50 protein-coding genes, 2 tRNA genes, 1 pseudogene and 1 riboswitch (1 of these 54 cut by a window edge) are annotated in these 56,992 nt (G+C 74.9%); of the genes and pseudogenes, 23 read left to right on the forward strand and 30 right to left on the reverse strand.

All coding sequences use genetic code 11. From position 1 onward, the window contains the following. Positions 1-310: 310 nt before the first annotated feature. Positions 311-383: transfer RNA gene (locus ABD899_RS00960), tRNA-Ala, on the reverse strand. A gap of 206 nt (positions 384-589) precedes the next feature. Between ABD899_RS00960 and ABD899_RS00965 the strand changes: the two genes are divergently transcribed. Next, a complete protein-coding gene (locus ABD899_RS00965; RefSeq protein WP_345201297.1) occupies positions 590-1,876 on the forward strand; it encodes an AI-2E family transporter in 1,287 nt (428 codons plus the stop codon). 95 nt (positions 1,877-1,971) lie between these two features. Here ABD899_RS00965 and ABD899_RS00970 read toward each other — a convergent pair whose 3' ends face one another. From ABD899_RS00970 to ABD899_RS00995, 6 genes are read right to left on the reverse strand one after another with little or no spacing between them, the layout of a single operon-like run. Then, positions 1,972-3,180, reverse strand: a complete 1,209-nt coding sequence (locus ABD899_RS00970; protein WP_345201298.1) for a hypothetical protein — start codon at positions 3,178-3,180, stop codon at positions 1,972-1,974. A 2-nt stretch (positions 3,181-3,182) separates the two neighbouring features. Further along, a complete protein-coding gene (locus tag ABD899_RS00975; RefSeq protein ID WP_345201301.1) occupies positions 3,183-3,974 on the reverse strand; it encodes a GNAT family N-acetyltransferase in 792 nt (263 codons plus the stop codon). Further along, the gene (locus tag ABD899_RS00980; RefSeq protein WP_345201302.1) at positions 3,974-4,570 is read right to left on the reverse strand and encodes a MogA/MoaB family molybdenum cofactor biosynthesis protein; all 597 of its coding nucleotides are present in this window, start codon (positions 4,568-4,570) and stop codon (positions 3,974-3,976) included. The genes ABD899_RS00975 and ABD899_RS00980 overlap by 1 nt, the downstream gene beginning before the upstream one ends. Beyond that, positions 4,567-4,998, reverse strand: coding sequence for a cyclic pyranopterin monophosphate synthase MoaC (moaC, locus tag ABD899_RS00985; RefSeq protein ID WP_425474927.1), 432 nt, complete (start codon positions 4,996-4,998; stop codon positions 4,567-4,569). Before moaC ends, ABD899_RS00980 begins: the two co-directional genes overlap by 4 nt. A 49-nt stretch (positions 4,999-5,047) precedes the next feature. After that, positions 5,048-6,271 carry a molybdopterin molybdotransferase MoeA gene (locus tag ABD899_RS00990; RefSeq protein WP_345201306.1) on the reverse strand — a complete coding sequence of 408 codons (1,224 nt, stop codon included), beginning with the start codon at positions 6,269-6,271 and terminating at the stop codon, positions 5,048-5,050. Next, entirely contained in the window at positions 6,271-7,653 is a 1,383-nt protein-coding gene (locus tag ABD899_RS00995; RefSeq protein WP_345201308.1) for a UTP--glucose-1-phosphate uridylyltransferase, read from the reverse strand. Before ABD899_RS00995 ends, ABD899_RS00990 begins: the two co-directional genes overlap by 1 nt. A 22-nt stretch (positions 7,654-7,675) precedes the next feature. Between ABD899_RS00995 and ABD899_RS01000 the strand changes: the two genes are divergently transcribed. Then, positions 7,676-8,332 (forward strand): 5-formyltetrahydrofolate cyclo-ligase, encoded by a 657-nt coding sequence (locus tag ABD899_RS01000; RefSeq protein ID WP_345201309.1) that lies wholly within the window; start codon positions 7,676-7,678, stop codon positions 8,330-8,332. Here ABD899_RS01000 and ABD899_RS01005 read toward each other — a convergent pair. Continuing rightward, a complete protein-coding gene (locus ABD899_RS01005) occupies positions 8,304-10,955 on the reverse strand; it encodes a penicillin acylase family protein (protein ID WP_345201311.1) in 2,652 nt (883 codons plus the stop codon). The genes ABD899_RS01000 and ABD899_RS01005 overlap by 29 nt on opposite strands. Positions 10,956-11,015: 60 nt before the next feature. Between ABD899_RS01005 and ABD899_RS01010 the strand changes: the two genes are divergently transcribed. Together ABD899_RS01010 and ABD899_RS01015 are read left to right on the forward strand one after the other, a co-directional pair. Next, a complete protein-coding gene (locus ABD899_RS01010; protein ID WP_425474928.1) occupies positions 11,016-12,545 on the forward strand; it encodes a potassium/proton antiporter in 1,530 nt (509 codons plus the stop codon). Positions 12,546-12,744: 199 nt separating this feature from the next. Next, a pseudogene (locus ABD899_RS01015) lies at positions 12,745-12,885 on the forward strand (FmdB family zinc ribbon protein); the annotation flags it as partial. 14 nt (positions 12,886-12,899) lie between these two features. Here ABD899_RS01015 and ABD899_RS01020 read toward each other — a convergent pair. Next, positions 12,900-13,058 (reverse strand): hypothetical protein, encoded by a 159-nt coding sequence (locus ABD899_RS01020; protein ID WP_345201670.1) that lies wholly within the window; start codon positions 13,056-13,058, stop codon positions 12,900-12,902. An 80-nt stretch (positions 13,059-13,138) separates the two neighbouring features. On the opposite strand from ABD899_RS01020, the gene ABD899_RS01025 reads away from it, so the two are divergent. Further along, positions 13,139-13,804: an SAF domain-containing protein gene (locus ABD899_RS01025; RefSeq protein ID WP_345201314.1), complete on the forward strand. Its 666-nt coding sequence runs from the start codon at positions 13,139-13,141 to the stop codon at positions 13,802-13,804. Between the two features lie 122 nt (positions 13,805-13,926). Continuing rightward, on the forward strand, positions 13,927-14,292 hold the full coding sequence (gene mscL, locus ABD899_RS01030) for a large conductance mechanosensitive channel protein MscL (RefSeq protein ID WP_345201316.1): 366 nt from the start codon (positions 13,927-13,929) through the stop codon (positions 14,290-14,292). 181 nt (positions 14,293-14,473) lie between these two features. On the opposite strand, the gene ABD899_RS01035 is transcribed toward mscL, so the two are convergent. From ABD899_RS01035 to ABD899_RS01060, 6 genes are all read right to left on the reverse strand, one after another. Next, entirely contained in the window at positions 14,474-14,599 is a 126-nt protein-coding gene (locus ABD899_RS01035) for a hypothetical protein (protein WP_345201317.1), read from the reverse strand. A gap of 163 nt (positions 14,600-14,762) precedes the next feature. Then, positions 14,763-18,719 carry an AAA domain-containing protein gene (locus ABD899_RS01040; protein ID WP_345201319.1) on the reverse strand — a complete coding sequence of 1,319 codons (3,957 nt, stop codon included), beginning with the start codon at positions 18,717-18,719 and terminating at the stop codon, positions 14,763-14,765. A gap of 515 nt (positions 18,720-19,234) precedes the next feature. After that, positions 19,235-20,491, reverse strand: coding sequence for an MFS transporter (locus ABD899_RS01045; protein WP_345201320.1), 1,257 nt, complete (start codon positions 20,489-20,491; stop codon positions 19,235-19,237). Between the two features lie 170 nt (positions 20,492-20,661). Continuing rightward, complete coding sequence (locus ABD899_RS01050; protein ID WP_345201323.1) at positions 20,662-21,453, reverse strand: GAF and ANTAR domain-containing protein; 792 nt, start codon at positions 21,451-21,453, stop codon at positions 20,662-20,664. A gap of 87 nt (positions 21,454-21,540) precedes the next feature. Beyond that, positions 21,541-21,786 carry a hypothetical protein gene (locus ABD899_RS01055; RefSeq protein ID WP_345201324.1) on the reverse strand — a complete coding sequence of 82 codons (246 nt, stop codon included), beginning with the start codon at positions 21,784-21,786 and terminating at the stop codon, positions 21,541-21,543. 268 nt (positions 21,787-22,054) lie between these two features. Next, positions 22,055-22,126 (reverse strand) — tRNA-Arg (locus ABD899_RS01060). Between the two features lie 185 nt (positions 22,127-22,311). Between ABD899_RS01060 and galK the strand changes: the two genes are divergently transcribed. Then, the gene (galK, locus tag ABD899_RS01065; RefSeq protein ID WP_345201326.1) at positions 22,312-23,556 is read left to right on the forward strand and encodes a galactokinase; all 1,245 of its coding nucleotides are present in this window, start codon (positions 22,312-22,314) and stop codon (positions 23,554-23,556) included. A 102-nt stretch (positions 23,557-23,658) separates the two neighbouring features. Here the strand turns inward: galK and ABD899_RS01070 are convergent, their stop codons facing one another. Together ABD899_RS01070 and ABD899_RS01075 are read right to left on the reverse strand one after the other, a co-directional pair. Beyond that, positions 23,659-24,156 (reverse strand): hemerythrin domain-containing protein, encoded by a 498-nt coding sequence (locus ABD899_RS01070; RefSeq protein ID WP_345201328.1) that lies wholly within the window; start codon positions 24,154-24,156, stop codon positions 23,659-23,661. A 141-nt stretch (positions 24,157-24,297) separates the two neighbouring features. Further along, positions 24,298-24,534 carry a hypothetical protein gene (locus ABD899_RS01075; RefSeq protein ID WP_345201330.1) on the reverse strand — a complete coding sequence of 79 codons (237 nt, stop codon included), beginning with the start codon at positions 24,532-24,534 and terminating at the stop codon, positions 24,298-24,300. Between the two features lie 145 nt (positions 24,535-24,679). Here ABD899_RS01075 and ABD899_RS01080 point away from each other — a divergent pair, with 145 nt between their 5' ends. The 5 genes from ABD899_RS01080 (at position 24,680) to ABD899_RS01100 (ending at position 30,188) form a co-directional block, all read left to right on the forward strand. Further along, complete coding sequence (locus ABD899_RS01080; RefSeq protein WP_345201333.1) at positions 24,680-25,048, forward strand: DUF2200 domain-containing protein; 369 nt, start codon at positions 24,680-24,682, stop codon at positions 25,046-25,048. Between the two features lie 124 nt (positions 25,049-25,172). Then, positions 25,173-26,465, forward strand: a complete 1,293-nt coding sequence (locus tag ABD899_RS01085; RefSeq protein WP_345201335.1) for an HNH endonuclease signature motif containing protein — start codon at positions 25,173-25,175, stop codon at positions 26,463-26,465. 349 nt (positions 26,466-26,814) lie between these two features. Beyond that, complete coding sequence (locus ABD899_RS01090) at positions 26,815-28,017, forward strand: acyltransferase family protein (RefSeq protein WP_345201337.1); 1,203 nt, start codon at positions 26,815-26,817, stop codon at positions 28,015-28,017. A gap of 78 nt (positions 28,018-28,095) precedes the next feature. Further along, the gene (locus ABD899_RS01095) at positions 28,096-29,556 is read left to right on the forward strand and encodes a DUF2252 domain-containing protein (protein ID WP_345201339.1); all 1,461 of its coding nucleotides are present in this window, start codon (positions 28,096-28,098) and stop codon (positions 29,554-29,556) included. 95 nt (positions 29,557-29,651) lie between these two features. Next, positions 29,652-30,188 (forward strand): O-acetyl-ADP-ribose deacetylase, encoded by a 537-nt coding sequence (locus ABD899_RS01100; RefSeq protein ID WP_345201341.1) that lies wholly within the window; start codon positions 29,652-29,654, stop codon positions 30,186-30,188. A gap of 123 nt (positions 30,189-30,311) precedes the next feature. On the opposite strand, the gene ABD899_RS01105 is transcribed toward ABD899_RS01100, so the two are convergent. The 4 genes from ABD899_RS01105 to ABD899_RS01120 form a co-directional block, all read right to left on the reverse strand. Further along, the gene (locus ABD899_RS01105) at positions 30,312-31,148 is read right to left on the reverse strand and encodes a C40 family peptidase (RefSeq protein ID WP_345201344.1); all 837 of its coding nucleotides are present in this window, start codon (positions 31,146-31,148) and stop codon (positions 30,312-30,314) included. 2 nt (positions 31,149-31,150) lie between these two features. Next, positions 31,151-31,309, reverse strand: a riboswitch (cyclic di-AMP (ydaO/yuaA leader). Between the two features lie 221 nt (positions 31,310-31,530). Further along, positions 31,531-32,316 (reverse strand): VldE C-terminal domain-containing protein, encoded by a 786-nt coding sequence (locus ABD899_RS01110; RefSeq protein ID WP_345201346.1) that lies wholly within the window; start codon positions 32,314-32,316, stop codon positions 31,531-31,533. Between the two features lie 171 nt (positions 32,317-32,487). Then, entirely contained in the window at positions 32,488-33,186 is a 699-nt protein-coding gene (locus tag ABD899_RS01115) for an iron-dependent transcriptional repressor DtxR (protein WP_345201348.1), read from the reverse strand. Positions 33,187-33,202: 16 nt separating this feature from the next. Further along, on the reverse strand, positions 33,203-34,447 hold the full coding sequence (locus tag ABD899_RS01120; RefSeq protein WP_345201349.1) for an MFS transporter: 1,245 nt from the start codon (positions 34,445-34,447) through the stop codon (positions 33,203-33,205). A gap of 92 nt (positions 34,448-34,539) precedes the next feature. Here ABD899_RS01120 and ABD899_RS01125 point away from each other — a divergent pair, with 92 nt between their 5' ends. Together ABD899_RS01125 and ABD899_RS01130 are read left to right on the forward strand one after the other, a co-directional pair. Then, positions 34,540-35,292 carry a hypothetical protein gene (locus ABD899_RS01125; protein WP_345201350.1) on the forward strand — a complete coding sequence of 251 codons (753 nt, stop codon included), beginning with the start codon at positions 34,540-34,542 and terminating at the stop codon, positions 35,290-35,292. After that, the gene (locus ABD899_RS01130) at positions 35,289-36,200 is read left to right on the forward strand and encodes an SDR family NAD(P)-dependent oxidoreductase (RefSeq protein WP_345201351.1); all 912 of its coding nucleotides are present in this window, start codon (positions 35,289-35,291) and stop codon (positions 36,198-36,200) included. The genes ABD899_RS01125 and ABD899_RS01130 overlap by 4 nt, the downstream gene beginning before the upstream one ends. 88 nt (positions 36,201-36,288) lie before the next feature. On the opposite strand, the gene pdxH is transcribed toward ABD899_RS01130, so the two are convergent. Both pdxH and ABD899_RS01140 read right to left on the reverse strand, forming a co-directional pair. Further along, complete coding sequence (gene pdxH, locus ABD899_RS01135) at positions 36,289-36,975, reverse strand: pyridoxamine 5'-phosphate oxidase (RefSeq protein ID WP_345201352.1); 687 nt, start codon at positions 36,973-36,975, stop codon at positions 36,289-36,291. Between the two features lie 39 nt (positions 36,976-37,014). Then, entirely contained in the window at positions 37,015-38,292 is a 1,278-nt protein-coding gene (locus tag ABD899_RS01140) for an MFS transporter (protein WP_345201667.1), read from the reverse strand. Positions 38,293-38,349: 57 nt separating this feature from the next. Between ABD899_RS01140 and ABD899_RS01145 the strand changes: the two genes are divergently transcribed. The 3 genes from ABD899_RS01145 to serC all read left to right on the forward strand — a co-directional run bounded on the left by ABD899_RS01145 (position 38,350) and on the right by serC (position 41,999). Next, entirely contained in the window at positions 38,350-39,249 is a 900-nt protein-coding gene (locus ABD899_RS01145) for an NYN domain-containing protein (RefSeq protein ID WP_345201353.1), read from the forward strand. Positions 39,250-39,307: 58 nt separating this feature from the next. Then, on the forward strand, positions 39,308-40,456 hold the full coding sequence (locus ABD899_RS01150; protein ID WP_345201354.1) for a citrate synthase 2: 1,149 nt from the start codon (positions 39,308-39,310) through the stop codon (positions 40,454-40,456). A 412-nt stretch (positions 40,457-40,868) separates the two neighbouring features. After that, a complete protein-coding gene (gene serC / locus ABD899_RS01155; protein WP_345201355.1) occupies positions 40,869-41,999 on the forward strand; it encodes a phosphoserine transaminase in 1,131 nt (376 codons plus the stop codon). Here the strand turns inward: serC and ABD899_RS01160 are convergent. From ABD899_RS01160 to ABD899_RS01170, 3 genes are all read right to left on the reverse strand, one after another. Continuing rightward, a complete protein-coding gene (locus ABD899_RS01160) occupies positions 41,983-43,398 on the reverse strand; it encodes a wax ester/triacylglycerol synthase domain-containing protein (RefSeq protein WP_345201357.1) in 1,416 nt (471 codons plus the stop codon). The genes serC and ABD899_RS01160 overlap by 17 nt on opposite strands. A 181-nt stretch (positions 43,399-43,579) precedes the next feature. After that, a complete protein-coding gene (locus ABD899_RS01165; RefSeq protein ID WP_345201359.1) occupies positions 43,580-44,884 on the reverse strand; it encodes an MFS transporter in 1,305 nt (434 codons plus the stop codon). Further along, entirely contained in the window at positions 44,881-45,336 is a 456-nt protein-coding gene (locus tag ABD899_RS01170; RefSeq protein ID WP_345201361.1) for a MarR family winged helix-turn-helix transcriptional regulator, read from the reverse strand. Before ABD899_RS01170 ends, ABD899_RS01165 begins: the two co-directional genes overlap by 4 nt. A 217-nt stretch (positions 45,337-45,553) precedes the next feature. On the opposite strand from ABD899_RS01170, the gene ABD899_RS01175 reads away from it, so the two are divergent. Next, on the forward strand, positions 45,554-45,817 hold the full coding sequence (locus ABD899_RS01175; protein WP_345201363.1) for a DUF2530 domain-containing protein: 264 nt from the start codon (positions 45,554-45,556) through the stop codon (positions 45,815-45,817). A 34-nt stretch (positions 45,818-45,851) separates the two neighbouring features. Here the strand turns inward: ABD899_RS01175 and ABD899_RS01180 are convergent, their stop codons facing one another. Both ABD899_RS01180 and ABD899_RS01185 read right to left on the reverse strand, forming a co-directional pair. Next, positions 45,852-46,592: a DUF3027 domain-containing protein gene (locus ABD899_RS01180; protein ID WP_345201366.1), complete on the reverse strand. Its 741-nt coding sequence runs from the start codon at positions 46,590-46,592 to the stop codon at positions 45,852-45,854. Further along, on the reverse strand, positions 46,589-46,987 hold the full coding sequence (locus ABD899_RS01185) for a cold-shock protein (protein WP_345201368.1): 399 nt from the start codon (positions 46,985-46,987) through the stop codon (positions 46,589-46,591). The genes ABD899_RS01180 and ABD899_RS01185 overlap by 4 nt, the downstream gene beginning before the upstream one ends. A gap of 148 nt (positions 46,988-47,135) precedes the next feature. On the opposite strand from ABD899_RS01185, the gene ABD899_RS01190 reads away from it, so the two are divergent. Continuing rightward, positions 47,136-48,614 (forward strand): MFS transporter, encoded by a 1,479-nt coding sequence (locus ABD899_RS01190; protein WP_345201371.1) that lies wholly within the window; start codon positions 47,136-47,138, stop codon positions 48,612-48,614. A 326-nt stretch (positions 48,615-48,940) separates the two neighbouring features. Here the strand turns inward: ABD899_RS01190 and ABD899_RS01195 are convergent, their stop codons facing one another. Both ABD899_RS01195 and ABD899_RS01200 read right to left on the reverse strand, forming a co-directional pair. After that, the gene (locus tag ABD899_RS01195) at positions 48,941-49,771 is read right to left on the reverse strand and encodes a hypothetical protein (protein ID WP_345201374.1); all 831 of its coding nucleotides are present in this window, start codon (positions 49,769-49,771) and stop codon (positions 48,941-48,943) included. Positions 49,772-50,003: 232 nt separating this feature from the next. Then, the gene (locus tag ABD899_RS01200) at positions 50,004-50,942 is read right to left on the reverse strand and encodes a hydroxymethylglutaryl-CoA lyase (RefSeq protein WP_345201376.1); all 939 of its coding nucleotides are present in this window, start codon (positions 50,940-50,942) and stop codon (positions 50,004-50,006) included. 366 nt (positions 50,943-51,308) lie between these two features. Here ABD899_RS01200 and ABD899_RS01205 point away from each other — a divergent pair, with 366 nt between their 5' ends. The 4 genes from ABD899_RS01205 to ABD899_RS01220 form a co-directional block, all read left to right on the forward strand. Beyond that, positions 51,309-52,019 carry a response regulator transcription factor gene (locus tag ABD899_RS01205; protein WP_345201379.1) on the forward strand — a complete coding sequence of 237 codons (711 nt, stop codon included), beginning with the start codon at positions 51,309-51,311 and terminating at the stop codon, positions 52,017-52,019. Positions 52,020-52,123: 104 nt separating this feature from the next. Then, positions 52,124-53,569 (forward strand): sensor histidine kinase, encoded by a 1,446-nt coding sequence (locus ABD899_RS01210; protein WP_345201382.1) that lies wholly within the window; start codon positions 52,124-52,126, stop codon positions 53,567-53,569. Between the two features lie 71 nt (positions 53,570-53,640). After that, a complete protein-coding gene (locus ABD899_RS01215) occupies positions 53,641-54,978 on the forward strand; it encodes a S1C family serine protease (RefSeq protein ID WP_345201385.1) in 1,338 nt (445 codons plus the stop codon). Between the two features lie 122 nt (positions 54,979-55,100). Continuing rightward, a protein-coding gene (locus tag ABD899_RS01220; RefSeq protein ID WP_345201387.1) for a DUF2339 domain-containing protein crosses the window boundary here: on the forward strand, positions 55,101-56,992 show its 5' portion. It continues 64 nt past the right edge of the window; the window shows 1,892 of its 1,956 coding nt (coding positions 1-1,892); it begins with the start codon at positions 55,101-55,103; its stop codon lies beyond the right edge, outside the window.

Here is a 56,992-nt window from a genome sequence, read left to right on the forward strand (position 1 = left end):
TGGTGCACGCGTCCGGCCCCGTCCTGGTGCGCGCGCCCTTCCCTCCGCGCCACCCGGGAGTCCCGGCGTCATCCACGAGGCGGCTCGCGGTGGGTGGAGAGTGCGGTACGCGTGCCTGGCGCGCCGCGCGCGCCTTCCGCGGCACGCGCGCCTGCCGCGCCGCGCGTGCCTGTTACGCCAAGCGTGCCTGCTGCGCCGCGCGTGACTGGCACGCCCCGCGAGCCTGCCGCGGCGCGGACGCCGCTGACAACGACGAGACCCCGTCCGACCGGCGGGCGGTGCCGCGGGTCGGACGGGGTCTACCGTCGGGTGGAGCTGAGGGGATTCGAACCCCTGACCTTCTCATTGCGAACGAGACGCGCTACCAACTGCGCCACAGCCCCGAAGTGCGGAGCAACGATAACACCAGCCCGAGACGAGCCTGAAACCGGATCGACCCTCCCCGGATGCGCCTCTCTCCCGCCCCAAGAGCCGCCCCGAAGCCGCCCCGTCCCGCCCCCCTCTCGCCGGGCCCGGGCGCACCTTGGCGACCAGCGGCAGACGGCGCCACGCGCCGACCAGGACCCGGGCCAGCACATACCATCGCGGCATGCGACTGCGCCTGCCCCGCCCGTCCCGGACCGGTGCCGACCCCGCCGGCCTGCCCGGCTCGATCGTGCGCGCGGACGCCGTCCACCCGCTGAGCGCCACCGACCCGCGTCGCCCCGCTCAGTGGTCAGTGCCCCTCGGGGTGCGCACCGCCAGCGAGTGGGCCTGGCGCGGGCTCGTCATCGGTGCGGCCGCGATCGCCCTGCTCTACCTCGCCGGCCTGCTCTCCGAGGTCGTCATCCCCCTCCTCGTCGCGTTGCTGCTCACGGCCCTGCTCCAGCCGGTCTACGACCTGCTGTCCCGAGTCGTACCCCGCGGGCTGGCGGCCGGTCTGACGGTGCTCGGGACGCTGGCCGTCGTCTTCGGCCTCCTGTCCTTCGTCGGCTCGCAGCTGACCAGCCAGCTCGACGACATCACGACGAAGGTCACCGAGGGGATCGACCAGATCCGCCGCTGGCTCAACACCACCTTCGGCGTCACCGACACCCAGCTCGAGGGCTACATCGACCAGGCCCGCGACTGGCTCAGCTCGGGCAACCTCGCCGACACGGCGACCTCGGCCGGCCTGACCGCAACGCACATCGTCGCCGGGTTCTTCCTCGCGATGTTCACTCTCTACTTCTTCCTCTACGACGGCCCGGTCGTCTGGGGCTGGGCGGTGCGCCTGTTCCCCCGCGGCGCCCGCGAGAAGGTCCACTCCTCCGGCCTCATCGCCTGGGCCCAGCTGTCCGCGTTCACGCGAGCGACCCTGCTCGTCGCCGCCGTCGACGCCATCGGCATCGGCGTGGGCGCCGCGATCCTCGGTGTGCCGTTTGCGGCGGGCATCGCCCTCATCGTGTTCTTCGGCGCGTTCATCCCGGTCGTCGGTGCCGCGATCTCCGGAACGGTGGCGGTGCTCCTCGCACTCGTCGCCCTCGGCCCGATCCAGGCGCTCATCATGCTCGGCATCGTCATCGGCGTGCAGCAGATCGAGAGCCACCTGCTCCAGCCGCTGCTCGTCGGCCGGGCCATGCGGATCCACCCGCTCGCGGTGATCCTCGCCATCGCCGCCGGCATCGTGCTCGCCGGCATCATCGGTGGCCTCATCGCGGTTCCCACCGTCGCCGTGCTCAACGCCGTGGGCCACCACCTGCTCGACGGTCCGGAGGCCGACGACGACGTCCCGCCGGGCAAGGGGCAGACACCGGACGAGGTGCTCGGCCCCGATGCCAGGGACCGCGCGGAGGCCGACGCACAGGACCTCGCAGACCGCGCCGAGCAGGGGGCCCGCGAGCAGGCACCGGACTGAGGGGGCCCGCTCCGGGGACGCCAGGTCGCGGCCCGAGCGGCCTGTACCGGGCCCGAGCGACCCGTACCGGGCCCGAGCGACCCTCCCCGGGGAACTCAGGCCCCGGCTACCCGGCGCTCGTCGTAGGCGGCGTCCTCGCTGTCGGCGACGCGCTCGACGGGGACCGGGTCGGGCGTGACGGCGGCCGGTGCCACCTCACGCGGGGCGGCCTTGGCCTTCATCGTGTACGTCGGCCGCGGGACCGGCACGGGGTCCCAGGTGAGCGGCAGGTCGTCCTCGTCGAGGATCGGCACCATGACCTCGGCGGCGGGCTCGGCCGGCGGGGCAGGCTCCGCGCCCGAACCGGCCACGACTGGACCGGCGGGCAGGCCGCTGGATGCCGTCGCCTCGCTCGCGTGCCCCGTCGCCACCGCGCCGGTCGTGGAGCCGGTCGCCCCAGCGCTGGCCGGGACGGGGCCGCCCCGTGCCTCGTCGGCGCCGGCGCCGTCAGCGGCGGTGGCGTGGCCGGACGCGGTGACGCCGACGACGGCACGCCCGGACACGGCATCCGCCGCACTGGACGCGCCGGTCGCCTGCGGCCGGCCCGGTGCGGCCCGCCGCGCGGTGCCCTCCGTGGACGGTCGCGCGACGACCGGGGCGGAGGTGCGGCGCCGCTCGAGCTCGGCGAGCCGGCGGCGGTGGGCCCGGGCCGTCGCCTGCTCGGCGCGCACGCCGGAGCGCAGGTAGACCATCGTCGCCGCGACGGCTCCGACCGCCGGGGCCAGGGCCCAGACGGGGAGGAACGCCAGCACGACGAGCGGGACGATGACGAGCAGCTCGGCGAGCGAGGCGAGCACGAGGAGACCCCGGACCCGGCGGCTCGGGCGCAGCCGGGGGCGGGCGGGCGGGACCCGGTCGGTCCGCCCGGGCCGCACCGGGCCGGAGCCGGTGGCCGGACGGGTGCCGCCCGCCGGACGCGCCGGCCTCGGGGTCGAGCCGCCGTCACCGTCGCCGCCGCCGCCGGTGTCGGCCACGCGCGACGTGACGGTGAGGGGGCCGGTGGGCTCGGCAGCCACGGCACGCTTGACGAGCACCTGGGGTCGCGCGCTGCGGGCGGGGTGCACGGCATACGACCGGGGGGCGGGCTCGGACAGGTCGGTGGCGGGCAGCGCGTCACGCCGTTCGAGGACGCGCATCGCCTCCGTGAACTGCTCGACGGAGCGCGCCGTGGCGAGGTGGTCGCGGCGGCGGACCCAGTACTGCGCGAAGTAGGCAGCCCAGATCCCGAGGAGGACGATGAAGATCAGGCTCGACGGGGACCGCACGACTAGAACGGTAGGTGCGCTCCCCCGCCAGGGGCCGGACCCCCTTCGGTGTGTCGCGCAAGTGACTGCTGTGACGACTGTGTCGCATGGGTGCCGGGGCCGGTGGCGGGGTCTCCGGCGAGCCTGGCCAGCCGCTCCATGAAGGTCTCGCCCGCGAGGTCCTCGGTCGTCAGGGCGAACGACACGTGGTCGCGCCACTCGCCCGCGATGTGGAGGTAGTGCGGTCGCAGGCCCTCCTCGCGAAATCCCAGCTTGCGGACGACGGCCAGGCTCGCGGTGTTCTCCGGGCGGATGTTCACCTCGACGCGGTGCAGCCCGAGCGTGCCGACGACGTGGTCGCCCGCGAGCGCCAGGGCTGTCGGGATGACCATCCGGCCGGCGACGGACCGGCTCACCCAGTAGCCGACGAAGCACGAGCGGAACGACCCGAGCACGATCGAGCCGACCGACAGCTGCCCGACGAGGCGGCCGTCCACCTCGACGGCGAACGGCAGCGCCCGACCGGCCCGCGCGTCGGCGTCGTACTGCGCGACGAGCTCGGCGAACCCGCGGGCCGGCGCGTCCGGGTCGGGCGAGGTCGCGTCCCACGGCTCGAGCCAGGCGGCGTTGGCGCGACGCACCGACGCGAAGGCCGGCCCGTCCTCGAGGCGCAGCGGCCGCAGCGTGACCTCGGTGCCGAGCGGTGTCCGCCCGACGAGGCGCACCGGCCACCTGGCAGCCGGCGCCGAGGTGGCGCCGGCACGACGCCTCGCCCCGGCGAGGCCGGTCGACGTGCGGCGGACCCGACCCCACATCAGTGGTCGCCGCCCCCGGCCTGGCTGAGGGCGTGGGGCAGCACCTCGGCGAGCACGGAGAGCGCGTCGCGCACGCCGCCGGTGGACCCGGGCAGGTTGAGCACGAGCGTCGCACCCGCGAGCCCGGCGAGGCCACGGGACAGCACGGCCGTCGGGATGCCGTTCGCGACCCCGCGCGCCCGGATCGCCTCGGCGAGCCCGGGCACCTCCTTGTCGAGGAGCGGCCGGGTGGCCTCGGGCGTGCCGTCGGTCGGCGTCAGTCCGGTGCCGCCGGTCGTCACGAGGAGGTGGGGCCCGGTCTCGAGTGCGGCGGCGAGGGCCTCGGCGACGGCGGGGCCGTCCGGGACGACGGTCGCCTCCGGGACGTCGGCTCCCCAAGCGCGCAGGGTCTCGACGAGCAGCGCGCCGCCGCGGTCGGGGTAGACCCCGGCCGCGGCACGGGTCGAGCACGTGACGACGACGGCGCGCGTGCCCGCCAGCGGCATGCCCGCCCGCGGCGTACCCTCCAGCGGCGTGGCCTCCCGCGGCGAACCCCCCAGCGGCGAACCCCCCAGCGGCGAGCCCGGCGGGGCCCCGTCCCCGGCACCACCGCTCATGCCGGCTCCTCCCAGTCGCCCGAGCGACCGCCCGACTTCGCCGTGACCCGGATGTCGGTGATGCGGGCGTGCCTGTCGACCGCCTTGACCATGTCGACGAGGGCGAGGGCCGCGACCGAGACCGCGGTGAGCGCCTCCATCTCGATGCCGGTGCGGTCGGCGGTGCGCACGACCGCGCGGATCTCGACCCCGTCGTCGACGACGTCGAGGTCGACCTCGACCGCGTGCACCGCGACGGGGTGGGCGAGCGGGATGAGGTCGGGCGTGCGCTTGACGGCCTGGATGCCGGCGACGCGGGCCACCCCGAGGGCGTCGCCCTTCGGCACGACGCCGCCGCGCAGGGCGGCCACGGCCGCCGGCGACAGGAGCACCCGGCCGGCGGCGGCGGCCCTGCGGGCGGTGACCGCCTTGGCGGAGACGTCGACCATGTGTGCCGTGCCGTCGGCTCGCACGTGGGTCAGCCCCGGGGGCGGGAGGTCAGCGGCCACGGTCGCGATCCTGCCCGAGGAGGGGGAGGCAGCGCAGCCGGTCGCCCGGCTCGACACGCTCGACGCCGGCGGGCACGACGGCCAGCGCCGTCGCCGCGCTCAGGGCACCGAGCACGTGCGACCCCTGCCCCCCGGACGGCCGCACCCGGCCGTCGCGCTCGACGACCCGGGTCAGCTCGACCTTCCCCGGCGCGGCCGGCCACGCGACCTCGGCGACGGCGTCGAAGGCGCCGTCGGCGCCGGGGTCGAGGCCGGCGAGCCGGCGCAGCGCGGGCAGGACGAAGACGTGGAACGACACGAACGAGCTGACCGGGTTGCCGGGCAGGGTGACCGCCGGCGTGCGCGAGGGCCCGACGACCCCGCACCCCTGCGGCATCCCCGGTCGCATGGCGACCTTGGCGAACTCCACTCCCCCGTCGGCGGCCAGCACCTCCTTGACCGTGTCGTAGACGCCCATCGAGACGCCGCCGGTCGTGAGCACGAGGTCGGGCGCGCCCGGGAGGTCGTCGAGCAGCGCCCGGACGGCTCGGGCGTCGTCGCGCAGGTGAGCCGACCCGGACACCTGCGCCCCGGCGGCCTCGACGAGCGCGCAGAGCATGACGTGGTTGGAGTCGACGATCTGCCCGTGCTCGAGCGCGGACCCGGGGGGCACGAGCTCGTCCCCGGTCGACACGACCGCCACCCGTGGGCGGGGGTGGACGACGACCCGCGGCACGTTGGCCGCCGCCGCGAGGGCGAGATGACCCGGCCCGAGGCGCGTCCCCGCCGACAGGACGGCATCCCCGGTGCGCACGTCCTCCCCGCGCCGCCGGACGGACAGGCCGGCCGACGGTGCCACGTGCAGCGCGACCCCGGTGGCGCCGCCGTCGGTCAGCTCGACGGGCACGACGGCGTCGGCGCCCTCGGGAATGGGCGCTCCCGTCATGATCCGCAGCGCCTGCCCCGGCGCCAGGACGTGGCGCGTCGTGTCGCCGGCGGCGACGTCACCTGCCACGGGGAGCACGACGGGGTGGTCGGGCCCGGCACCGGCGAGCTCTGCCGAGCGCACGGCGTAGCCGTCCATCGCCGAGTTGTCGAAGCCGGGCAGGTCGACGGCGGCGACGACGTCGGCCGCGAGCACGAGGCCGAGGGCCGACCCGACCGCCACCTCGACCGGGGCGAGGGGGGCGACGAGCGAGAGCACGGCGGCGCGATGCTCCTCGAGGGTGCGCATCAGACCTCCCCCGCGAGGTGCGCCCCGTCGGGGATGGTGCGCACGCCGCCGGTGACGCGGACGTCCCCGGTGCACACGACGCCGGCGCCGAACGTCGCGTCCGCCTCGACGCGCAGGCTCGAGCAACCGCGGATCGAGGGGACCCCGCGTGGGAAGCGCGCCTCGAAGGCGTCGACGAGCCGGTACGGCGCCCCGAGGTCGACGAACGGCTCCTCGTGCTCGATCGTCGACTCGACGAGCGCGTCGTCGGTGAGCCGGTAGATGTCGGAGCGGATGAGGAGCAGCTCGTTCGTCGTCTTGACGGGTCGGAACCTCGTGCGGTCGACCGCGAGGGCGCGCGAGCCGTCGAAGACCTCGACGGCGGCACCCATCGCCGACTCGACCTGGATGACGGGGGTGCTGTCCGGGCGGGTGGGGTCGACCGTCTTGCGGTTGACGATGATCGGCAGACCGAGGATGCCGTCGCGCTCGGCGAGGCGCTCGGCGAGCACGTCGAGGTCGACCCAGAGGTTGTTCGCGTGGAACCACGGGTGCCGGTCGGTGTCCTGGAAGAAGACGTCCTCCCCCTCGGCCACCATGGCGCTGTCCCGCAGCACGAGGCGCCCGTCGGACCGGCGCACCGCGAGGTGGCCGCCCTTGCGGTCGTTGCGGGTCCGGGCACAGACCTCGGTGACGTAGGGGATACCCTCGCGCTCCATCCACGCGGGCACGGCGCCCTCGCACGTCGCCCCGAGGTTGTCGGCGTTGGACAGGAACGCGTGCCGGTAGCCGCGCTCGCGCAGCGCGTCGAGCAGGCCCGAGGTCTGCAGCGCGACGTAGACGTCGCCGTGGCCCGGCGGGCACCACTCGAGCTCGGGGTCGTCCGGCCACTCCACCGGCGCGAGGTCGTCGGCCCGCAGCTTGGGCTCCATCGTCTGGAGGAAGTCGAGCGGCATGCCGTCGACGGCCAGGCCCGGGTGCCGGCCGAGGATCTCGAGCGACTCGTCGCGGGTGCGGAAGGAGTTCATGAGGAGCAGCGGGGTCGCCACGCCGTGCCGTCGGCGGAGCGCGAGCACCTGCCGGGCGATGATGTCGAGGAAGGTGAGCCCGTCGCGCACGACGAGGGCGGACTTCGCCCCCCGGACCCCCATGCTCGTGCCGAGCCCCCCGTTGAGCTTGATGACGACGGTGCGGCCCAGAGCCGCCGCGACGGCCGCGTCGTCGGGGCGGACGTCGTCGAGGTGCGGCACGTCGGTGAGCGGCTCGATGGTGTGCTCGGGGATCGTCCCGGTCGCGTCGGAGCGCAGCTCGGCGTGGAAGCGGCTGAAGACGGCCACCGCGAGGTCGGGGACCCCGGCGTGCCGCATCTTCTCCGTCGCCGCCCGCAGCCCGTCGGTCGTCATGCGGCAACCCTACGATGCCGCCATGGCCCGCGATCCCGAGAAGACCCCCCGGCGCGCGGCGCTGCGCGCCCGCCGCCGCGAGCTCGCCGCTGCCCGCTCCCCCGAGGCCGACGGGTCCGCCCTCGCCGAGCACGTCCTCGCCCTCGTCGCCGAGCTCGGACTCGGGCCCGGGTCGGTCGTCACGTCGTACGCCGCCGTGCCCGGCGAGCCGCCGACGGCGGCGGTGAACGCGGCCCTGGCGGCGCACGGCATCCGGGTGCTGCTGCCCATCACGCTGCCCGACCTCGACCTCGACTGGTGGGAGGCCGCGGATGCCGGCACCGAGCCGACCGGCGACGCGGCGACCGGCACCGAGCCGACCGGCGACGCGGCGACCGGCGCCGCGCCGCGGCCCCTCGGGCGCGACGCCGTCGCGACGGCCGACCTCGTGCTCGCGCCGGGCCTCGCCGTCGACCGGACGGGCACCCGGATGGGGCAGGGCGGCGGGTGCTACGACCGCGTGCTGCCCCGGCGCCGGCCCGGCATCCCGGTCGTCGTCGTGCTCCACCCCGGCGAGCTCGTCGCACCCGATGAGCCACCCCTGCCCCGCGAGGCGCACGACGAGCCGGTCGACGCGGTCGTCACCGCAGACGGGCTCGTCGACCTCGGCCTCAGCCCGTGGCGGAGCCCTCGGGCCTGAGGACGAGCTCGTCGGGGTCGCTCGCCCGCACGGCGTCCGCGGTGAACGGCCACGGTCGCTGCCGGCCCGCCGCCCAGTCGTCGACCTGGTCGGCGTAGCGGTCGTCCATCGGGTGCCCGCTCACGCCGGTCTGGTTGATCCACGTCGACGCGTCGAGCCGGCCGAGGTCGACGACCATGCGCATCGACGGAGCGGCCGTCACCTCGTAGCCCCGGCTCGCGTTCCACGTGTTGGCGTTGACGATGGCGGATCCACCCGGCAGGTCGAAGGGGCCCTGGTTGACGAACCACCGCACGACCCCCGGCATCGACTCGCCACCGAGCACCCGGTGCTCCAGCGTGACCCGGTGCAGCTTCCCCCACTGCCACCCGTCGGGGTCCTTGCCGAGCTCCCGGGTCAGCTCGAGCCGTGCCTCGACGAGGGCCTGCCGCAGGATCGAGTCCTTGCCCTCGGTGATGTTCGGCGTGAGCTTGTTGTCCCACCACGCGCTCTCCGGGTTCTCGAGCAGCTGCTCGACGGCGGAGCGCCACCGGGCGCCCCCGTCGGACTTCAGCCCGATCGGGAGCTCGTCGTCGAAGAGCAGCTCGACGAGGTTGCGCCACACCGCGTTGTAGTAGGCCGCCGAGGCCCCCGCGTCGGCGTCGCCCGCCGGCGTCGTGAAGTCCCAGCCGCGCAGCAGCTCTCGGGCCTCGCGGGTGAAGTCGAGGAGGTCCTGGCTCTCGAGGTCACCCTCGGACGCCTCGAGCGGGACGGCGAGCAGGGCGGGGACGAGCACCTCGGCGAAGCCGTCACGGTCGTCGAGCTGGATCTCCGCCATGTCGGCCGGCGACACCTTGTCGAGGGCGGCGAGCCGCTCGCCGATCCGGCTCGAGCGCCACCCGCGGTCCCAGTCGTTCGTGAGGAACGGGCTGGCGCTCTGCGTCACCGGCTGGTTCGCCGTCACGACGACGCCGTCCTCGGGGTCGAGCACCCACGGCAGGTCGTCGAACTCGACGAAGCCCTGCCAGTCGTACGCCGAGTCCCAGCCCGGCGCCGGCCACGCACCCGGCGCTGTGCGCGGCAGGGCGGCCCGGCGCACCGGCACCTGGCCCGGGGCCTGGTAGCCGATGTGGCCCTCGCGGTCGGCGTAGACGAGGTTCTGGGCCGGCACCGCGAAGTCGCGGGCCGCCTCCCGGAACTCGTCGAAGTCGCTCGCGAGGTTGAGCGCGAGGATGGCGTCGGCGGTGCGGCCCGGCAGCAGCCCGGTCCACGCGAGGGACACGGCGTACGACTGGTTCTCGTCGCCCTCCTGCGCCGTCGGGGCCCGGGACCCCGCGTCACCGGCACCCTCGAGGACGTCCGACATCACCGGGCCGTGGACCGTGCTGCGCACCGTGATCCGCTGGTCGGCTCCCCCGGCGATCTTGATGACCTCCTCGCGGGTCGTCACCGGCTCCCAGTTGCCGTCGCGCAGGAAGGTGTCGCCGACGATCCGCTCGAGGTAGAAGTCGGTGACGTCGGGGCCGAGGTTGGTGAAGCCCCATGCGATGTCGGCGTTGTGGCCGATGACGACCCCGGGCAACCCGGAGAACGAGAAGCCGCTGACGTCGAGCGGACAGGCGGCGCTCACGGTGCGGCAGTGGAGGCTGTTCTGGATCCACACCCCCGGTTGGCCCACGGCCAGGTGCGGGTCGTTGGCGAGCAGCGGGGTGCCGGTCGTCGTGCGCGACCCGGCCACCGCCCAGCCGTTTGAGCCCACGCCCTCGCTGCGCCCGAGCACTTGCGGCACGGCGTCGAGCGCGCGCTGGACCGCGGCGTACACCTCGTCGGCGACCGGCGAGCCGGGGCTGCCACCGGATGCCGTCGCCGCGGCTGGTCCGGTCGTCAGGGCGGACGGGACGGCCGACCGCTCGGCGCTCGGGGCCTGCTGCGGCGACCACTCCTCCCTCGACAGGATCGGCGGGTGGGCGTCGTAGTCGTAGGCGGGGTAGATCTCGCTGATCTGGGCCGGCGAGAGCCGACCGCTGAGCCGCGCCCGGGCCAGCTCGTCCTCGTAGTTGCTGCGCAGGTCCCAGGCCATCGCCTTGAGCCAGGCGAGGCTGTCGACCGGTGACCACTCCTCGATCTCGGCCTCGGGCAGGCGCAGGCCGAGCAGCCGGTACTCGACGGCGACCTCCCCCGGGCTGCGTCCGCGCAGGTAGGTGTTGACGCCCTCGCTGTAGGCCTGGAGCACCTGGCGGGTCCGGGGCTCGAGGGAGGGCAGCTCCTCCTCGGCGACCCGGCGCCAGCCCATCGTGCGGATGACCTTGTCGGCGTCGAGGCCGTCGGGGCCCACGAGCTCGGCGAGCCGGCCGGCGGTCGTGTGCCGGCGCAGGTCCATCTCGAAGAAGCGCTCCTGGGCGTGGACGTAGCCCTGGGCGCGGACCAGGTCGGTCAGGCTGTCGCCGTAGATGTGCGGGATGCCGCTGTCGTCGCGCAGCACGGTGACGTCCGCCCCGAGCCCGGGCAGCTCGGCGGTTCCGGTCGTGCTCGGCAGCGCCTCGCGGACGGCGGAGACGACGACGACGGCGGCGACGAGCGCGGCGACGACCAGGGCGGCGACGAGTCCCAAAAGGACGCGACGGACGACGACGACTCGACTCACCCTGCGAGACTAGGACACCGCGACACGACGACACGAGGACGGGCCGTGCGACAGACCTGGATGCCGCCGACCGCCGACGGCGGCGCGGGCACGGGCTTCGACCTCGACGACCTCACCCTGGCCCTGCTCGTCGGCAGCATCGTCCTCGTCGTCGCCGTTGCAGCGGTGCGCCTGTCGGTGCGCTCGGGCCTGCCCTCGCTGCTCATCTACCTCGGCATCGGGCTGCTGCTCGGGGAGGACGGGTTCGGCATCCTCTACGACAACGAGCAGCTCACCCAGGTGCTCGGCTACGCCGCCCTCGTGCTCATCCTCGTCGAGGGCGGGCTGACGACGCAGTGGTCCGGCATCCGGCGCTCGGTCGCCCCGGCCGCCGTCCTCGCGACGGTCGGGGTCGGCGTCTCGGTGCTCGTCGTCGGCGTCGCCGCCCACCTGCTGCTCGGGTGGGCGTGGCAGATCGCCTTCCTCGTCGCGGCGGTGCTCGCGTCGACGGATGCCGCCGCCGTGTTCTCCGTCTTGCGCCGGGTTCCGCTCCCCCGGCGGATCTCGGGGATGCTCGAGGCGGAGTCCGGCTTCAACGACGCCCCGGTCGTGCTGCTCACGACCGCGCTCGCGGCATCCCTCATCCCCGGCGCGGAACCCGAGCCGTGGTGGCAGGTCGGCGTCATGGCGATCCTCGAGCTCGCCGCGGGCAGCGTCATCGGCCTCGCGATCGGCTGGGGCGGGGCGCGACTGCTGCGCGGCGTCGCGACGGGGTCGTCGGCCCTGTTCGCGATCGGCGTCGTCTCGGTGGCGGTGCTCGCCTACGCGGCTGCCGACGTCGTGCACGCGTCGGGCTTCATCGCCTGCTACCTCGCGGCGCTCGTGCTCGGCAACCTCCGGCTGCCACACCGTCCGGCCGTCCTCGGGTTCGCCACCGCCGTCGGGTGGCTCGCGCAGATCGGGCTGTTCGTCCTGCTCGGGCTGCTCGCGTCGCCGGACGGGTTCTCCGACGTGCTCGTGCCGGCCCTCGTCGTCGGCACCGCCCTGCTCGTCCTGGGGCGCCCGCTGTCGGTCATCGTGTCGTGCGCGCCGTTCAGGATGCCGTGGCGCACCCAGGCCTTCCTGTCGTGGGCCGGGCTGCGCGGGGCGGTTCCCGTCGTCCTCGCGACGGTGCCGCTCACCGTCGGGGCCAGCGGCGTCGACTGGATCTTCGACCTCGTCTTCGTGCTCGTCGTCGTCTTCACGATCGTCCAGGCACCCACCCTGCCGTGGGTCGCCCGGCGGCTCGGGCTCGATGCCGCGCACCACCGGGTCGACCTGGCCGTGGAGGCCACCCCGCTGAGCGACCTGGGGGCCGACCTCCTCGAGATCGACGTCGGGCCGGGCTCGAGGGTCGCCGGGGTGCGGGTCTTCGAGCTGCGGTTGCCGGTGGGGGCCAACGTGGCGCTCGTCGTGCGCGAGGGACGCTCCTTCGTGCCGCGCGACACCGACGTGCTGCGCCACGGCGACCAGCTGCTCGTCGTCGCGCCGCAGGCGGTGCGCGACGTCGTCGAGAAGCGGCTGCGCGCGGTGAGCCGCGGTGGCCGCCTCGCCGACTGGTCCGGCGCCTGACGCCACCCCACCGCCGCGAGTGCGGACATGGTCGCTGCGGCGACCGTTTCCGTACTCATCGCGGGGTGCAGCCGGGCACGGGCGTCTCGTCGCTGCGCCAGCGCTTATCCTGTGGGTGACCCCGACGCCCGTCGTGGGTCGGTCACGCCGTCGGACCCAGCCGCGCGGCGCAGCCCACGTGTCGACGAGGAGGACCACCGTGCCGACGTACGCCTACGCGTGCACCGAGTGCGACCACCGCTTCGAGGCCGTCCAGTCCTTCAGCGACGAGTCCCTCACCGTGTGCCCCGAGTGCGAGGGACGCCTTCGCAAGGTCTTCAACGCCGTCGGCATCGTCTTCAAGGGCGGCGGCTTCTACCGCACCGACTCCCGCAGCGGGTCGTCGGGGCCGAGCGGCTCCTCCTCGGCGGGCTCGTCGTCCGACACCTCGTCGTCCTCGTCGTCGTCGACCACGTCGTCCTCGTCCGCCGGGTCGTCCGGGTCCGGCACCTCGTCGCCGGGATCGTCGTCCACAGGCGGCTCCACGACCCCCGCGCCGTCCACAGCCTCGGCCTGACCCCGGTCATCCCCGCCGGCGCGCCTAGCGTCGTGGGATGAGCCGCATCCCACGCCCGCTCCCGTCCCTCACCGGCCCCGGCCGCCGGGCCAGGTGGCGCCGTGGCGTGCTGCGCCGGGTGCTGTCCGCCGCCCTGGCCGCGACGGCGGCCGTCCTCGCCCTGGCTGTCGTCCGCCCTCCACCACCCCCGACCGTCGTCGTGCTCGTCGCCGCTCGCGACCTCCCGGCCGGCCGGGTCCTCGCGCCCGGCGACCTGCGTGAGGCCCGGGTCCGCGTGGATGCCGCCCAGCCGGGTGCGCTGGCCTCGGCGCCCGAGGCGGTGGGCCGGAGGGTGGGTGCGGGCCTGGTCCGGGGCGAGGCAGTCACCGGCACGCGCCTCGTGCCCCGGGGCCATGTCGACGGGCTGCCCGCGGGGCGGGTGGCCCTGCACGTCGTGGCGGCCGACCCCGCCTCGGTCGACCTCCTCGCGCCCGGGGTCGCGGCCCGCGTCTACCCGGCCACGGGCGGGCCACCCCTCGCCCGGGGTGCGGTCGTGCTCTCGACCGATCCCGCACCGCAGGCGTCGGGGCCGCTCGGAGGCGCCGACCGGGACGTCCGCGGGGCCGTGCTGTCGCTCACGGCTGCGGAGGCCGACGCGGTGCTCGGCGGGCACGGAGCCGTGGAGGGTCCCGTGACGGTCTCCCTCGTCGCCGCGCCGGGCTGACCTCGCGGTATCGCCCGCACCCGGGCCCCGGGACCGGTGACCCGGGCCCTAGGGTGGACCGCAGGGGAACCCACCGCGCGCACCGGCGCGTCCCCCGTCAACCTCTCGAGAAGGAGTGAATCGTGAAGGGATTCCGGGACTTCGTCCTGCGGGGCAACCTCATCGAACTGGCCGTCGCCTTCATCATCGGCGCTGCGTTCGCCGCGCTCGTCACCGCGTTCACCAGGGTCATCATGGAGCTGTTGGCCAAGGCGGGCGGCGCGCCCAACTTCGATGAGTGGCAGCCCTGGGGCATGACGACGATCGGCCCGTTCATCACGGCGTTCTTCGCCTTCCTCATCATGGCCTTCGTCGTCTACTTCTTCATCGTCAAGCCCTACGAGCACGCCAAGGAGCGCTACTTCCCGGCCGAGCCCGAGGCCGAGACGGTCGACCCCAACACCGAGCTGCTGACCCAGATCCGCGACTCGCTGCGCGCTCGTCCCTGACGCGCCGCACAGCCGCCGGCCGAGCGCGACGGACCGCTGGACCCACCGGGCTCGCCCGGTGGGTCCAGCGCTGTCCCCCTCCCCAGCGCTCGACCGGTCCGGCCGGCGCAGGCGGCTCGGCTGCCCGACCCGGCGAACGGCATCCACGAGGTCTTCGCCCGGGACATGCTGCCTGCCGCGGTCACTCCCAGTGCGGCGGGCGCTGCTCACGCAGCCAGCGGTCGTGCTGGGTCTCCCCCTCGGGCGCCTCCCGTGGGGCGGGGACGTCCGGCACGTCCTCGGCCGACGGGTTGGTCCCCGGCCGCACGGCACGCCGCCGCCGAGGTCGAGCCGACGGGGCGGGTTCCCCACTCTCGATCGGTGCGCCCTCGGCCGCCGGGGCCGACGAGGCGGGGTCCCCGCCCCCGGTCGGTGCGGCCTCCGCCGCCGGGGCCACCGGTGCGCCCCCGGCCTCCCGCCCGCCGGGAGGCTCACCCACCGGAGGGCTCCCGGTGTCCCACCGCCTCGAGGATGCGGGCGACGTCGCGGGCCGGGTCGCGGAACACGTCGGTGGACCACACCCTCAGGTGCCGCCAGCCGAGCCGCTCGAGCTGCTCGGCCCGCAGCCGGTCGCGGTCGCGCGTCGTGCGCATCGCCGCGTACTGCGGCCCGTCCGACTCGACCGCGAGCACGAGCCGGCCCGGGCGCCCGGGGTCCTCGACCGCGAGGTCGACCGGGTCGGTGGAGGCACCGACGCCCTCGTGGACGACGAGCCCGTGGCCGCGCAGGCGCCGGGCGAGGTCGGCGAGCACGATGGAGCCCACCGGGTGCTCTGCCATCGGGGCCGCGGCACCGGACGGCCCGTCAGGCGCCGTCCCGGGAAGGCGACCGCTGGCGGCGTACGCGAGGAAGTCACGCAGCATGAGCGCGCCGCGCGCCCGCAGCCGGGCGGGGTCGAGGTCGCCGGCCGCGATGGACGAGACGACGGTCATCGAGCGCCGCGCCCGGGTGATCGCGACGTTGAGGCGACGCTCACCCCCTTCCTGGTTGAGCGGGCCGAAGCGGTGCAGCACCCGCCCGTGGGGGGTCTTGCCGTAGCCGACGGAGAGGATGACGTCGTCGCGCTCATCGCCCTGGACCCGCTCGAGGTTCTTGACGAAGAACGCCTCGGGCCGGTCCTCGTCGAAGAACCCGAGCACCCCGTCGTCGAGGCCGGGGAGGGCTCGGCGCAGGGCCTCCTCGATCCGGACCGCGTGCGTGATGCCCAGCGCGATGACCCCGAGCGAGCGGTCGGGGCGGGTGCGCGCGTGCTCGACGACGAGCTCGACGACCCGCGCGACCTCGGCGGTCGTCGTCTCGACCGCGGCCTCCCCCTCGGCGACGATGCCGTGGCCCTCGACGAGCTCGTGGCGCACGACCGGGTCGGTGCCCGTGCCGGGGAAGGTCACGAGCGACCCCTCGTAGACCTCGGCGTTGGCGAACGCGATGAGGCGTTCGTCGAGGGACCGGTAGTGCCACGAGAGCCGGCGTGCGGGCAGCGCGGCGGCGAGGACGTCGAGGATCGACTCGGCCCCCTCGGTGATCGCCTCGTCGGCCCCGACGGCGGCCGGGTCGCCGTCGGTGACGGTCGTGAAGAACGAGGTGGGCGGCAGCTGCCGGGCGTCGCCCGCCACGACGACCTGGCGCGCCCGCGAGATCGCCGACACCGCCTCGGCCGGTGGGATCTGCGAGGCCTCGTCGAAGACGACGACGTCGAACCACACCCCGGGCGGGAGCACCGAGGCGACGACGAGCGGGCTCATGACCCAGCACGGGCGAACCGCCGTCACGAGGTCGGGGCAGCGCGAGACGAGCTCGCGCAGGGGTGCGAGGCGCCGGGCCCGGGCCCCCTCGGCCCGCAGGAGGGTCTCCTGCTCCGGGTGCTCTCGCGCCACCTCGGCGACGTGGTCGGCGACTGCGGCCAGCACGCGCTCGGCGTTGCCGGCGACGACGGCACGGTCGCTGGCCGCGAACTCCCCGACCGTGCGCGTCAGGGCCCGCCCGTCGTGCGCGGCGACGCGGGGGTCGCGGCGCGCCACCTCCTCCGCCAGCGAGGACCACCACACCCACTCGACCTCGGCCCCCACCTGCTCCGCGGGCACCCCGCGGTCGCGCAGGTCGTCGACGAGGGGACGCAGGCCGGATGCCGTGAGCGCGTCGAGGGCGGTGGTCACCGTGGGCGCCACCCCGAGCCGGCCCGCGGCGGCGGCCAGCCCACCGATCCGGTGGCGCAGCCCCGGGACGTCGAGGGCCCTGAGGGGGGTCGACCCGGCGGGGAGCCGCTCGTCGAGCCAGGCGAGGTCGGTGACGAGGGACGCGTGCGCAGCCCTGGCCCGGTCGAGCTCGACGGGGATCTCGGGCCGTCCGCCCGACCCGGCGAGCTGGCGCCACGCGACACGTTGGTCGCTCGCGGCGGCGAGGGCGACATGGAGGTCGGCCGGCGGGCGGCCCGGCCGCAGCAGGGAGCGGGCCTGTCGCCGCAGCCGCCAGCGGTCGAGCCAGCCGAGCTCGGAGCCGACCGAACGGCGGTAGGCCGAGCTCCCCGTCGCGGTGACGAGGTCGTCGAGCGGGATGTCGAACACCTCGGGTCGGAACACCTCGAGGGTGTCCCTCACCTCGCCGACCGTGGCGAGCACCCGCGCCCAGTCCTCGCTCGTCGGCGCCTCGGGGAGCCGGATGCCGCGGAACACCTCGGCGAGGGTCGCCGCGGTCTCGTCGATGCCCCCGCCGGCGAGCCGCTCGACCCGCTGCGCGGCCTCACCCGCCTCCTCGGCGGACCGGATCCCCGACCCGAACCACGGGTCGTCGGCGCCGGCGGCATCCCAGTCCGCGAGCGAGGCGACGGTCGTGACCGACTCGGCGACCCGGGCCACCGCGTCGCGGTCGAGGCCGGTGAGGTGCTCGCCGTGCAGCCGCACCCGTGACCGCGGCGGGACCGGCATCCCGGCGAACGCCGACACGGCCTCCTGGACCTCGTGGAGCGACACGCCCCACGGATCGCGGCGGTCGTGCAGCACGCGGACGTGCTCGGTGAGTCGGTCGGCCGCGGCTCGCCGCGCCGCCGCGGGGGCGGCGACCCGGGAGACGGCGGGGCCTGCGGCGGTGGCCGCGCCGGCCTCCGGCAGGGGGCCCGCGCTCCGGGCGCCCTGGCGCGGCTGCGGTGCGACGACGCCGTCGAGGGCTGCGACGAGCTCACGGGCGACGCGCCGCCGGCCGTGCGCACCGGCGTGGAGGTCCAGGACGAGGTCGCCGAGGCCGACCCGGTCGAGCCGGCCGACGACGGCGTCGATGGCAGCACGCTTCTCGGCGACGAAGAGCACGCGCTTGCCGTCGGCCGCGAGGGTGCCGATGAGGTTGGCGATCGTCTGGGACTTGCCCGTGCCGGGTGGGCCGTGGACGACGAGGTGCGAGCCGGAGCGGACCGCCTCGACGGCCTCCTGCTGGCTGCTGTCGGCGTCGAGCACGAGCACGTCGCGCTCGCCACCGTCGAGGTCGGGGCCGAGACGGCCCGGCCCGAGCTGGGACCGCACCGAGCGCAGGGCGTCGGGGTCACCGGCGAGCGCGGCGACGACGTCGTGGTCGGCGAGGGCGTCCCCCTGCGCGGCGAGGTCGGCGACCATCGGCAGCTTGGCGTAGGAGAAGGTGCCGACGACGAGGCGGGGCGTGACCGAGAAGTCAGGAACCCGCGAGCAGGCCTCGGACAGCGCTGCGTAGACCGGGTAGGGGTCGAAGGTCGGTCCGGAGGTGGCGAGCGCCTCGATGGCGTCGGCGTCGAGGGTGATGCCCTGCTCGGATGCCAGGTAGTGCACGAGCACGGGGTTGAGCTCGAGGTCCTGCCCGAGGTCGAGGGTGAAGTCGCCCTGCGCGGCGCCCGTGGCACGCAGCGTGCAGGCCCGCAGCAGCACGGGTGCGGCCGGCGCCCGCGGGGCGGAGCGACCGTCGGGCAGCCGCACGGCCCACGAGGCCATGCCGATCGCGAGGAAGCCGGTGAGGATGCCGCGCTCCTGCGCGAGCTCGCGGGTCTTGGCCGCGATGGCTCGGGTCCGCCGGCGTGCCTCGTCGAGCGCGGCGGGCTCGCGGACGAGGTCGGAGAGCCGGGTCTGCCGGCCGGCGAGGAGCATGGCGACCCCGCCGGGGTGGGCCGTCGTGAGGTCGAGCGTGCCGGTCGGCAGGTCGCGGTACCAGAGGAGCGTGTTGCGTCCACCGAGGTCGACGAGGTGGCGGGTCCAGGCGGCGCGGGCGGCGGCGACGCGCGCGCTGCGAGGGTCCTGCTCGTCGGCGGCGTCGGGGAGCGGCGTCGCGGTGGCCTCCTCGGGCGTCGGCGCCGAGGGCTCGAGCGGGGTCGGGGCGACGTCCGGCGCACCCTCGACGAGGCGCGCCGCGTCGGTCCTCGGGGGCGGGTCGCTCACCCGTGCAGGCTAACAACGCGGACCCCCGCCACCGCTGAGGCGAGGTGGTGGGTCGGGGCGGGACAGGGGTTCGGGCCGATGCGCCAGGGGCGCACCCGACCGCGCGCCCGGCATCCTCCTCTGCGTCCCGCCCACCCAAGGGGTGCCAGGGGCGCACCCGACCGCGCGCCCGGCATCCCCTCTGCGCCCCCCGCCCGACGAGGGGTGCCAGGGGCGCACCCGACCGCGCGCCCGGCATCCCCCGCCTGAGCCTCCCGCCCACCCAGGGGGTGCCAACGGCGCACCCGACCGCGCGCCCTGCATCCCCCGCCTGAGCCTCCCGCCCACCCAGGGGGTGCCAAGGGCGCACCCGACCGCGCGCCCTGCATCCCCTCTGCGCCCCCGCCCGCCCAAGGGGTGCCAAGGGCGCACCCGACCGCGCGCCCGGCATCCCGAGGCTGCGTCCCGCCCACCCAGGGGGTGCCAGGGGCGCACTCAGCCGCGCGCCCGGCATCCCCTGACTGAGTGGTCGGGAATCAGGCGGCGACCGGCTCGGGGCGAGCGCTCGACAGGGCGGCGAAGATGCCGATGGCCACGGCGACCGCGAGCGCCGCCAAGGCGAGGGCCTCGAAGCTGACCCGGTCGACGACGACACCCGCGAGCGCCCCGCCGGCACCGGCCATGAGTCCCATGAGGAGGTCGGACGCGCCCTGGGCGCCCGGGCGCTCGCGCACCGGGACCGCCGCGGTGAGCAGGGCCGAGCCGGCGACGAGGGTGCACGACCACCCGAGGCCGAGGAGGAACAGTCCCGCGACCAGGGTGGCCGACTCCCCCTCGGGCGAGGCGGACGCGAGGAGGGTGGCGGCCGAGAGCACGAGCGACCCGAGCACGGCGACCGCCCGGCCCCCGAAGCGGTCGACGGCGAGGCCGGTCAGCGGGGAGAGGGCGAACATCCCGAGGATGTGGATGCTGATGACGAACCCGATGACCTCGAGGCCGGCGTCCCCGTGGGCCATGTGCAGCGGCGTCATGACCATGACGCTCACCATGACGACGTGACCGAGCGCGAGGGTCGCCATGCCGAGCCGCGCCGCGGGGATGCCGGCCGCGACCCGTAGCCCCCGGGTGACCGACCCGTGGGTCGCGCCGGTGTCGTCCCCTGCGGCGAGGCTGCGACGGCGTGCCTCGACGAGTGGGTCCGGGCGCAGGCGGACCACGATGAGCGCGATGGTGAGGAGGAGGCCGAGGAGGGAGAACAGGAAGGGCCCGGTGAGCTCGGGCAGGCCCAGGGCCCGCGCCACCGGGGCGCTCGGCCCCGCGAGGTTCGGCCCGATGACGCTGCCGACGGTCGTGGCCCAGACGACGACGCTGAGGTCGCGTGCCCGGTGCGCCGGCTGCGAGAGGTCGGCGGCGGCGAAGCGGCTCTGGCTGATCGACGTCGTCGCCCCGCCGAAGAGCACGCTCGCGACGAGGAGCAGCGGAAAGCTGCGCAGCACGCCGGCCGCGACGAGCCCGACCGCTCCGACGGCGGCCAGGCCGTAGCCCAGGACGAGTCCCGGTCGGCGCCCCCGGGCGGCCATGACCCGGGCCATCGGGATCGCGATGAGGGCGGCGCCGAGCACCTGGAAGGTGCCGCCGAGGCCGGCCAGCTGGGCGGAGCCGGACACGTCCTCGGCGAGGAGCGCGCCGACCGCGATCCCCGCCGACAGCCCGATGCCCCCGAGCACCTGCGCCCCCACGAGGGTGCGGACGACCCGCCGCTGGACCGTGTCCGGGGGTGCGTGGGTCGTCACCCCGAGCAGTATGCCGTCGGCGGGGATGGGCCATGGCCCGCTGGGGTGCGCCCGGTGACAGGCAGTGCGCCCGCGCAGGCGGGTTCGCCACGCTCAGCACGCCCCGTCGACCCGGCGACTGCCTGTCGGGGGACGCACGGCCGGGCGGCTGGCCCGCGCGCTGCCGGTGCCTAGAGGGGCTGCGTGCGGCCGCCGGCCGGAGGGTGCGGAGCTCCGCGGGTCCGGGTCCGCTCGGGCACCGCCCCCGTCTCGACGACGTCGACGGCGACGTCCCGCAGCTTCCGGTTGAGGTTCTGGCTCGTGTGGCGCAGCACGTCGAAGGCCTGGTCGCTCGTGATCCGGTACTCGGACATGAGCACCCCCACGGCGACGCCGATCGTGCGGCTCGACTCGAGGGCCCGCTGGAGGTCGGCGGCCTTGCTGTGGGCCTGGCTGGCGGTGACGAGCAGCGCACAGTGCGTCGCGAGGACCCGGGCCTGCTCGACGTCGGTGGCGTCGAACGCATCGGGCTCCGACGACGAGAAGTTCAGGCCGGCGATCGTCTCACTCTCGTCCAGCAGGTGCAGGCGCAGGGCCATCATGCTCGTGACGCCGAACTGCGCATGCAGCCGCTCCCCGAGCGGTCGCCACCGCTGCTCGGTGCGCACGTCACCGGTGATGAACACGCCGTCCTCGAGCACGGCGTCGACGCACGGGCCGGAGCCGAGCTCGTACTGGGCGAGGTCGACCTGCACGGCCACCGGGTCACTGCTGGCGACCGTGCGGAACCGGCCGGCGCGGAGCGTGGTCACGCTGGCCCGGTCGGCAGAGCGGATGAGACGGACCGCCTCCCTCACGACCAGGTCGAGGCTGACGCCCGCATCGGGGTCGTAGGTCTCGTCGGTCAGCCGTTGCAGCGCCTCGGCCGTGCGGCGCCACTCGCTGAAGTCCTCAGGCCTGGTGCCGGCACCGGTGGAGGTCATGCCTCAACCATGCACCCGAGGAGGACGCTGTGGGCGCTGCGCACCCCCTCGTTCCCACCACCTCCCGGCGTGCTCCTCCGGGCACTGCTACAGCGTGCCGCCACGGAGCCGCCGGTGTCGGCGACGCAGCTCACGGACGATGAGGGCCTGGTAGCGCAGGACCTCGCTCACCGGGGTGCCGGCGGAACGGCCCAGGATGACCCGTTCGGTCGTCGCGAGCTCCTCGATGAGCTCGCGCACCGGCAGGCCCGCGAGCCTGCGGCGCACGCCACCGCCCGGGGTCGTCGGCCCCTGCTCGCGAGCCCCACCGGACGTGGTGTCGGACGTCGTCATGGGGCAAGCCCCCTCCCTGCCGCGCCGCGTGGTTCCCCTGGTCTGCAGCTCACGCGTCCGGCACCCTCTTACCCCGATCGCCTGTGCCACATGCACGGCCACGACCATCGGTGCGCGGCCCCACGCGTTCGGGCCTCCCCGTCATCCTCCCGGGGACGCAGCCTTGCGCCGCTGCGGCCGCGTGCCCCCGGCAGGACTCCATCCCTCACGCGTTCGGGCCTCCCCGCCATCCTCCCGGGGGATGCAGCCTTGCGCCGCTGCGGCCGCGTGCCCCCGGCAGGATTCGAACCTGCGACACCTTCTTTAGGAGAGAAGTGCTCTTCCCCTGAGCTACGAGGGCGGGTCGCGGGCGGACCCGCGAGCCACCACAGAGTAGCCGCTCGGCGCGAGCCTCATCGCCCGGGCCCAGCCGTCCGGCCCCCTCCGGTGGCGCCGCGCCGGCCCCGGTGGGCGCCCGGGTGAGGTGGCTACGCTGGCCGCTGACGACGCCGGCGTGGGCGTGGCCGGCCGACGGAGGTGGAGACGATGCAGGACATCGCGCAGGATGCCGCGAGCGCGCCCGACCGTGTCGACGTGGCCGACGCGACCCACCGGCGGGTCTTCGGCGAGGCACCGGCCGGCATGTGGTCCGCGCCGGGTCGGGTGAACCTCATCGGCGAGCACACCGACTACAACGAGGGGCTCGTCCTGCCGATCGCCCTCCCCCAGCGCACGACCGCCGCTTGCACACCCCGCCGGGACCGCCTCCTGCGCGTGCACTCGGTCCAGGCCGGCGAGACGGTGGAGGTCGACCTCGCGACGGTCGGGGCCAGCCCGCCACGGGGGTGGGTCTCCTACGTGGCCGGGGTGCTGTGGGCCCTCGCCGAGGAGGGACTCCCGGTGCGCGGGCTCGACGCCACCGTCGTCAGCGACGTCCCGCTCGGGGCCGGGCTCTCGTCGTCGGCGGCCCTGGAGTGCGCCGTCGGCGCCGCCGCCAGCGACCTCTTCGGCCTCGGCCTCCTCTCCGACGATGCGGCTCGCGCACGCCTCGCGAAGGCCTGCGTGCGGGCGGAGAACGAGGTCGCCGGCGCCATGACCGGGGGCATGGACCAGTCGGCATCCCTGCTCTGCCGCCCCGGGCACGCGCTCCTGCTCGACTGCCGCAGCGGGGAGACCGCGCACGTCCCGTTCGACCTCGCCGCCCACGACCTCGTCCTGCTCGTCACCGACACCCGCGCGTCGCACGCCCTCAACGACGGCCAGTACGAGTCGCGGCGCCGCGCCTCCGAGGCGGCCGCGGCTGCGCTCGGGGTGAGGTCGCTGCGCGAGGTGGACCCCGAGCGGCTGCCCGCGGCACTCGTCGAGCTCGCCGATTCCGGCCATCGCAGCCATCCCGCCGATCCCGCCGATCCCGGCGACGACGAGCTCGTGCGGCGGGCACGGCACGTCGTCACCGAGATCGGCCGGGTCCGGGCAGCGGTGCGGGCCCTGGAGCGAGACGACCTCGACGAGGTCGGGCACCTCTTCGACGCCTCGCACGCCTCGCTGCGCGACGACTACGAGGTGAGCTGCCCAGAGCTCGACGTCTCCGTCGAGGTCGCCCGCTCCGCCGGGGCCCTCGGCGCCCGGATGACCGGCGGCGGCTTCGGGGGGTCGAGCATCGCCATCCTCCCGACGCGCTCGGCCGGCCCCGCGGCATCCGCCATCGCCGACGCCTTCGCCGAGCACGGCTGGACCGCGCCGCGCTCGTTCGTCGTCACCCCGAGCGGAGCGGCACGACGCGACGCCTGACGGCCCGCGCTCGTTCGTCGTCACCCCGAGCGGAGCGGCACGACGCGACGCGGGCCGGGCCGGGCCGGGCCGGGGAGCCGGCCCGACGGCATCCGCCGATCGTCAGGACAGGACGGCGTCGACCGTCTTCTTGAGGGCGCTCGGCTGCTCGGGCCGTCGGGGTGCCTTCTCCTTCGCGGCGGCGAGCTCCTCGCCGATCTCGCGAAGCTGGGTGCGGGACAGCCCCTCCCGCACCTTGGGGAACCAGTCCTGCTCCTCCTCCTCGATGTGGTGCGTGACGCTCTCGATGAGGACGGTGGCCTTGGCCTCGAAGCGCTCGTCGGCAGGCGTCATGGTGTCGAGCTCCATGACGAGGACGTCCGCCACGTGGTGCTCCTCGTAGGACTCGAGCACGTCGTCCTCGAGCTCGGGCAGCAGTGCACGGACCCGCGGGTACATGACCTCGTTCTCGATGTACGTGTGCACCGTCAGCAGCTCGATGATCTTCTGCACGATCTTGCCCTTGCGGGCCTTGGTGGTCGACGCCTTCTGGAACTCACGGAAGAGCGCCCGCACCTCCTTGTGGTCCTGCTTCAGCATGACGATGGCGTCCTGGGACATCGCGACTCTCCTCGGGTCGTGGTGGGTCGGCACGAGGCGGGGGCGCACCCGAGCCGGGCAGTGCACCCGAAAATACCCCCTCGGGCACGCCCGAAACCCTCCGCCGCCCGGTGGCGTCGAAGGTCGTGGCGCGCTCGGAGCTCAGGCGGGCGGGCGGCGCGGTGCGGCGAGCTCCGCGCACAGCTCGTCGAGCGAGGTGTAGTCACGCACCCGCGAGAGCGAGCCGGCCCGCCACAGCAGCCGGGACGGCGCGCGGCGGCAGACCAGGGCGGCCAACACGTCGTCCTGGCGCGCGGGGAAGGGCAGACGGGCCAGGACGACGCGCAGGTCGGCGAGGTCGGCCGCGAGACCCGTGCGGGCCGACTGGTCGAGGCGCATGGTGACTCCTCCTTCCGGGGCACGGTCCGGCCGCGCCGCCACCTGCACACCTACCCGTCCGCGAGCGGCGGAAACCCACGGATGCCGTTCGCCTGCGGGATGATGCGAGGGCGGCACGGCCCGCACCAGCGTGAGGAGAGCGCCCATGGCACGACACCGGGTCTTCGGCATGAGCTTCGCGAGCATCCACCCCCTCTACGTCCAGAAGGCGGAGCGCAAGAACCGCAGCAGGGCGGAGGTGGACGAGGTCATCACCTGGCTCACCGGCTACGACGCCGCGGGCCTGGACCAGGCCATCGCGGACGGGGTGGACCTCGAGACGTTCTTCGCCGAGGCGCCCGCGATGAACCCGAACGCCTCCCTCATCACCGGTGTCATCTGCGGCCACCGCGTCGAGGACATCGACGACCCGCTCATGCAGAGGATCCGTTACCTCGACAAGCTCGTCGACGAGCTGGCGCGGGGCAAGCGGATGGACGCCATCCTGCGTGGGAGCACCGCTGTCGACGCATAGCCACCGCACGCGGGTTCGCGAGTCGTCGGCCCACGCAGTGCCGGAGCCCGAGGTGCCGGACCACACTCGTAGGACCTGTGGACGACGTCGGAGCCGTGTCGGTGGACACTTGTACGATTGATGCATGAGGACGGGGCCCACGCTTCGGGAGCGGCGCGACCAGATGGTGGCGGCGGTCGGCGCGGTGGACGGCCTGGGGGGCGAGCTGTGGCGGGCGAGCTCGGCGGACCTGGAGGCGGTGATGGGCGAGGCGGACCGGATGGTGGCTGCCGGGGAGGCGGCGCGGGTGCTGGTGCTCGCGGAGGCGATGAGCCGCGGGGAGACCGGGGCCGGGCCGGCGGCGTTGACGCCGGTGCAGTGGGTGCGGGCGCACGCGCCGAGCACCCGGGGTGGTGGGGCGGTGCAGGTCGTCACGGTGGCGACGGCGTTCTCGGTGCCTGGTCGGGCGGCGGTCAAGGATGCCGTGCTGTCCGGTGAGCTGCCGGTGCGCAGTGCCGCGGTGGTGCTCGCCGAGGCTGACAGGCTCGCGCCGCTGCTGGCCGAGGGGGTGGAGCCGGCGGTGGTGGACGGGCTGGTCGAGATGGCGGTCCGGCACGGGCCGCGGGGGTGTCGGATGCTGCGGCCGCGGCTGCTGGCCGAGTACGGCCTGGACGGGGAGCTGCAGCGCGATGAGGATGCCGCGAAGCGTTTCGTGTCGTTGTCCCAGCCGCGGATCGACGCGATGGGGATGGCGGAGTACCGGATGGTGCTCGACCCGGAGGGGCGGGCCGTGCTGGAAGCAGCGCTCGGGCCGTTGTCCGCGCCGCGGCCGGTCGAGGGTGAGCGGGACCTGCGCTGCAGCGACCGGCGCCGCGCGGAGGCGCTGATCACGCTGGTGCGGCGGGCGGTGGAGCGGGCCGAGGCCGGTCCCCGGCACACCAAGTGCCAGCTGTTCGTCACCGTCGGCCTGGACGCCCTGCGCGACGGGCTGCGCGGTGCCGGGGTGGCCATGGGCGGTCCCGAGGCGGGCACCCTGCTCGCCCCGCAGACGGTGCGCCGCCTGGCGTGCGACGCCACGATCATCCCGACCGTCCTGGGTGTCGCCGGGGCGGTGCTCGACCAGGGGATGGACGTGCGGCTGTTCACCGCGGCCCAGGTCAAGCGGTTGTGGCTACGAGACCAGCACTGCACCTACCCGGGGTGCGACATGCCCGCTCACTGGACCGACGCGCACCACCTGACCCACTGGGCCGACGGCGGCCCGACCGACCTGAGCAACGCGGCGCTGCTGTGCGAACGGCACCACACCATCGTGCACACCCGCCGCTACGCCGGGGCGCTCGTCCAGGACGCCACCGGTCCCCGGGTGCAGTGGGACCTCACCGTCGGCTCCTACGACCGGGCCCTCGCGACCCAGTCGGCCCGAGAACCAGCGTGACCCCGCCCCGCACCCCACCCACCCCGGGCGGGGCCCCAGCCATGTCCCCTTCCCGGTTCGCCGCCGGCTGACCCAGCCGCCAGGCGTGGCTGCACCGGGCGGCGGGGGCGAGGTCCGGGGAGGCTCGAGACGTCCGGCGAGGCCCAGCGAGGCCCAGCGGCGAGGTCCGTGGAGGCTCGAGACGTCCGGCAAGGTCCGGCGAGGTCCGGACGCCACGGGCAGGCGCGCAGCAGGTGTGCGGTCCGTCTCGACGACGCACCGGCATCCGGGATCGGGGGGACCATGGAGGGGAGGGCGTCCCGGCGCCCGTCGGGACGTCATGCTCCTCGCCAGCCGGGAGTGTGGGCCCATGACCGTGACCGTGGATCGCCGCGCGCTCGAGGCGTGGGCGTCGAGCCGCCGGCCCTACCTCGACAACCTCAAGGTCGTGCTCATCGGCGCCATCATCGCGATCCACGCCCTCCTCGGCTACGCGTCGATGGTCGAGGCATGGACCTACACGCAGCTGCGCGAGGTCACCCTCGCGACGGCCACCCAGGTCGGCCTCTTCGTCGTGGCCGCGCCGTTCGGGCTGTTCCTCATGGCCCTGCTCTTCCTCGTCGCGGGGCTGCTGACCCCACCCTCGCTGGCACGCAAGGGCACCTCCCGGTTCGTCACCGACCGGCTGCTTCGCCTCGGCATCCCGTTCGTCGTCTACGTGCTGCTCGTCCAGCCCGTCCTCGTCTACGCCCTCGAGCACCCCCTCGGCCACTCCACCGGCTCCTTCCGCGAGGAGTACCTCGGCACGGAGGGCAGGCTCGACACCGGTCCCCTGTGGTTCGTCGGGGTCCTGCTCCTGTACTCCCTCGGCTACGCCGGCTGGCGTGCCGTGCGGTCGTGGTGGACCGCGCGATCGCCGAGAACAGCGGTCCGGCAGCCGCCCGGCGGGCGTCGGCCCCAGATCACAGCCGGCACCCTGGCCCTCGTGGCCGCGGTCGTCGCGCCGGCCTCGTTCGTCGTCCGGCTCATCTGGCCGTACGGCTCCGAGGCCGGCTTCAGCGACCTCAACTTCTGGGAGTGGCCCGCGTGTCTGGCGGTGTTCCTCCTCGGCACCGTGGCGGCCGACCGCGGATGGGCAGCCGCCGTTCCCACCGCACTCGTCCGTCGGAGCCGCACGGTCACCCTGCTCGGCGTCGTGGCCATGGCCGTGCTCATGGCTGTCGTCGGCCTGCGGGACTCGGTCGAGGAGGCGCTCGGCGGTGCCAGCTGGGCGGCCGGGGCCTTCGCCGCGATCGACGCCGTGCTCACCGTGTTCGGCTCGGTGTGGTTGCTCGGCGTCGCCCAGCACCGGCTCGACCGCCGGTGGCGCCACGGGCCCTGGCTCAGTCGCAGCGCCTACGGCGCGTTCATGCTCCAGACGCCGTTCCTCCTCGGGTTCGCCGTCGCACTGCGCCCGGTCGGGGTGCCGGCCGAGGTCAAGGCCCTCCTCGTCGCCGCGGCCGCCGTCGCATGCTCCTTCGCCGCCGCGTGGTTCCTCATCAGGCGGGTCCCGGGCATGGCACGAGTTCTCTGACCACCTGTCGGGAGCCCTCGGGTCGTGGGACGCTCAGGTCGGGGACCACGCCCCCGCCCTCGACCCCAGGAGTGTCTCGTGCCGGACCACCGACCCCTCCAGCCCGTGGCGTCCACCCCGGGCACGCCCGCGCCGGCGCGCACGGTCACCCACCTCACCCCCGCGGAGCGGGTGGCCCGGGGCAAGGCGGCACGCAACGACACTCCGCGCGGCAGCCACGGGCGCTGGGCACCCCCGGACAACCGCCCGGACCCGGTCGCGCTCCTCGAGGAGCAGGCCGCGAGCCGGGTGCCCGAGCTCGTGCCGGTGCGCTACGGGCGGATGATGACCTCCCCGTTCGCCTTCTTCCGGGGGGCAGCCCTCATCATGGCCTCCGACCTCGCGGCGGCCCCGCGCTCGGGCCTGCGAGCCCAGATCTGCGGTGACGCGCACCTGTCGAACTTCGGGTTGTTCGCCTCACCGGAGCGACACCTCCTGTTCGACATCAACGACTTCGACGAGACGCTGCCCGGGCCGTGGGAGTGGGACGTCAAGCGCCTCGCGGCGAGCTTCGAGGTCGCCGGGCGCGAGCGGGGCTTCGCCCCCACGGCGCGCCGGGACGTCATCGTCGCGGCCGTCGCCGAGTACCGGGAGCGGATGAAGCAGCTCGCCACCGCGCGCAACCTCGACGTCTGGTACGCCCGCATCGAGGTGGAGGCGTTGTTCGCCGAGCTCGCGGTGACGGCGACGAAGAAGCAACAGGCTCGGGCGCGAGCCACCGTGGACAAGGCCCGCACCCGGGACAGCCTGCAGGCCTTCTCCAAGCTGACGCACGTCGTCGACGGGGAGCGCCGGATCGTCTCGGACGCGCCACTGCTCGTGCCGATCGAGGACCTGCTCCCCGCGGGACGGGTCCGCGACGAGGTCGAGGACGAGCTGCGCGGCCTCATCCGCTCGTACCGCCGCACCCTCGAGACCGACCGTCGCGAGCTGCTCGAGGGGTTCCGCTACGTCCACGCGGCCCGCAAGGTCGTCGGCGTCGGCAGCGTCGGCACCCGCGCCTGGATCCTCCTCCTCCTCGGTCGCGACGAGCAGGACCCGCTCTTCCTCCAGGCCAAGGAGGCCCAGGAGTCGGTGCTCGAGCGGTTCGTCGGCACGAGCCGCTACGCCAACCACGGCCAGCGGGTCGTCGCGGGCCAGCGGCTCATGCAGGCCGCGAGCGACATCTTCCTCGGCTGGCAGCGGGTCACCGGGTTGGACGGGCAGACACGCGACTTCTACCTGCGTCAGCTGCGCGACTGGAAGGGCTCGGCCGACATCGACGCCATGCCGGCCCACACGATGGCCTTGTACGCGAAGATGTGCGGGGCCACCCTCGCTCGAGCGCACGCCCGCTCCGGCGACCGCATCGCCATCGCGTCCTACCTCGGGTCCGGGGACGTCTTCGACCGGGCCATCGCCGACTTCGCCGTCGCCTACGCCGACCAGAACGAGCGCGACCACCAGGCCCTGCTCGACGCCGTCGCCTCCGGCCGCCTCGAGGCACGGACGGGCCTCTAACGCATGCCGTTCTCGCACGACCCCCGGCCGACCTACGGTGGTGCCATGGGTGGACGAGTCCCCCGGAGCAGCGGCCACCCGGCGCGCGCCCGGTCATGACGAGGCTCGAGGCCGTGCTGGGCGACATCACGACCCAGGACGTCGACGTCGTCGTGAACGCCGCGAACTCGAGCCTGCTCGGTGGGGGCGGGGTCGACGGCGCGATCCACGCCGCCGCAGGCCCGCGGCTGCTCGCCGAGTGCCGGGAACTGCGGCGAACGAGCCATCCGGACGGGCTGCCGGCCGGGGATGCCGTCGCGACCGGGGCGGGGGACCTCCCGTGCCGCTGGGTGGTGCACACCGTCGGACCGAACCGGCACCGCGGGCAGACCGACCCCGCCCTGCTCGCCTCATGCTTCGCGCGCAGCCTCGCCGTCGCGCGCGGGCTCGGCGCCCGGAGCGTCGCCTTCCCCGCGGTGAGCGCCGGTGTCTACGGCTGGGACGCGTCCGAGGTGGCGACCGTCGCGGTGCGCACGGTGCGCGCCGAGTGCGCGGCGCACCTCGGCATCGACCTCGTACGGTTCGTCCTCTTCGGGGACCGCCTGCTCGCGGCGTTCGAGGCCGCCCTCGCGCAGCCACACCCGGCGGGCTGACCCGACGGCGCCCCCCGAACGTCGAGGCCGCCCTCGCGCAGCCGCACCCGGGCGTCGTGAACGACGGCGCCCCCCGACCGTCGAGGTCGCGGGGCGCCGTCTGGGGGGTGCGACGATCTGGCCTCAGAAGCGGCCGTACCCGCTCACGCCGGAGAAGATCGGCCGTTCCGAGGTCGACTTGCCGGACCGGGGCGAGTCGATCATCATCCCGTTGCCGGTGTAGATGCCCACGTGCCACGCCGGAGAGCCGAAGAAGACGAGGTCGCCCGGCTTGGGGTTGCTCACCGGGGTCGCGGCGCGCTGCTGGGCGGATGCCGTGCGAGGGATGGAGACGCCGGCCTTGCCGAAGACGTACATCGTGAACCCCGAGCAGTCGAACCCGGACGGGGACTCGCCGCCGAAGACGTAGGGGATGCCGAGCAGGGTGCGGGCGATGTTGACGACCTGGCTCGAGGACTGGGCGACGCTCGCACTGCTCGTCGTGCGCTGCGCGCTGCGCGTGGTCGAGCTGCGGGTCGACGAGCTGCGGCTCGCCGAGCTGTCGGAGCGCTGGCTCGCCGCCTCGGTGACGGCGGGCGCCGGACGGGGCTTCGGCTTCGGCTTGGCGACCGCCTTGACGCCGACGACACCGACCGCCTCGACGGCCACGGGCGCCGCGGCATCCGGGGCGACGACTGCGGGAGCGAGGGCCAGCGGCACCCCCCGGGCGGAGGGCCCCGCGGCTGCAGAGGGCCCCGCGGCGGCGGAGGGTCCGTCTGCGGCGGCCGCGGTGGTCGCGGCCGGCCGGGTGGTGGCCTGGGCCGGGAGGGCGAAGGCGGCGACGAGCCCGCCGGATGCCGCGAGGACGGCGGATGCCTTGACGCTGGTCTGGCCGGCGCTCCTGACGATCGTCGTGAGCTCGGCGACGGGGTTGTAGCGGGTGGCGCCTCGGTGGCGCCCAGCAACGGTGGAGTCGACCACGATGAACCTCTCAGTGCCTACGGGGTGAGCTGTCGGGTTCGGGCTGAGGTTGCCCGGCCGGTCGGTCCGTGGACCTTGCCGGCTTCACCCCAAGGGGCCCTCGTGCTGCGGGCCCCGCGAGTGGTTCCCCCGCTCCTGCCGGGCGGTGGTGCGCATCGACCCCTCGGTGGTGTGGCAGGACTCGGCGGGCCACCGGGAGGACCTCCCAGGACAGGAGACTCATCGAACGTAGCACGGGGCGCCGGAAAGTCACAAAAGGGTCACGGCGTGGCGAACGGGGTCACCCCGCCGGTCACGTCCACCGCCGCCGGGCAGCCCGCGACACGCGCCGGGGCCGCCCACCGGAGATGGTGGGCGGCCCCGCGGTGGTGCGCGTGCGGCGTCAGTTCACGGTGACGTGGACGTGGTCGTAGTGGTTCTGGGTCGGGGACCCCCGGTCCTCCATGAACTCCCACGAACCGCCGGGCGCCCAGTACCTCTGCTTCCAGATGAGGTACTTGACGTCGAAGGTGCCGACGTTGGCCTGGACGAAGGCGGCGATGGCGTCACCCTCCGCCCCACTCGTCATGATGTCGACCGCGTGCCCGGTGCCGTGCTCACCCGCACCGGCCCGGAACCCGCCGATGCTCGACGGCGAGAAGCGCGCGTAGACGGCCGTGCACAGTCGCGCCGCGTCGGAGACGAGCCCGATCCCGGAGCACCGGGACGAAATTCCCCCACCGGAGACCTTCACGGCCGACCTCGACGACGAGGACGACGACGAGGATGAGGACGACGAGGAGGACTCCACCGTGGGCTTCGGCTTCGGCTTGGGCTTGGGCTTCGCCACGGCCTTGACTCCGGTGACGCCGACCGCCTCCGGCGCGAGGGGCGCGCTTTCCGCGGGAGCCGACACGGCCGGGGCCGGAGCCGCGGCGCGACCCTGGGACCGCGAGGCGGTCAGCGCCTCGGCGCGGTTCTCGGGAGCGCTCGTCGCGGGCACCGGGAGCGCGAGGGCGGACGGAGCGGCGTCCACGGGGAGCGCGAGCGCGACGGCCGCACCTCCCACGACACCGACGGTGGCGACGGACTTGGCGGCCCACGTCGCGCTGAGGCGCGAGAAGCCGTCCGGGAGACGACGGACGGCGCCGGGGGCGCGGCGTCGACCGGGGGTTCGGTCACGAGACACAGGGGGTGAAGCCTTCCGAGGCGGATGCAAGTGCCATGCCACCGTAGCGGCGGGCCACCGCGAAGTCACATTCCGGTAACGAGACACCGCTCACGTGTCGCGCCGGCATCCTGCATCGGCAACCCGTTGACCTGCACCGATGTCCGGCGCCGCGGCCGCCTGAGGCGGCTCTCAGGTGACCTGGACGAACACGTGGGACGCGATGTCACTCGGCAGCGAGACGCCCGACGCCTCGTCCGCGCCGTCGCGGCAGGCGATGACGCGCAACCCGTCACGGCGCACCCGGGCCGGCTGCCCCGGCAGGAGGCCGGCCGACGTCAGCAGGCCGAGCGCCTCGGAGTCGACCTGGACGGGCTCCCCGATGCGGCGCACGACGACCGCCGTGGGTTCGGCGGCCGCCACCTCGTCGAGGGTGGACAGGCCGTGTCGGAAGTCGATCCGCTCATCGAGCTCCCCCAGCTCCTCGAGCCCGGGGATGGGGTTGCCGTAGGGCGAGAGCGCGTGGTCGGGGAGCATGGCGAGGATCTTGCGCTCGACCCGGTCGGACATGACGTGCTCCCACCGGCACGCCTCGTCGTGCACGAACTCCCACTCCAGTCCGATGACGTCGACGAGCAACCGCTCGGCGATGCGGTGCTTGCGCATGACCCGCGTGGCGAGCCGTCGGCCCTCGTCGGTGAGCTCGAGGTGGCGGTCCCCCGCGACGTGGAGCAGCCCGTCGCGCTCCATGCGCGCCACGGTCTGCGAGACCGTGGGCCCCGAGTGGCCGAGGCGCTCGGCGATCCGCGCCCGCAGCGGCGTGATGCCCTCCTCCTCGAGCTCGAAGATGGTCCGGAGGTACATCTCCGTGGTGTCGATGAGGTCCGTCACGAAGGCAAGCCTACGTTTACCCCCGGTCGGGCGGGGGGCGCACCTGCCGGCCCGGCCCCTCCCCAGGGCGCGTGACCCGACTCCGCGGGTCGTACTCGGGCAGCCAGCGGGCCAGCCAGGCGCCACCGGCGAGGGTCAGGACGCCGACGGCGACGCTCGCCGCGCCGATCGACGCCACCGCGGCGACCGCGCCGACGACGATCGCGGCACCGTTGTGCCCGACGAGGGAGAGCAGCCGCCACACGCCGAGGAAGGGTTGCCGCCCGGCGGTCGGGGCGGCATCCGCACCGAGGGTCATGACGATGCCCGAGCCGATGCCGTTGCCGACCCCCATGACAAGGGCGACGGCGGTGACACCGGCGAGCGTCGTCGTGAGCGGCAGGGCGAGCAGCCCGAGCCCGAGCAGGACCGCGACCGGCACCGCGACCCAGACCCGGCCGTGCCGGTCCATGACGGTGCCGGCCGGCCAGAAGAGCACGACCTCGACGAACGCGGCGGCGGCGAAGACGAGGGAGGTCTGCGCGGCATCCAGGCCGACGTGCTCGGCCCACAGCGGCACGACGACGACCCTCGAGGAGCGGGCGAGCCCGATGGCGAGCACCCCGAGCCCGACGGTGAGGAGCACCCGCCGGTGCTCGGCCACGACGCGGGCGACGGGCACGCGCCCGCGGCCGGGACCCGCGAGGGCGTCGTCGGCGGACAGGTCGACGGTGCGCCACGCGACGGCCGTCGCGAGCAGCCCGGCCGTGACCGCCACCCCGAACGCCGCCTGCGGGCCCCACCGGGCCACGACCGGGGCGCCGACGAGGGGGCCGAGGAAGAGGCCGACCCGGGTGACCCCGCCGAGGGTCGACATCGCCCGGGCCCGCAGGCGCAGCGGAGCCGCCGCGGTGAGATAGCTCTGGCGGGCGAGGAGGAAGACGGCACCGGACGGGCCGAGGAGGAGGACGGCGAGACCGAGCACCCACAGCGACGGCGCGACGAGGGCGAGGGCACAGGCGGCGGTGTCCAGGAGTCCGGCGAGCACGAGGGCTCGGCGCTCCCCGATCCTCTCGACGAGCACCCCCGCGGGCACCGCGGCCGCGAACTCGGCGAGGGTGGTGATCCCCACGAAGAGCGCGGCGACCGCGACCGTAGCGCCGAGCTCCCGGGCACTGAGCGCGACGACCGGGAGCACCGCGCCCGCGCCGACCGACCAGATCACGGACGGGCCGAACGCGGGGACCGCGATGCTCCGCAGCGTGAACTCCTGCGCCGCCATCGCACCTCCTCGTCGCCCTCCGTCGCCCATCCGGGCGATTTATCTTGATATCAAGATACCTCGCCGACCTGCGCCGCGGGTAGGTTGGCGACGTGGAGCTGACGATCCCCCGCCGCTTCTGCGGCCCCCCGGAGTCCGGCAACGGCGGCTGGGTCAGCGGCGCCCTCGCGGCGTTCGTCGCGACGAGCGCGGAGCACCCCGCCGTCACCGTCCGCCTGGCCTCGCCACCGCCGCTCGACCGGCCGATGTCCGTCGCCGTGGATGACCGGCCCGACGAGGCCGCCGGGGCCCCGGGGGGGCCGGCCGTCGTGCGGCTCCTCGACGGCGACCACCTCGTCGCCACGGCGACGGCATCCTCCGACCTCGCCGAGGACCTGCCCCCGCCCGTCCTGCTCGAGCAGGCCGACGGGGCCGCGGCCCGCTACGAGGGCCTCGCGGACCACCCCTTCCCGACCTGCTTCGCCTGCGGCACCGACCGTGACCCCGGCGACGCCCTCTGCCTCCGCCCGGGACCGATCGGCGACGGCAGCGGCCGGTACGCCGCGACCTGGGTCCCTCGCGAGGCCTCCGGACCGTTCGTGTGGGCCGCGCTCGACTGCCCGGGCGCCTGGGCGGTCGGCATCGCCGGGCGCGCGATGGTGCTCGGCACGATGACGGCCCGGGTCGACGCCCTGCCGGTCGTCGGCGAACCCCACGTCGTCCTCGCCTGGCCGCGCGGTTCGCAGGGCCGCAAGCACTGGTCCGGCACCGCGCTCCTGACGCCCGGCGGCGAGGTGCTCGCCCGAGCGGAGGCCACCTGGGTCGCCGTCGACCCTGCGACCGTCCGACCCGAGGACCGGCCGTGACACCGTCCCCCCACCCACCGCCCGAGCCCCAGTCCGAGCCCGAGCCCCAGCCCGAGCCCCAGTCCCAGCCCGAGCCCGAGCCCCAGCCCGAGCCCCAGCCCCAGCCCGAGCCCGAGCCCGAGCCGGAGCCCCAGCCCCGGCCCGGGTCCACCGCCCGCCCCACCGCCGTCGTCACCGGAGCGAGCAGCGGCATCGGCGCGGCCACCGCCCGGCTCCTCGCCGACGCAGGCTTCCGGGTCGTCTGCGCGGCCCGCCGGGCCGACCGCGTCGAGACGCTCGCGTCCGAGCTCGGCGGGGACGCGGTGGCGCTCGGGTGCGACGTCACGAGCGACGAGGACGTCGCCCGGCTCGCCGCGGTCGCCGGCGCGAAGGTGCAGGTGCTCGTCAACAACGCGGGTGGGGCCCTCGGGCTCGAGCCGGTCGCGCAGGGGGACGTCGCCCGGTGGCAGCAGATGTACGACACGAACGTCCTCGGCACGCTGCGCGTCACGAAGGCCCTCCTGCCGGCGCTCGTCGCCGCCGACGGCGAGGGCGTCGTCGTCAACGTCGGCTCGGTCGCCGGCTACACGGCGTACGAGGGCGGCGGCGGCTACACCGTCGCCAAGCACGGCGTCCACGTCATGACCGAGACGCTGCGCCTCGAGCTCGTCGACCAGCCGGTGCGCATCACCCTCGTCGCCCCCGGCATGGTGCGCACCGAGGAGTTCTCGCTGACCCGCTTCGACGGCGACCGGGCGCGCGCCGACGCCGTCTACGCCGGCGTGCCCGACCCGCTCGTCGCCGAGGACGTCGCCGACGCGATCGTGTGGATGGCCACCCGGCCGGCCCACGTCAACGTCGACCTGCTCGTCCTCAAGCCGCGCGCCCAGGCGGCCCCGCACAAGGTCCATCGCCTCCCCACCCCCTGACCGCGGTGGGTGCGCACGTGGTCGCCCCGGCAACCGCGTCCGCACTCGCGGCGAGGGAAGGAGTCAGCGGACAGACCGCCGGATGCCGTCAGGGCTGGCGGCGATGGAGCCGCCACGCCGACGCGTCCCCGAGGTCGCCGTCGCCGGTCCTCGTGAACACGAGGCGGTCGTGGAGCCGGTTGCGCCGGCCCGCCCAGAACTCGACCTCGTCGGGCACGACCCGGTAGCCGCCCCAGAAGTCGGGCACCGGCACGTCGCCCTCGCCGCCCTCGTCGCCCGCGTCGGGGAACTCGGCGGCCCGGCGCGCGTACGCCTCCTCGAGCTCGGCCCGGGAGGCGACCGGCTCGGACTGCCGCGAGGTCCACGCCGAGATCCGCGAGGCCCACGGGCGCGAGTGCCAGTACTCGAGCACCTCGGCCCGGTCGAGGGGCACCGCGCGCCCGCGGAACCGGATGGCGCGGTACATCGCCGGCCAGGTCAGCGCGACGGCCACGGCCGGGTTGCCGTCGATCTCCCGCCCCTTGGCCGAGGTCAGGGCGGTGACGAAGCCGGGCCCGCGCTCGTCGAGGAAGCGCAGGAGCACGGTGCGGACGTTCGGCGCGCCGACGGCATCCACGGTGGCGACGGACGCGGCGAGCGGCTCGAAGACGTCCGGCTCGACCGCGGACCGCACGACCGCCTCGTCGACCCAGGCCCGGGCCTGCGCGTAGGGGGTGTCGAGGAGCTGGTCCTCGCTCAACCCGTCACCGGCGTAGTCGACGCGCACGTGGCTCATCGCCCGATCGTATGCCGCGGGCCGCGGGCCGCCGGCCGCTCAGGGCGTCGGGTGGCGCGCGTCGTAGCGCAGGAAGTGCCGGTGCCGAAGCGACAGCACGCCGATGGCGATGATGCACGCGACGCCACCGGCGACCGCCATCCAGCCCTCCCCGATCCGCTCGGCGACGACGCCCCCGAGCAGCTCCCCGACCCTCGGCCCACCGGCGACGACGACGATGAAGACGCCCTGGAGGCGCCCCCGCATCCGGTCGGGTGCCGCCGACTGCAGGATCGTCGTGCGGAAGACCGCGCTCACGGCATCCGCTCCACCGGCGAACGCCATCGCCGCCAACGCCCCCCACAGCGCCTGCTGCGGCGTGAGCCACCCGCCGGCGCCGAGCAGCGCGACCCCCAGGCCGAGGACACCCAGGCCCCAGCCGACGATGCTCACCATGATCGCGAGGCCCTGCCGTCGGACGGCGCCGAGCCGGCCCGACACGAGAGTGGCGAGCACCGCACCGACGGCCGCCGCAGCGTAGAGGTAGCCGACGGTGCGTGCGCCGCCGCCGAGGATGACGGCACCGGCGGCCGGGAAGATGACCCTCGGCTGGGCGAGGAGCATGGCCGCGATGTCGGCGACGAAGGTCATCCGCACGTTCGGCGCGGTGCGCAGGAACCGGAAGCCGTCGACGACGGAGGCGAACCCGGCCCGGCTCGCGCCCCCCTCGGAGTGCGGCTCGGGGGGCAGCGACTCGAGGCGCCACAGCCCCCAGAGGGCGGCCATCGTGACGAGCGCGTCGACGGTGTACGCCGTGCGGAACCCGCCCCAGTCGACGAGCAGCCCCGCGAGGAGCGGGCCGACCATCATCGCCGCCGACATCGCGAACACCCCGAGGGCGTTGGCCGCGGGCAGCTGCTCGCGCGGCAGGATCCGCGGGTAGATGCTCGTGCGGGCCGGTGAGCTGACCCCGAAGGCCCCGTTCCACAGCGCGACGAGCACGTAGAGCACCCAGACCTCGTCGTTGCCGAGCCACGCCTGCACCGCGCACGCGATCGAGGTGAGCCACGCGACGAGGTTCGCGACGAGCGCCACGGTGCGCCGGTCGTGGTGGTCCGACAGCGAGCCGCCGTACAGCCCCATGACGACGAGCGGCACGAGCGCGAAGAACCCGACGAGGCCGACCGAGGCCGTCGACCCGGTGATGTCGTAGACCTGGAGGCCGATGGCGACGACGGCCATCTGCGAGCCGACGTTGGACAGCGTGAACCCGGTGTACAGGCGCCGGTATGCCGCGTTCTCCCGGAGCGGTGTGAGGTCCGGGAGGTGGGAGCGCAGCACCCGCCGATCATGCCCGACGCCGCCCTCCGCCCCTCGCGGGCATAGGGTCCGGACATGGACAAGCCGGCCCAGATCGCCCTGCTCATCGACGCCGACAACGCCACGGCCGCGCGGATCGACGTCATCCTCGGTGAGCTCTCCCGGCTCGGCGAGACCAACGTCCGTCGGGCCTACGGCAACTGGACGAAGAGCGGCCTCAAGGCCTGGCAGGAGGTGCTGCACGAGAACGCGATCCGCCCGGTGCAGCAGTTCGACCTCAGCAAGGGCAAAAACGCGAGCGACATCGCCCTCGCCGTCGACGCCGTCCACATCCTGCACACCCAGCGGCCCGACGCGTTCGCGCTCGTGTCGTCCGACGCGGACTTCACCCCCCTCGTCATGCACCTGCGCGAGCACGGGGCCCACGTCTACGGCTTCGGCGACGCGAAGACGCCCGCCCCCTTCCAGAGCGCCTGCACGCGCTTCCTCGTCCTGGACCGCCTCTCCTCGGCGAGCGGTCAGGCGGATGCCGGCCCCACGGCATCCGACGAACCCGCCCCGGCCGCGAAGCGCACGACCCGGGCCCGCAAGGCGACCGCCGCGCCGACCACGGTCGCCAAGGCGCCGGGCACGGCGGCGACGCGGTCGGCCAGGAAGACGGCGGAGGATGCCGTGCCCGCCGCACCGCCGCCGCGCGCCACCCGCGCCCAGCTGCGGGGCGACCGCAAGCTCGTCGCCCTGCTGCGCCGGGCCGTCGAGGGCGCCGCCGACGACTCGGGATGGGCCCGCGTCGGCACGGTGGGCAACCACATCTCGAACCAGTCCTCGTTCGACCCGCGCAACTACGGCTACGCGAAGCTGAGCAAGCTCCTCGAGGCCACCGACCTCTTCGACATCCGTGACGTCGGCGGCCCGGGCATGGCCGTGCGCGACCGTCGCACGTCCACGAACGGGACGAGCACTCCCAACCCGTGACCGGGCCGTGCACAATGGGCCAGCCCGACAAAGGCGCCGAGCGACGATTGGGGATCCCATGACCACCGCAGCACCCGCAGCCACCGCAGCACCGGCCGGCACCGCGCCCGACCCCGACTTCCGGCCCGGCCTCGAGGGGGTCGTCGCCTTCGAGACCGAGATCGCCGAGCCCGACAAGGAGGGCGGGGCGCTGCGCTACCGGGGCGTCGACATCAACGACCTCGTGGGCCGGGTCTCCTTCGGCCAGGTGTGGGGCCTGCTCGTCGACAACGAGTTCGACCCGGGGCTGCCGCCGGCCGAACCGTTCCCCCTGCCGGTGCACACCGGCGACATCCGGGTCGACGTGCAGTCGGCGCTGGCGCAGCTCGCCCCCGTGTGGGGCTTCAAGCCGCTCCTCGACATCGACGACGACGAGGTCCGCGACAACCTTGCCCGGGCCTCGGTCATGGCGATGTCGTTCATCGGGCAGTCCGCCCACGGCCAGTCCTCGCCGATGGTCCCGCAGCGCGAGGTCGACAAGGGCCGCACCATCGCGGAGCGGTTCATGATCCGCTGGCGCGGGGAGCCCGACCCCAAGCACGTCGAGGCCATCGACTCCTACTTCATCTCCGCCGCGGAGCACGGCATGAACGCCTCGACGTTCACCGCCCGGGTCATCGCGTCGACCGGCGCGGATGCCGCTGCGTGCCTCTCCGGGGCCATCGGGGCGCTGTCCGGGCCGCTGCACGGCGGCGCGCCGAGCCGGGCGCAGCACATGATCGAGGGCGTCGAGCGGATGGGTGACGCCCGGCGCTACGTCAAGGAGGTCCTCGACCGCAAGGAGCGCCTCATGGGCTTCGGGCACCGCGTCTACCGGGCGTACGACCCGCGGGCGGCGGTGCTGCGCGACACCTGCCGGCGGCTCGGCGCCCCCCGCTACGAGGTCGCGCTCGAGCTCGAGAAGGCCGCCATCGCCGAGCTCGCCGAGCGCCACCCCGAGCGCCGGATGGAGACCAACGTCGACTTCTGGGCCGCCGTGCTCCTCGACTTCGCCGACGTGCCGGGCGACATGATGACCCCGCTCTTCGCCGCCGCGCGCACCGCCGGCTGGTCGGCCCACATCCTCGAGCAGAAGCGCACCGGCCGACTCATCCGTCCGAGCGCTCGCTACGTCGGCCCCGGTCCGCGCCCCATCGAGGACGTCGTCGGCTTCGACCCCGACCGCTGAGCCGGGCGCACCTCGCCGCGTTCCGGGCCGGGCCTCCCGGTCCGAGCCGGCGGCGCGGCATCCGTGGCGCTCCGAGCGGCATCCGTGGCGCTCCCGACCGGCATCCGTGGCGCCCTCACAGCGGCACCCCATGGGCCCCCAACACACCGCCCCGGAATGCTTTCACCGCGGAAGGAATTCCTTTCGCGGTGAAAGCATCTCTGGGCAGGTGATGTCCTCACGCTCGGTGAGGGCCGCCGGAGCCCACCAGCCGGTCCACGTGCTGGAAGTCACGTCCGGCATCCGGTCACCATCCGTGAGGATGGATGCCGGTCACGGGTCGCCGACGGCGTCGGCCCGCGGCCCGCGCGTCCGCCCCCGGTCGAGGGCGGACGACGCCCCACGACACACCCACCCGACACCGGAGACCCCCGTGAGCGAGCCAGCCCAGATCACCATCCCCGCCGACCTGCTGCCCGCCGACGGTCGCTTCGGGTCCGGTCCGTCGAAGGTCCGCCCGGCGCAGGTGGACGCCGTCGCCGCGATCGGTCGCACGGTGCTCGGCACCTCCCACCGCCAGGCGCCGGTGCGGAACCTCGTCAAGGCGGTCCGGTCCGGCCTGTCCACCTTCTTCGACCTGCCCGAGGGCTACGAGGTCGTCCTCGGCAACGGTGGCGCGACGGCCTTCTGGGACATCGCCGCCTTCGGCCTCGTGCGCGACCGCGCCCAGCACCTCACCTTCGGCGAGTTCTCGAGCAAGTTCGCCACCGTCACGAGGAACGCGCCGTTCCTCGGCGAGCCGACCGTCATCTCGAGCGAGCCGGGCAGCCGCCCCGACCCCCGCGCCGAGGCCGGTGTCGACGCCTACGCGTGGGCCCACAACGAGACGAGCACCGGGGTCATGGCGCCGGTGCAGCGGGTCGAGGGGGCGGACCCCGACGCACTCGTCCTCATCGACGCGACCTCGGGCGCCGGTGGCCTTCCCGTCGACGTCCGCCAGGCCGACGTCTACTACTTCGCCCCGCAGAAGTCCTTCGCCTCCGACGGTGGGCTGTGGCTGGCCCTGTTCTCCCCCGCGGCGCTCGCCCGCGTCGAGGAGGTCGCGGCATCCGGACGCTGGGTGCCCGACTTCTTCAGCCTCCCGACGGCGATCAGCAACAGCCGCCTCGACCAGACGTACAACACCCCGGCCGTGGCCACGCTCGCGATGCTCGCCGACCAGGTCGAGTGGCTCAACGACCAGGGCGGCCTCACCTGGGCCACGGCCCGCACGAAGGACTCCTCCGGCCGCCTCTACGACTGGGCCGAGGCGAGCGACTACGCCACCCCGTACGTCAGCGACCCGACGCACCGCTCGCAGGTGGTCGCGACGATCGACTTCGACGACGCTGTCGACGCCTCGGCCGTCGCGAGGACCCTGCGCGCCAACGGGGTCGTCGACGTCGAGCCCTACCGCAAGCTCGGCCGCAACCAGCTGCGCGTCGCCTGCTTCCCGGCTGTCGAGCCCGACGACGTGAGCCGGCTCATCGGCTGCGTCGAGTACGTCGTCACCCGCCTGGCCTGAACGCCTCGAGCTCGGCGCCTATCCGCTCGGCCAGCCACGCCGACTCGGGCAGGAGGCCGGGGTCGCACACGAGCGACACCCCGAGCGTGCCCGCGTAGGACAGCACGTCGAAGGACACCGCCACGTTGCCGGGGTTCAGGGCCACCGGCACGACCGCGGTCACCTCGGTACCCGCGACCCGCAGTCGCTCGGCCGGGCCGCGGACGTTGGTGACGAACGTGTGCACCAACCGCTGGTGGTCGATGAACACCTGGAACGCCCCGACCGCCGCAAGGGCACGGAAGGCCGGGGTGAGCACCGCGGCCGAGCCGCCCCGTCCGGGAGCCCGCACTCGGTCCTGCTGGTCCACGAGGGCGGCGAGGCGACGGCCCCGGTCCGGGAGGGCGGGCACCCGCACCGGCACGACCCCGGTCTCGTTGCCGAGCGCCGCAGCATCGTCCTGGCGCCGTCGGGACACGGGCACGGAGACGACGAGCTCCCCCACCCGCTCGCCACGGCGCGCAAGCAGCGCGACGAGAGCGCCGGTGACGGCGGTGACGACGGCGTCGTTGACCGTGGCACCGGCGGCTCGGGATGCCGTGCGCACCGCCTCGAGGTCGACCGTCGCCACCTCGATCCGGCGCCGGTCCCCGGTCGCGCCCAGCAGGCTGCAGCGGTCGGCCAGGTGCGGACGTCGCAGCCCGAGCTCGTGCATCCCACCTCCGAGGTAGCGGCCGGACGAGCCGGACCTCCTCAGGCTCCTGAGGCGGCCGGCCCAGGCGTCCCGTGCGAGCACGCCCCACGTCGGCAGCCGCTCGGGTCCACTCCCGGGCCCGGCCCACCCTGACGCCGAAGGTCGGTCCCCGCGCCGGGATGCCGCGCCCGGGGGGTCCGCCAGGGCACCGAGCACGGCGAGCCCGCCCATGCCGTCCGCGAGCACGTGGTGCGCGACGAGGGCGATGGCGCTGACCCCGCCGTCCGGTGCCACGAGAAGGCGGGCCCGCCACAGGGGGCGGTCGCCCGGCAGGCGGGTCAGGGCCAGGTCGGCCAGGGCGTCGAGCAGCGCGCGAGGCGCCCCACCTCCGCCCGGCCCCGCTGCGGATCCGTCGCGGGAGTGACCTGCGCCCTCCTCGACGACCACGCTGTCGACGCACGCCGCGACGGCATCCGCCCCCACCCTCAGCCAGACCGCGCGACCCGCCCCCGGAGGGGTGCGCACCAGTCGCTGACCCAGCCGGGGCACCGAGGCCACCCGCCGGAGCACCACCGACCGAACCACGTCGACGGCCGGCCGGGAGCGGGGATCGAGCACGAGGAGCGCGCCGATGACCATCGGCACGCGGCCGCCACGGTCGACGGCGAGCTGGAGCACGTCGTCGGCGCCGGCCCGGTCGACCCGGGGCGTCCCTGGCGTCGCCACGGTCCCACGCTAGGCGCCCCGGCCGCGGGCCACCACGGCCCCGACCACGTCACGACCGGATGCCCCGCGCCGACGCCGGACGGCCCGTGGTCCCCGGGTCAGCGGGCGAGGGCGTACACGAGCGCGACGGCGACGAGCACGGCGAGCACCCCGAGCGTCATGCGGCGCCGGAAGAGCGGCGTCACCGCGCCGGCTCCGGGACCAGCGCGGGGGCGGGCCCGGGGCCCGTCAGGGTCGTGACGGCCACCCTCACCCGGGGACGGCGCTGCGACTCGTAGCTCACCCGGACATTCTGCGACCTCGCGAGCCACGCGGACACCCCGACCAGGGCGAGGCCCACCGCGACGGCCCCGATACCGATCGTCCAGCGTGGGCCGAACTCCTGCGAGATCCACCCGATGAGGGGCGCGCCGAAGGGTGTGCCCCCCATGAAGATCGCCATGTAGAGCGCCATGACACGCCCCCGCATTTCGGGGACGACACGGGTCTGGACCATGGCGTTCGCGGTCGTGAGGGCGGTGAGGGCGGTCAGCCCGACCGGGACGAGGGCGAGGGCGAAGGTCCAGTACGTCGGCGCGAGCGCGGCGAGCGTCGCGGCCCCGGTGAAGCCGACGAGCGAGAGCAGCAGCACGCGCAGTCGCGGCGTGCGGCGTCGTGCCGAGAGCAGGGCCGCCGTGAGCGACCCGACCGCCATGATCGACCCGAGCAGACCGAACTCGCCGGCGCCCTTGTCGAAGACCTTGGTCGCCATGAGCGCCATCGTGATCTGGAAGTTCATCCCGAACGTCCCGAGCACGAAGACGAGCAGCATGACGAGCTGGAGGTCGCCACGTGCCCGGACGTACCGGAACCCCTCGCGGATGCCGCCCCGGGCCGGCGCCCGCGGGGCCGGTCGCAGCTCGTGGACCCGGAGCATGAGCAGGGCGACGATGACGAACACGAACGTCAACGTGTTGAGGAGGAGCGCCTCGCCGGTCCCCCACAGGGCGATGACGACCCCGGCGATCCCCGGCCCGATGAGCCGGCCGAGGTTGAACGAGGCGGAGTTGAGCGCGACGGCGTTCGCGAGCCGGTCGCCGGGCACCATCTCGGAGACGAACGCCTGGCGCGCGGGGTTGTCGATGGCGGTCGTGACGCCTTGGAAGAGCGCGATCGCGTAGACGTGCCACAGCTGGGCGGTGCCGGTGACCGCGAGCACGCCGAGGAGCAGGCTCGACAGGGCGAGCAGGGTCTGGGTCGCGATGAGGGTGCGCCGCTTGGGGAAGCGGTCGGCGATGAGCCCGGCCCACGGTGCGAGGAGGAGGAAGGGCAGGAACTGCAGGCCGGTGACGATGCCGAGGGCGGTCGCCGACCCGGCCGTGAGCACGGTGAGCACGAGCCAGTCCTGGCCGACCCGGCCCATCCAGGTGCCGATGTTCGACACGAGGGCCCCGGCGAACCAGACCCGGTAGTTGCGGACCTCGAGCGAGGTGAAGGTCGGGCTCACTCGGCGGCCACCCGTTCCAGCACCTCGGTCGCGCGCGCCAGGACCTCCCGCTCCTCGTCGGTGAGCCGCTCGAGCCGGGCCGCGAACCACTGGTCGCGTCGCCTGCGGGTGTCACGGACGGTGCGGCGACCCTCCGGCGTGAGGGAGAGGATGACCTGCCGGCCGTCGGTGGGGTCGTCCGCACGAGCGACGAGGCCCGCGTCGACGAGGCCCGCGACCGTGCGGGACATGCTCGGCGCGCTGACCTTCTCGACGCAGGCGAGCTCCTTGGGGGTGCGCACCTGCTCCTCGAGGCGCACGAGCACCGAGAACTGGTGTGGCGCAACGGGTGCGGCGCTCTCGAACCGCACCCGTCGGGCGATGCGCATGCACGCGATGCGCAGGTCGCTCGTCAGTCGGTCGCGCTGCGCCCGGGTCATCGAGGGGCGCGCCGGCGCGGTCGTGGGGGCCATGTCGTCTCCTCGATGGTCAGGGGCAGGTGGTCAGCGATGGTCAGGGACCAGATGGTTAGCACAACTCGTTACCTGTGCTAACTATTCCACGAGGGCTGGCCACCGACGAAGGTGGGTCGCACCCCGAACGCCCGCGACGGCATCCGGGAGAACGGCGACGCGCGGCTCCCTCGGGGTGCATCGTGGCGCCGAGCGGGTCGCTGGCTAGGCTTGCGGGGTGACCCCCGAGGACCCCGCGACGCACCACGTGCCCCCGCTCGGGCAGGCCGCGCCCGTCGAGCCGCTCCACGTGCCCACCCGCAGGATCGTCGTCGTGGGCACCGCGCTGTGGGCGCTCGCCCTCGTCGTCACCCTCGTCGTGCCCGCCCTGCACACCGGCGACCGCTCGTGGTGGCCGTGGACCTGCGTCGTCGGCATCGCGCTCGGGGCGTTCGCCTGGTGGTACGTCGGGCGGGACGGGGGCCGCACCGAGGGCGCCTGACGCCCCGATGCCGTCAGGCCGGCGCCGGATGGCGTCAGGCCGGGTCGAGCTCGAAGTCGTCGAGGATCGGCGGGGTCACCCGCTCGGGCGACGGCGCCGCGACGTCGACCTCGGAGTGCGCACCGCACCCGTGGTCGAGGCTCACGACGCGCCCGTCGGAGGGCGACCACTCGTTGGCGCAGACCCCGAAGACGGCGCGCAGGGCACCGGCCATCGGCACGAAGAACCCGCACGACGAGCACGGCGCCGGGGCCTTGACCGCGACCGGGGCGGTCGGCCCCGACGGGCCGTCGTACCACCGCTGGGCGGCGGCGTCGCGCCCCTCGGCGGACAGCACGCGCACCCGGCCCAGTCCCAGCTCCCAGAGCGCGGCCCGGTCGGTGTCCTCGTCGCCCGTGGCCTCGAAGCCCGCCTCGAGCAGGGGGTCGTCGTCGACCTTGGGGGTGACGTCACCGGGGCCGACGTCGCCGGGGGCGAGCCGCTCGGCGTACGGCACCCACTCCGGCGAGAGCAGGGCGCCCTCACCGGGGACGAGGCTGGTCTCGCACACCGTCACCGTCTTCGAGCGCGGCACCCGGGCGACGGTGATCGCCCAGCGCCAGCCACGGTAGGCGTGCGCCGAGCAGGCGAAGTAGTGCGTCGCGAGGCGGTCCTCGACCATCTCCATGCCGAGGTGCTCGCCGACGGCATCCTTCTCGGCGATCGAGACGGCGGCCTCACGGGCGGTCTCGACGGCCCCCAGCAGGGTCGCGTCGGTCTTCGGGGCCGGGCTCACAGCTCGAGGTCGCCGGCCACGGCGTGGAGCACCTGAGCCACCTTGTTGCCGTGCTCCTTGTCGGGGTAGTGGCCGCGGCGCAGCCCCTCGGAGACGGAGTCGAGCAGCTTGATGACGTCCTCGACGATGACGACCATCTCCTCGGTGGGCTTGCGGTCGCGCACGCGGCGGTTGACGCTCACCGACGGGGCGGGGTCGAGCAGCCGGACGGACAGGGCCTGGGCGCCGCGGCGACCCTCGGCGATGCTGAACTCGATGCGCTGGCCGCCCTTGAGGCCCGCGACCCCCTGCGGGAGCGCGCTCGCGGGGACGAAGACGTCACCCTCGCCGGCATCGCCGGACACGAAACCGAAGCCCTTCTCGGAGTCGAAGAACTTCACCTTGCCAGTCGGCACGGTCCACCTCTTTGTCGAGTTCACCAACGCACGCCCGGGCGGGCGCCAGCGACAAGGCTAACCGCTCCCCACCGCGGCGCGCTGCCGGGTTGTCGGGGACGGCGGAACTCGGTCGACGGTGTCACAGGCACGTGGCACGGTGGACGGCATGGCCGGGACGACCGAGGATGCCGGGCGGCCGGCGGTCGCCGAGCAGGCCACGCCGGCGCCCCCGTCCGCCCCGCCGGAGGGCGAGCCTCCGCCGGGCGAGCGGCCGGGAGGCGAGCGGCCGGAGGGTGGGCGGCCGGGAGGCGAGCGGCCGGAGGGTGGGCGGCCGGGGGGCGAGCAGCCGCCGGGCGAGCACCGGCTCACCGTGCGCGGGTTCTGGGGCGCGCTTCCCGTCACGGGCCGCTGGCTGCTCTCGACGACCGCGGTCTCCACGCTCGGGCGTGGCATGACGCTGCCGTTCACGATCATCTACGTCCACGAGGTCCGCGGCATCGACCTCGACGTCGCCGGCCTGCTCATGGGCCTCATCGCCGCCGTCGCGCTCGTCGTCACCGGCCCGGTGGGTGCGCTCATCGACCGGCTGGGCGCCCGGGTCGTCGTCATCTGGGGCCACGTCGCGCAGCTCGTCGGGGCGGTCGTCCTCGCGTTCGCGACGACCCTCCCGACGTTCGTGCTCGCCTTCACGCTCCTCGGTGTCAGCTTCGGGGTCGGCTGGCCGGGGTTCAACGCCCTCATCTCGAGCATCGTGTCCGGGCCACTGCGTACCCAGTTCTTCGGCGTCAACTTCGCGCTCGTCAACCTCGGCATCGGCGTCGGCGGCATCATCAGCGGCTTCCTCACCGACGTCGACCGGCCGGTGACCTTCACCGCGATCTTCCTCGCGGATGCCGTGTGCGTCCTCGTGCCCATCGCGCTGCTCCTCGTGCCCCTGCGGCACGTCGCCGGACGGCCGGTGGCGGCCCTGCCGACGGTCGACGGTGTCGGTGGCCCGGCGTCGGCCGAGGGTGGGGGCTACCTCGCGATCCTGCGCAACCCGGCGGTCGTCTGGATCACCGGGCTCACCTTCCTGTCGAGCTTCGTCGGCTACGGGCAGATGGAGGCGGGCTTCCCGGCGTTCGCGCGGGAGGTCAGCGAGGTGTCGACCCGAACGATCGGGCTGGCCTTCGCCGCGAACACGGCCGTCATCGTCGGCCTCCAGTTCTTCGTGCTGCGGGTCATCGAGGGCCACCGGCGCACGCGCGTCTTCCTCGGGCTCGTCGCGCTGTGGGTCGCCGCGTGGCTCGTCCTGGGGGCCACCGGCCTCGTCGCCGGCACCCTGGCGGCCGCGGCCGGGGTCATCCTCTTCCACGTGCTGTTCGGCCTCGGCGAGACGATGCTCCAGCCCACGGTGCCCGCCATCGTCAACGACCTCGCGAGCGACCGCGACCGCGGGCGGTTCAACGCGGTGTCCGCGGGCGCCTTCCAGGCCGGTGCCATCACCGCGCCGGTCGTCGCGGGGCTGCTGCTCGACCGCGAGCTCGGCGGGGTGTTCATCCTCGTCCTCGTCGGGTGCCTCGGCGGCGTGGCCGTGCTGGCGCTGGCCCTCGAGCGCCGGATCAGCCCCGCGGTGAACGGCATCCTCGCCGACCCGCACGCCTGAAGCCTCACCCCGCACCCCTGTCGGCCCACCCCGCACGCCTGACCGCCCACCCCGCACTCCTGAAGCCTCACTCCGCACGCTCAGTCGGCCCACCCCCGCACGCTCAGTCGGCCCACCCCCGCACGCCTGTCGGCCACCCCGCACGCCTGTCGGCCACCCCGCACGCCTGTCGGCCACCCCGCACGCCTGTCGGCCACCCCGCACTCCTGACCAGCCCACCCCGCGACCAAACCCGCGCGTGCCCCGCGAGGACTCCTTGCACATCACCCATCCTCCGGGGCCCGGATCGGGCGCAGGAGGGTGGGTGATGCGCAAGGAGTCGGATATCAGTCGACGTCGAGGCGGGTGACCTTCATCCCCTCCTTGGCTGCGACGACCCGCACCTGCCCCCCTGTCGCGAGCTCTTCGGCCCCGCGGCCCGTCGCCTCGGTGCCGTCGAGGGTGTACGTCGCCTCGAACCCGTCGGTGCTCTCGACCGTGAGCGAGGAGCCAGCCGTGTACGCGGTGACCCGACCGGTCTGCACGACCATGACCGTCGGGGTGCCGGTGACGTTCGTCGTGAACTCGCCGTGGAGGACGACGTCGAGCCCGCCCGCGGCGCGCCCCATCCCCTGGCCCTTGCCGTTGCCGTTGCCGTTGCCGAGGCCCGGGTTGCCCTGGTTCGGCCCGGGGACGGCGTTGCCGCCCTGGCGCCCGTCGCCCTGCCCCAGGCCACGCCCGTTGTTGCCCTTGCCCTCGCCCTGGCCCGGCGCGCCGCTGCGACCGCGGCCGTCGGACATCGACACCCGTTCGTCGTCCCACCGGTCGTCGTCGTACCCCGTCGCGAGCGCGGCGACGAGGCCGACGCCCGTCACGAGGAGCAGCGCCGCGAGCACCGCGGCGACGATGAGGGCGGCGCGACCACCCGACGACGAGGTCGCCTCGCTCCACCACCGGCCGGGGCCGCTCGGCGGAGCGGGGGCCGCGGCGGAGCCGGCAGGCACCGTGCCGGGCGGCCAACCCGCGGCGGGGGGCGGTGCTGCCGGACCGCCGGGCGGGGCGGCCCAGCCCGGCGCGGTCCCGGCGGGGTACTGCGGCGGCAGAGCGGCGGTCTGGTCGGGTCGCGCGGCCGGCGGCTGGGCGGGCGGACCGGGTTCGGGTGGGGTCTGGTCGGTCATGCATCCATGATCCGCCCCGGCGGCCGCTCGGGCGCCATCCTGAGCGGACTCACATGGAACTCACATCTGGCCGACAGGACGCGAGCGACACCGCCTCCACCATGGGGCGTCGGAGCGGTCGACCCACGGCAGCACGCACACCCGGGAGCCGGCAACGCTGAGGCCGACCGGGGACGGCAGCGGGAACCGTCTGCCCGGCATCCGACGAGCCCTCCAGACGGCCCGCAGCGCGTCAGCCCCCAGCGAGCGCGCGGACGACCCGCGACGGCGACGGTCGCCCGAGGTGGCCGGCCATCCAGGTGCTCGTCGCCACGAGGGCGTCGAGGTCGGTGCCCGTCGAGACCCCGGCGCCCTCGAGGGCCCACACGAGGTCCTCGGTCGCGAGGTTGCCGGTGGCGCTCTTGGCGTAGGGACAGCCGCCGAGGCCACCCGTCGACGCGTCGACGACCGTGACCCCGTCGCGCAGGGCGGCCACCGTGTTCGCGAGCGCCTGGCCGTACGTGTCGTGGAAGTGCACGCCGACCCGCTCCGGCCCGATGCCGGCCCCGTCGAGGGCGGCGAGCAGACGGTGCACGTGCCCCGTCGTGCCGACCCCGATCGTGTCGCCGAGCGAGAGCTCGTCGCAGCCGAGGTCCATGAGGCGCCGGCAGACGTCGACGACCCGGGCCACGGGCACCGGGCCCTCCCACGGGTCGCCGAAACACATCGAGACGTAGGCGCGCACCCACAGCCCCTCGGCCCGCGATCGCTCGACGACCGGCCGGAACATTTCCACCGACTCCTCGACGGTGCGGTTGAGGTTCCGTCGCGCGAACGTCTCCGTCGCGCTGCCGAAGATCGCAACGGCTCCCACGCCTGCCGTGAGCGCCCGGTCGAGCCCGCGCTCGTTGGGCACGAGCACCGGCCGACGCGCCCCCCGCCCCTCGTCGCCGAGCAGGCCGAGCACCTCCTCGGCGTCGGCGAGCTGCGGCACCCACCGCGGGTCGACGAACGACGTCGTCTCGATGGTTCCCAGCCCTGCCGCCGCCAGGCGTCGCACGAACTCGGCCTTGACGGCGGCCGGGACGACCGTCGACTCGTTCTGCAGCCCGTCACGCGGACCCACCTCGTAGACGGTCACGGACCGGGGCAGCGTCGGGTCGGGCTCGACCTGGGGCAGCGGGAGTCTCACGCACCGATCCTGACACGCCGCCGCCGCGTCGAGCGAGGCGTGCGACCCGTCGGTTCCGGGGCGGGGCGGCGGGGCCCGGGTGCTCCCCCCGACAGGCAGAAGCGCGGAGCCGCCCGCCCGGTCGTGCTCACGGCATCCCCGCGGACGACCCACTGCCGGTCCGTAGGACCGCCCGTGACCGGATGCCGAGCCCCCCGCCGGATGCCGGGCCTCTCGTCGGATGCCGGGCCTCTCGTCGGATGCCGGGCCTCCTCGCCGGATGCCGGGCCTCCTCGCAGGATGCCGGGTCTCCTCGCAGGATGCCGCGTCCCGCCCGTCCCAGCGGGCGTCCAGCGAACTCCCAGACTGACCCGCCACACTGGGAGTGTGACCACCCAGACCCCCGAGGCGCGCCTCCTCGTCGTCGAGGACGAGCCCAACATCCGCGAGCTGCTCGCCACCTCCCTGCGCTACGCCGGGTTCGACGTCGCGACGGCGTCGACCGGCTCGGAGGCGCTCCGGGTCGCCGACGACCACGACCCCGACCTGTGCGTCCTCGACGTCATGCTCCCGGACATGGACGGGTTCACCGTGACCCGCCGGCTGCGCGAGCAGGGCCGTCAGCTCCCGATCGTGTTCGTCACGGCGCGCGACTCCGTCGACGACAAGATCAAGGGCCTCACGGTGGGCGGCGACGACTACGTCACGAAGCCGTTCAGCCTCGAGGAGGTCGTCGCCCGGATCCGCGCCGTGCTGCGCCGCACCCGCGGCGACGCCGAGGACGACCGCAACGTGCTCGCCTTCGAGGACCTCGAGCTCGACGAGGACTCGCACGAGGTGCGCCGCGCGGGCCGGGTCATCGAGACGAGCCCCACTGAGTTCAAGCTGCTGCGCTACCTCATGCTCAACCCCAACCGGGTGCTGTCGAAGTCGCAGATCCTCGACCACGTCTGGGACTACGACTTCCGCGGCGAGGCCGGCATCGTCGAGTCCTACATCTCCTACCTGCGCCGCAAGATCGACACCGAGGGGCTCCCGCCGCTCATCCACACCAAGCGCGGCGTCGGGTACGTCCTGCGCCTGCCCCCGCAGGGCTGATGCCCGGCTCGCCGGCCCCCGGCGCCACCCGCGCGCCCGGCCCCGACCGAGCGCCCGGCCCAGACCGAGCGCCGGGCGCCACTCCCGCGCCCGAGGCCACCGCCGTGCGCGAGCCCGAGCGCGGCCCCTTCGCCGGTGTCGTGCGGCGGCTCGAGGCGGTGCCCCTGCGGCGCCGCCTCGTCGCCATCGTGGGCACCCTCGTCGGAGCCGCGCTCGTGCTCACGAGCCTGGTCACCGCGCTCCTCATGCGCGCCGACCTCCTCAAGGGGGTCGACGCCGAGCTGCGATCGGTCGCGGAGCCGGTCGCGAGCCAGGCACTCGTCGACCTGCGCAGCCGCGACGAGACCTTCCCGTCGAACTACGCCTTCGAGCTGCAGAGCCAGCTCGGCACGCTGACCCAGCGGCCCACCGGCGTGACCGCCACCCCCGACCTGCCCGCCCTCCCGGTCGACGACCCCCGCGTGACGAGCAGCGAGCCGTTCACGGTCCCCTCGGAGAAGGGCACCCTGCGCTGGCGGTTCATCGCCGGCCGGGTCACCGGCACGAGCGCGACGTTCGCGGTCGGCATCCCGCTGACCTCGGTCAACCACACGCTGACCCGCCTCCTCGTCACGACCGCGGCCATCGGCACCCTCGCGCTCGTCGCCTCCATCGTCCTCGCCCGGTACGCCGTGCGCCGCGCCTTCCGCCCCCTGACCCGGATCGAGGACACCGCCGCCGCCATCGCCGCGGGCGACCTCACCCAGCGGGTGCCGGTGCGCCAGGCGGACGACGAGGTGACCTCCCTGTCGCACAGCCTCAACACGATGCTCGCCCGCATCGAGTCCTCCTTCGCGGTGCGCGAGGCGAGCGAGGAGCGGATGCGCCAGTTCGTCGCCGACGCCTCCCACGAGCTGCGCACCCCCCTCGCGACGGTGCACGGCTACGCGGAGCTCTACCGCCAGGGCGCCATCCCCGACGACGACGCCGTCGCCGGGGCCATGGAGCGCATCGAGGCCGAGTCGGACCGGATGAGCGGGCTCGTCGAGGACCTCCTCATGCTGGCCCGCATCGACGACGCCCCCGAGGTCGAGATGGGGACCGTCGACCTCACCGTCCTCGCCGCGGATGCCGTCGCGGACGCCCGCGTGCGCGCCCCGGAGCGCCGCATCGCCCTCCTCGGCCTCGACGGGCCGATCGGGCCGACGACCGTCCTCGGCTCGGAACCGCGCCTGCGGCAGGTCGTCACGAACCTCGTCGCGAACGCGCTGCGGCACACCCCCGAGGGCTCGCCCGTCGAGATCGCGGTCGGCCACGACGCCGAGGGGGTCGCCCTCGAGGTGCGCGACCACGGCCCCGGCGTGCCGCCCGAGGTGGCCACCAAGGTGTTCGAGCGCTTCTACCGTGCCGACCCCTCGCGCGGGCGCGGCGCCGGGGGCGGCAGCGGCCTCGGCCTCGCCATCGTCGCCGCGATCGTCGCCCAGCACCACGGGCGGGTCGGCGTCGCCCAGACCCCCGGAGGTGGTGCGACCTTCGTCGTCCGGCTCCCACAGCAGACTCCCAGCCACTGATCAGGGTGCACCCACCTCGCCGGGCTTGACTGGACCCAGAGCCAGTCACCACCCCACCAAGGAGCGCGAGCATGAGCGACCAGTACCCGAACCCCCAGTGGTACGCCCCCCGCGGCGGTACCGCGACCGACACCCCTCCCTACGGGTCGTCCGCACAGCCCACCGCTCCGATCCCCACGGTCCCGTCGAACACCGTGCCGCCCCCGGGTGGCCCGTTCGGTCCGACGGGTCCGTCCGGTCCGCAGGGGGCGCCCGCCCCCCGGTCCGGGCGGCGCCGCACGGCGGAGCTGACGACCGTCGCGGTGCTCGCCGCCCTGCTGTCCTCGGGCGGCACCCTCGCCGCGGCCCGGCTGTTCCCCGCCGAAACGCAGGCCCCCTCCGCCGCGTCGACGTCGCAGCTGGGCCGCGGCACCGACGCCGCACCGGTCGTCCAGGCCGACGGCACGGCCCCGGACTGGTCCGCGACGGCCGCCGCGGTCTCGCCGAGCGTCGTCGCCATCACGGCGACGAGCGGGCAGGGTGGCGGCCAGGGCTCGGGGGTCATCATCGACTCGGCCGGTCACGTCCTGACGAACAACCACGTCGTCGCGGGCGCCCAGCAGCTCACGGTGACGACCTCCGACGGCCGCACCTTCGAGGCCGAGATCCGTGGCACCGACCCCTCGACCGACCTCGCGGTCATCACGATCGCGGGGCCGCCCACCGGCCTGACGCCGATCGCCGTCGGCAACTCCGACGAGCTCGCGGTCGGCGACCCGGTCATGGCCGTCGGCAACCCGCTCGGCCTCGCCGGCACCGTGACGACCGGCATCGTCAGCGCGCTCAACCGCCCGGTGAGCACCCAGGCCGAGGGCGACGGACAGGGCAGCCCGTTCGGCCCGGCCCAGTCCGAGCCGGTCGTCACGAACGCGATCCAGACCTCGGCGGCGATCAACCCCGGGAACAGCGGCGGTGCCCTGGTCAACGCCGGCGGCCAGCTCGTCGGCATCAACTCCTCGATCGCCTCCCTCGGCTCGTCCTCGGGCCAGTCGGGCAACATCGGCATCGGCTTCGCGATCCCGGCCAACGAGGCCACCTCGATCGCCGAGCAGCTCATCGAGTCGGGCACCGCGACGCACGCCTACCTCGGCGTCACCCCGCAGGACGGCTCGGCCTCCGACGGCTCCGCCTCGCGGGCCGGGGCCGAGGTCATGGAGGTCGGCGCCGACACCCCAGCCTCCGCGGCGGGTCTCCAGGTCGGGGACGTCGTCACCGCCGTCGACGGCGAGCGCGTCGAGTCGGCCCTCTCGCTCGTCGGTCACATCCGCGAGCGCAGCGCCGGCGACCGGGTCACCCTGACCGTCCTGCGCGACGGCCGCAGCGTCGAGGTCGAGGCGACCCTCGCGGCCAAGCCCTCGAGCAACGGCTGACCCGCGCACTGCGTCCGGCAGGTCGGGCCCCCGGGGCACCGACCTGCCGGACGCAACGGCTCCGGGCGGAGATGAGTCGGCGTGCTCAGGTGCCGGACCGGTTTCGGCGCGATGCTCGTGCCATGAGCCAGCGCACGACCGTCCACCAGCTCGAGGCCGACTTCGCTGATGCCATGACGCGGCTGTACGCCATCGGCAACGGGCTCGCCCGCCTGCGTATCGAGCTCGACCGCGAGGCGGGCGCACCGATGGCGGCCCCCGCCGCCGCCCCGGCGCCCACCGTCCGGACCGGTGTACCCGGCATCCCGACGGCCTCCGCCGCGGCCCCGGCGCCCACTGTCCGGACCGGTGTACCCGGCATCCCGACGCCCCCCACCGGACGGCCGGAGGCCGAGCGGCCGGATGCCGGGTCGGTCACCTTCTCGCCGACCCCGCACGCACCAGCTGGCGTCCCCCCCACCCCTGCGTGGGTGCCCTCGACGCCCCCGGGGCACCCCGCCGTGCCGTGGTACCGGCGCGAGGGCGCCGTCACGAAGGTCCTCGCCCTCGCCGGAGCGGTCGTCACGATGGCGGGGGTCGCCATGCTGCTCGTCCTCGCGGTCCAGCAGGGTTGGTTCGGGCCGCAGGCCCGGGTCGCCGCCGGGGCCGCCCTCGCGGTCGTCCTCGCAGCGCTCGGCGCCCGCGGTGGCGAGGCCGACCGGCGTGACGGTGCCACGGTGGGAAGCGCCCCGGTGGCGCTCGTCGCGACCGGCGCGGCGGCGGCCTACCTCGACGTCGTGGCCGTGACGAGCGGGTACGGCTGGATGCCGGCCGGCGCCGGCCTCGTGCTCGCCGGGTTCGTCGCGGTCGGCGGCCTCTTCCTCGCCCGTCGGTGGGACAGCGAGCTGCTCGCCGCGCTCATGGTGCTCGGTGCGGCGGTGCTCGCGCCCGTCGTCGCCGGGGGTGGTGGCTGGGTCGTCACGGCGTTCCTCGGCATCCTGTGCGTCGTCGGCTGGTGGGCCGGCGGTTCCCGCACCCGCCCGGTCCTCACGCTCGCGCGCGTCGTCCCGGTCACCCTCGCCCTGCTCGTCGGCGCCGTCACGGCGACCCCGGGCGGCGGGGATGACGTCGGGACCGTCGCGGTCGCCGTCGCCGTCCTCCTCATCACCCTGGCGACGTCCACCGTCTCGGTGCGGCGCGACGGGCGGGACGCCTCCGCCTCGGCGGCCGTCGCCCTGCTCGCGTCCGGCCTCCTCGCGACCCTCGCGCCGCTCGCCGACCCGGCCCGCACGACCGTCCTCGCCCTCACGGCCGCGGTGCTGCTGCTCACGGCGGCCACCCTCGGCCGTCGCCCGATCGGGCCCCTCGCCACCCACCTCGTCGCGACGGTGGGCATCGCCGGCACGGTGTTCGCGGTGCTCGCGGTGCTGTCCGGCGCACCCGAACGGTTCACCGCCACCGGGCTCCTCCTCCTCGCCCTCGTCGGGCTCAGCGTCGCCGGGGTCACCCGCTCACGCCTGGCCCTCGGCCTCGCCGCGGGGACGAGCGCCGTCGCCCTGCTCGCCTGGACCCCCCACGCCCTGGCCGCGCTCACGGCATCCGCCGCTGCCGGCCACGACCTCGCCGTCGCGCTCCTCGACAGCGCCCTCGTCGGCGGCGTCGTCGCGGTCGGGCTGTGGGCCACCGCCGCCCAGCGCGGCCTCGGCCGCGAGCTCCGGCTCGGCGTGACGGTCCTCGGCTGGGTGCTCGCGCTGGCCGCGTCGGCCACGGCCCTCGTCTCGCTCGGCACGCTCGTCGGCGTCCGGCTCGGTGACCCCGTGCTCGGGTTCACCGTCGGCCATGCGGTCGCGACCGTGACCTGGATGCTCGCCGCCGCGTGGTTGCTGCTGCGCGGGCTCGAGCGGTCGCGCGACGCCGACCTCACCCTGCGCACGGGCCTGCTGCTTGCCGGGGTGGCCGTCGCGAAGCTCTTCCTCTACGACCTCGCCGCGCTCAGTGGCCTCGTGCGGTCGGTGGCGTTCATCGTGACCGGGCT

Origin of the sequence: Fodinibacter luteus, assembly GCF_039541575.1 — a bacterium.
GTDB lineage: Bacteria > Actinomycetota > Actinomycetes > Actinomycetales > Dermatophilaceae > Fodinibacter > Fodinibacter luteus.

Coding starts and splice junctions, on each gene's coding strand:
- ABD899_RS01170 (WP_345201361.1), bottom strand. CDS start 45,336: ATGGCCCCCACGACCGCGCCGGCGCGCCCCTCGATGACCCGGGCGCAG.
- ABD899_RS01100 (WP_345201341.1), top strand. CDS start 29,652: ATGACGAGGCTCGAGGCCGTGCTGGGCGACATCACGACCCAGGACGTC.
- ABD899_RS01050 (WP_345201323.1), bottom strand. CDS start 21,453: ATGACCTCCACCGGTGCCGGCACCAGGCCTGAGGACTTCAGCGAGTGG.
- ABD899_RS01070 (WP_345201328.1), bottom strand. CDS start 24,156: ATGTCCCAGGACGCCATCGTCATGCTGAAGCAGGACCACAAGGAGGTG.
- ABD899_RS00975 (WP_345201301.1), bottom strand. CDS start 3,974: ATGTGGGGTCGGGTCCGCCGCACGTCGACCGGCCTCGCCGGGGCGAGG.
- ABD899_RS01055 (WP_345201324.1), bottom strand. CDS start 21,786: ATGACGACGTCCGACACCACGTCCGGTGGGGCTCGCGAGCAGGGGCCG.
- ABD899_RS01120 (WP_345201349.1), bottom strand. CDS start 34,447: ATGGCGGCGCAGGAGTTCACGCTGCGGAGCATCGCGGTCCCCGCGTTC.
- ABD899_RS01150 (WP_345201354.1), top strand. CDS start 39,308: ATGACCACCGCAGCACCCGCAGCCACCGCAGCACCGGCCGGCACCGCG.
- pdxH (WP_345201352.1), bottom strand. CDS start 36,975: ATGAGCCACGTGCGCGTCGACTACGCCGGTGACGGGTTGAGCGAGGAC.
- moaC (WP_425474927.1), bottom strand. CDS start 4,998: ATGGTCGACGTCTCCGCCAAGGCGGTCACCGCCCGCAGGGCCGCCGCC.
- ABD899_RS01085 (WP_345201335.1), top strand. CDS start 25,173: ATGAGGACGGGGCCCACGCTTCGGGAGCGGCGCGACCAGATGGTGGCG.
- ABD899_RS01190 (WP_345201371.1), top strand. CDS start 47,136: ATGGCCGGGACGACCGAGGATGCCGGGCGGCCGGCGGTCGCCGAGCAG.
- ABD899_RS00965 (WP_345201297.1), top strand. CDS start 590: ATGCGACTGCGCCTGCCCCGCCCGTCCCGGACCGGTGCCGACCCCGCC.
- ABD899_RS00990 (WP_345201306.1), bottom strand. CDS start 6,271: ATGCGCACCCTCGAGGAGCATCGCGCCGCCGTGCTCTCGCTCGTCGCC.
- ABD899_RS01010 (WP_425474928.1), top strand. CDS start 11,016: ATGCCGCCGACCGCCGACGGCGGCGCGGGCACGGGCTTCGACCTCGAC.
- galK (WP_345201326.1), top strand. CDS start 22,312: ATGCAGGACATCGCGCAGGATGCCGCGAGCGCGCCCGACCGTGTCGAC.
- ABD899_RS01195 (WP_345201374.1), bottom strand. CDS start 49,771: ATGACCGACCAGACCCCACCCGAACCCGGTCCGCCCGCCCAGCCGCCG.
- ABD899_RS01000 (WP_345201309.1), top strand. CDS start 7,676: ATGGCCCGCGATCCCGAGAAGACCCCCCGGCGCGCGGCGCTGCGCGCC.
- ABD899_RS01090 (WP_345201337.1), top strand. CDS start 26,815: ATGACCGTGACCGTGGATCGCCGCGCGCTCGAGGCGTGGGCGTCGAGC.
- ABD899_RS01080 (WP_345201333.1), top strand. CDS start 24,680: ATGGCACGACACCGGGTCTTCGGCATGAGCTTCGCGAGCATCCACCCC.
- ABD899_RS01215 (WP_345201385.1), top strand. CDS start 53,641: ATGAGCGACCAGTACCCGAACCCCCAGTGGTACGCCCCCCGCGGCGGT.
- ABD899_RS00995 (WP_345201308.1), bottom strand. CDS start 7,653: ATGACGACCGACGGGCTGCGGGCGGCGACGGAGAAGATGCGGCACGCC.
- ABD899_RS00980 (WP_345201302.1), bottom strand. CDS start 4,570: ATGAGCGGTGGTGCCGGGGACGGGGCCCCGCCGGGCTCGCCGCTGGGG.
- ABD899_RS01075 (WP_345201330.1), bottom strand. CDS start 24,534: ATGCGCCTCGACCAGTCGGCCCGCACGGGTCTCGCGGCCGACCTCGCC.
- ABD899_RS01145 (WP_345201353.1), top strand. CDS start 38,350: ATGGACAAGCCGGCCCAGATCGCCCTGCTCATCGACGCCGACAACGCC.
- ABD899_RS01025 (WP_345201314.1), top strand. CDS start 13,139: ATGAGCCGCATCCCACGCCCGCTCCCGTCCCTCACCGGCCCCGGCCGC.